Genomic DNA, 57,671 nt, shown 5'->3' with positions numbered 1-57,671 from the left:
AGCAGCCGCAGGCAACGCAGTCGTCTTGGTGAACATAGGCAATGGATTTAGATAAGGGTTTCATTATTAAATACCTCCGGTTTGCTGTAGGTACTCTCGGAGTCATCCCGCAAATCCGGGTAGCGGGAGACTATGGGAGTACACTGTATCTTGTTAAAGGATACCACATACCGGGGATAGGGTCGGTGACCGCGGTCACATAGAAGCAATGTACGGAAGCGGTGTACAGATGTACCGTATAAAAATTAAAAACCGCGGCCTGTGTGAGGGACCGCGGTTTTTAAATCTATTTTGGTAACTGTTCAGGACAGCTCATCTTCTTGACCGGAAAAGCCGGTCAAGAAGCATCGGATGTCCGTCCGATGTGAAAATGGGTGTAAAAACGGACTTATAAGCAAGCTTAATGCCCGCTTTTGCACCCATTTTCCCGCCGTTCTGAACTGTTACCAATTTTGTAAGGATCGTGCAGACTATTTATTCTTCTGGATCTCCCGCTCCATATCGGCCGGGGACACAAGACCTACGGACTTACCAACGATCTCGCCCCTTTTCATGTAGAGGAGGGTGGGAACGCTCATGACCTGGAAACGGGAAGCAAGATCGATCTCCTCATCAATATCTACCTTATAAAAATGTACGTCCCCGTACTTGTCAGCCATACGCTCTACAACGGGTGAAAGCATCTTGCAGGGACCGCACCATGTTGCAAAGAAATCAACGATCACCAGATCATCCCCAGCGTTTACTGCCTGATCAAATTCGCTTTTAGATAAATGTTTAATTTCCATGATAAAACCTCCTGATTTATATTCAATATTATTATTTCATTAACTGCTTATAGCATACCACATTTTAGCGGAGAGTTATGTGACAAAAATCACCAAACATTCATTCTTATATCTAATGTTTAAGATTCCTCCTTTAAGCCAAACTTATAAGAGGACGGACAGGGTTTTATTTCACTCTGTCACCGTGTCATAGGGCCAATCTGCAATGCCGCCAAAATCATAGACATTGGTATATCCCAATTTGATCAATTTGTCGGAGGCCTGCCTGCTCCTTATCCCGGTGCGGCAGTGGACTAAAAGGACCGCGTCCAGGTCCGGAAGTTCTTCCGGCTGTGTGTCGCCGATCTCCTCATTTGGAACCAGGATGGAGCCGGGGATATGTCCTGCCGCATATTCATCCGACCTGCGCACATCCACCACCGTAACGTCTCCCTTATCCATCATTGCCTTTGCTTCCTGGGCCGTGATCTTGCGGTAGGTGCCCTGTGCTTCCTGGGGCTGTGCTTCCTGGGGCATTGCCTGCGCAGAAGGCGGGGGAGCAGCTGTTGCGGTGCCGCCGGATGTGCTGCACGCGGCCAGGGCGGCGCCGCACAGGAGAAAAACAGCAAATAGGGTGGGATTTAGTTTCTTCATCACATGGCTCCTTCCTGTAATTGGTTTTAATACAGTTCATACTGTAACTATAAAACATACAGTTAAAAATGTCAATAGGAATCCTTAACTTTTTTTGAAAAATATTGTTTGAGGTATAAAAATATCGCATTGTATGCTATACTTATGCCCATAGCGTGTTTAAAAATTCATTTCCGACAGTCTGTCCCAACGGATCCGCCAGGCCCTGCCCGGCACAGTGGGACATAGCGCGCCCGCTTCGCGGTACATTGGCCCCGATTCAGCCGGCGTAGCCTTCTACGTCATCTTCTTCGGGGCCATAGTTTCCGGGAGATGGGACGTGCTGCTGCCGGAACCTGTTTTTAAACAGACATGTTTCAGGATGGAGATTGTTTTATGCCAGTAAAAGATCAAGACAACGGGTATGCCATCAATGTTGCGGATGTGACAAAGGTATACAGACTATATGAGAAACCCATTGACAGGCTGAAGGAATCCATGAGCATTTCCCATAAGAATTACCACAGGGATTTTTATGCATTGAACCAGTTGTCCTTCCAGGTAAAAAAAGGCGAGACCGTAGGTATCATAGGAACCAACGGTTCGGGCAAGTCCACCATTTTAAAGATCATCACAGGTGTTCTGACCCCCACCACAGGCCAGGTGGAAGTGAATGGAAAGATATCGGCCCTGCTGGAGCTGGGCGCCGGCTTTAATATGGATTACACGGGAATTGAAAATATATATATGAACGGCACCATGATGGGGTATACGAAAAAGGAGATGGACGCCAAGCTTCAGGATATTCTGGACTTTGCGGAGATCGGGGATTTTGTATACCAGCCGGTGAAGACTTATTCCAGCGGTATGTTTGTACGGCTGGCTTTTGCGTTAGCCATTAATGTGGATCCTGAGATACTGATCGTGGATGAGGCTCTGTCCGTGGGAGATGTATTTTTCCAGGCGAAATGCTACCGCAGGATGGAGGAGATACGCCAGAAGGGAACGACCATTTTGATGGTGACCCATGACATGGGGAGCATCATCAAATACTGTGACAAGGTAGTGCTGCTAAACAAGGGTGAATTTGTGTCGGAGGGCGAGCCCGGCCATATGGTGGATCTATATAAGAAGATACTGGCCGGTCAGATGGATTCCCTGAAAGCGGAGCTGGACAGGGAAAAGGCCGAGGATCCGGTAGGGATGTCTGACTTTTCCGGAGGCATGGGCCTGGATCAAAAGGAGGAAGGCCATGTAACAGGCCAACTCATGAAGGACCAGCTGACCATTAACTTTGACAGGACGGAATACGGGGACGGACGGGCGGAGATCTATGACCTGGGCCTCTTTGATGAGAGGGGCAATATCACCAACCTTCTCCTTAAAGGGGAAATGTTTACGATCAAGGAGTGCATCCGGTTTAACACCGAGATTGACGCACCCATTTTCACCTATACGATCAAGGACAAAAAGGGCACGGATCTGACCGGCACCAACACCATGTTTGAGGGAGCGGACATAAAGCCGGTGAAAAATGGGGATGAATATACCGTGGAGTTTACCCAGAAGATGACGCTTCAGGGAGGCGAATATCTGCTGAGCATGTCCTGTACCGGATTTGAACACGGGGAGCACGTGGTGTACCACCGCCTGTATAATGTGACCAATATCACCGTGATATCCAACAAGAACACAGTGGGCGTATATGATATGGAGTCCCAGGTCAGGGCAGAAAAGAAAAGCAGTGACAGTTAACATGCTAAAGTAAAAAGAGGAAATTCATGAACGACATCAGTTATGAAATCTTAGATTTATTTAAAACATACGGCAGCACGCAGGAAGGCATAGAGCGGGCGCTTACATCAGACCACCGTCCGGAGGTGCTTCATGCCCTGACTCCTGTCCGGGAGAATCTTCTGGAGTGGCTGGATCTCTCTGTCCATGACCAGGTGTTGGAGATAGGATCCGGTTACGGTGCGTTCACCGGGCTCCTGGCTGACCGCTGTGCCCATGTGACGGTGATGGACAGCAGGGATGAAAATCTGGCCGTTAACCGGGAACGGAACCGGGACAAGTCCAATATTACCTATGGACTGGAGGACGGGGAGAGCAGGTTTGACTGGGTTTTCCTCATAGGGCCGAGCAGCGGAACGGGGCAAAAGGCTGATATAAGACAGATCATAGGCCGGGCCGGGAAATACCTGAAGGATCATGGCCGCCTTGTATTTGCATGTGAGAATACCATAGGGCTTCGGTTTTTGGCAGGAGGCGGACATGACCCACAGGAGGGCGCCTGGATGAAGGGGGAGCTTGAGGCAGCCTTTTTGGATGCCGGACTGCCCCGGGTTGAGTTCTACTACCCTATGCCGGATCACAGGCTGCCTGTGTCCATTTATTCAGACCGCTATCTTCCGGGCAAGGGTGACATTACCCACATGGATATGGCCTATGACAAACCGCGGTATGCCTGTTTTCATGAGGAAGAGATCTTTGACAGGCTTATCAGCGAGGGGGACTTTGGACGGTTTGCCAATGGATTTTTAATTGTGGCGTCAGCGGATGCCTCTGCCCAGAAAACCATCTTCACAAAATATAACCGTACCAGGAAAGGAAAATTCCAGATCCGGACCAGCATTCTGGAGGAAAAGGGAACCCGCTATGTGGAAAAGGCGGCTCTTGGGAGCCAGGGAAGCTGGCATATTCTTTCCTTTCAGAAGAAATACGGACAACTCCAGGAATTTAACCCTTCGGTCCGTGTGCTGGAGCCGGATATATCCCGGGACGGGATGACGGTGCGGTTTTCCTTTTTGCGTGGAGAGACACTGGCAGAACGTCTGGGCAGGGAGATCAGGGAAGGAAAAGCGCCTGTGGAGGCTATAGAGGCAGCCATGAAGGTGCTCTTTGGCGTGCCAGAGGACCAGATCATGCCCTTTGCCGTTACACCTGAGTTTACGGAGGTATTTGGGGAGATACCGGATATCAGCGACAGTTCCTACCGTGTGAGCAACATTGACGGGCTGTTTGAAAATCTGATGGTCGTAGAGGGAGAGGACGGCAGGGAAGACGGTCTGTACTGTCTGGATTACGAATGGGTGTTTGATTTTCCCGTACCGGCCCATTTTGTACAATACCGTAATCTGGCTTATTTCTATTATAAATATGAAAACTTACTGGACTATGAAGGGCTGGAAGGGTTTCTGAAGGAATTCTCAGTATCCGGGGAGATGGCGTCCGTGTATGCTTCCATGGAAAGAGCCTTCCAGTCCTATGTGCACGGGGATGGAAACCAGGGATATCTGGCAGGCTACAGCCAGAAGGTGACCACATTGGAGGAACTGAGGCAGGCAGACCAGGGCCTTGCCAGGGCAAAGGACAGGATCAACCAGCTCCAGGCAGAGGTGGAGGAAAAGAATCTCCAGATCCGCAAGGAACAGGAGGTGCAGCGCCTGACCAACAACCATGTGGCCAACCTGGAGGTGATGATCAGGGACCTGCGCCATGAGATTGATGAGCTTGGCAAGCTGGCCACCTATCTGAACGGCCACGAAGCCCTTATATTCAAACTGCGCCGCAAGCTGGGCAATGGGGTGAACCGGGTATTCCCAAAGGGGACCAGGAAACGCAAGATCCTGAACTATTGTTTTAATACGGTAAAACACCCGGTGCGTTACGGCAGGATGTATGCGGCCAAAGAGGGGCGAAACCTGATCAATGGGGATTTTGAAATCGGGGAGGATTACCTGAAATATGGCAGACTAAGGTTCCCCCAGGTGCCGGGCCAGGGAAAAGAGGGACCCGGAGGCTGGGAAGGCCCCATGGTATCCATTGTCATTCCCTGCTACAACCAGGTGCATTACACCTATGCCTGCCTTCAGTCGATCCTGGAATTTACAAAGGATGTGACATATGAGGTCATTATTGCCGATGATGTATCCACGGATGCCACCGCCCGGCTGGACCAGTATGTGGAAGGCCTGGTCATCAGCCGCAACCAGACAAACCAGGGATTTTTGAGAAACTGCAACCATGCCGCAGAGGCGGCGCGGGGCAAATATATCATGTTCCTGAACAATGACACCAAGGTGACCCGAGGATGGCTTTCATCTCTTGTAACACTGATTGAGTCGGATCCCTCCATCGGCATGGTGGGATCTAAGCTGGTGTACCCGGACGGACGTCTCCAGGAAGCAGGCGGCATTATCTGGAGCGATGGCTCCGGCTGGAACTACGGCCGTCTGGATGACCCGGACAAAGCGGAATACAATTATGTAAAAGATGTAGACTATATATCAGGAGCAGCCATTCTGCTGCCCGCGTCCCTGTGGAAGCGGATCGGAGGATTTGACCAGCGGTATGCGCCGGCTTACTGCGAGGATTCGGACCTTGCGTTTGAGGTGAGAAAGGCCGGGTACCGGGTAGTGTACCAGCCGTTGTCCAAGGTGATCCACTATGAAGGCATTTCCAATGGCACGGATGTGAATGGTACCGGGCTTAAGCGCTATCAGGTGGAGAACAGTGAAAAGCTGAAGGAAAAATGGGCGGTGGAGCTGAAGGGGCAGTGCGTCAATACGGGCAATCCCAATCCCTTTAGGGCAAGGGAACGCAGCCAGGGAAAGGAGATTATCCTGGTGGTGGACCACTATGTGCCCACCTTTGACAGGGACGCCGGTTCCAAGACCACATACCAGTACCTGAAGATGTTCCTGAAAAAGGGATATGTGGTGAAGTTTTTGGGCGATAATTTCCTTCACGAGGAGCCCTATTCCACCACCCTGCAGCAGATGGGGATCGAGGTGCTCTACGGCGATGGATACGCGGCCGGCATCTGGGACTGGCTTAAGGAAAATGGGGATGAGATTTCCTATGCTTACCTGAACCGTCCCCATATCGCCACCAAGTATGTGGATTATATCAGGGATTACACCGGGATAAAGGTGATCTATTATGGCCATGACCTGCATTTTTTGCGTCTGGGAAGGGAGTATGCCCTGACCGGGGATATTGAGATCAAGCGGGAAGCGGATTACTGGAAATCCGTGGAACTGACCATGATGCATAAGGCAGCGGTATCTTATTATCCCTCCTATGTGGAGATCGATGCCATCCATGCCATTGACGGAAGCATCCGGGCAAAGGCCATAACCGCTTATGTATATGACACATTCCTTACGGACATCCGGGATGACTTTGCAAAAAGGGAAGGTTTGCTGTTTGTGGGCGGCTTTGCCCATCCGCCTAACGCGGATGCGGTGCTCTGGTTTGCAAGGGAGATCTTCCCGGGGATCAGGGAGCGCATACCGGGCATAAAGTTTTACGTGGTGGGCTCTAAGGTGACGGATGAGATCAGGGCCTTGGAGCAGGATGGAAATGGAATCATCATCAAGGGGTTTGTAAGCGAGGAGGAACTGGAAAGCCTTTATGCAAGCTGCAAGCTGGTGGTGGTGCCCCTCCGGTACGGAGCCGGAGTCAAGGGCAAGGTGGTGGAGGCCATTTACAATGGCGCTCCCATTGTGACCACCTCCACGGGAGCGGAGGGCATTCCCTTTGTGGAATCCGTCCTGGAGACGGCAGACGAGGCGGAGCAGTTCGCGGACCGGGTGGTAAACCTGTACCAGGACAATGAGCGGTGCAGGGAACTTTGCCGCAAAACCCAGGATTATATTAAGAAATATTTCAGCCTGGATGGGGCCTGGAAGGTAATTGAGGAAGATTTTACACAGAGATAAGGATGTGCATTGGCCGTTGCAGCAGACCGGACCGGCGGACAGACCGGAAGAACAGACCGGAAGGACAGACGGAAAAACGGACCGAATGGAGGATGAGGAATGGAAGCAATACTTTTGGCCGGCGGACTTGGCACACGGCTTCGCAGCGTGGTAAGCGACCGGCCCAAGCCCATGGCGCTGATTGAAGGACGCCCTTTTATGGAGTATGTGACCAGGGAGCTGGTGCGCCACGGGATCACGGACATTATCTTTGCCGTGGGGTATAAGGGTTCCATGGTGGAGGAGCATTTTGGCAGTGGAGACAGGTTTGGATTTCATGCTTCCTACGCCTATGAGGAGACATTGCTGGGAACAGCGGGGGCTATTAAGAATGCGGGCCGTCTGATCACACAGGACAGGTTCTATGTCCTCAATGCGGATACATTTTATCAGATCGATTATACGCGGCTGTCCAAGATCATGGATGTCCGGGATCTGGACATGGCCCTTGTACTGCGGGAAGTGGAGGATGTGTCCAGATATGGACAGGCTGTCCTGGACCGGGAAGGGATACTCACTGCATTTAACGAAAAAACAGAGGAAGCCAGAACAGGGACCATTAACGGCGGCGTCTACCTGATGAAAAGGGAGCTGCTTGACAGGATCCCGGAGGGAAAGGTTTCACTGGAAAATGACATGATACCCAGATGGCTGGGCGAGGAAAAAAGGCTGGGAGGTTTTGTCAATGACGGATATTTTATCGATATCGGCATTCCCGAGGCATACTACCAGTTCCAGGAAGATGTGAGGAGGAAGGTTATATGGTGATCAGAGGAAGGGCGCCCCTTCGCGTAAGCTTTGGCGGAGGGGGAACCGATGTGGCGCCGTTCTGCGAGGAACAGGGCGGGGCCATTATCGGAAGCACCATTAATAAATATGCGTATTGTTCCATTGTCCCCAGGGAGGATGACCAGATCATTGTGAATTCCATTGATTTTGATATGACGGTCAAATACAATACAAATGAGAATTATGTCTATAACGGAAAGCTGGACCTGGTAACCGCCGCCTTAAAGGCCATGGATATCAAGCAGGGCTGCGAGGTGTTCCTGCAGTGTGACGCGCCTCCGGGCTCAGGTCTTGGAACGTCCTCCACGGTGATGGTAGCCATGCTCATGGCCATGTCCCGCTGGAAGGGAACCATGATGGACGCCTATGCCATGGCGGACCTGGCTTACCAGGTGGAGCGTCTGGATCTGGGGATCGATGGAGGTTACCAGGATCAGTATGCGGCCAGCTTTGGCGGATTTAATTTTATCGAGTTCCATGGACGCAATAATGTGGTGGTGAATCCTCTGCGCATTAAGAAGGATATCATCCATGAGCTGCAGTACAACCTGCTGCTCTGCTACACGGGAAAGATCCATGTATCCGCCAACATTATCAAGGACCAGGTCCAAAACTATGAGAAAAAGGACAGTTTTCAGGCCATGTGCGAGGTGAAGGCCCTGGCCTATGCATTAAAGGATGAGCTGTTAAAGGGCAACCTCCACAGCTTCGGAAAGCTTTTGGACTATGGATGGCAGAGCAAAAAGCGCATGAGCTCCAAGATAACCACACCCCAGATTGATGAGCTCTATGACGAGGCCCTGAAAGCAGGGGCCCTGGGCGGAAAGCTTTTGGGAGCCGGCGGGGGAGGCTATCTTTTGATGTACTGCCCCTATAATGTGCGCCACAAGGTGGCGGCCCGCATGGAGCAGGTAGGAGGCCAGCTGGCTGATTGGAACTTTGAACTGCGGGGAGCCCAGAGCTGGGTTATGGATGACGACAGATGGCAGTATGACCAGGTGACGGTCCATATGCCTGACGGAGAGTACAGGTTCGGCCTGTAAGCCGGATACAGGGAGATATGATCTGAATGGAACGAATTGTATTTTTAGACAGGGATGGTACCCTGAATGAGGAGGTCCACTATCTTCACAGACGGGAGGACTTAAAGCTGATCCCAGGCGTTCCCCAGGCGCTGAGGCTGCTGAAACAGGCCGGATACCGGCTGGTGGTGGTGACCAATCAGGCAGGGGTGGCCAGGGGGTACTATAAGGAGTCGGATGTGGAGGCGCTGCACCGCTATATGAACCGTGTATTGGAGCGGGAGGGGGCGGCCGTTGACGCCTACTATTACTGCCCCCACCATCCGGAGCATGGTCTGGGAAAATACAAAACCCAGTGCAGATGCCGCAAGCCCGGGACCGGTATGTTTGAGATGGCGGAAAAGGACTTTGAAGTGGACAAGGCCCATTCCTTTATGGTGGGCGATAAACTGCTGGACGTGGAAGCGGGAAGGAATTACGGCATTGCCTCCATTCTGGTGGGCACCGGATACGGCAGGGAGCAGCACCAAAAGGATATGGACCGGGGAGTAAACCCTGTGTACGATCATTATGGCGAGACCCTTATGGACGCGGCACGGTGGATTGTGGAGAAAGGACAGGTGTGAACCCATGAAAGAGATGGAATATCTGGAGGAACTGACCGGAAGATATCCGGTGCTTGAAGCGGTAAAGGAGGATATCCGGGCCGCTTATGAGCTTTTAAAGGATTGTTATGAGCAAGGGGGAAAGGTCCTCATCGCGGGCAACGGAGGAAGCTGCGCGGACAGTGAACACATTGTGGGGGAACTTATGAAGGGCTTTGTTAAACGGCGCCCCGTGTCCCCGGAGTTTGCCCATGCGCTCAGACAGGCCGATCCCCAGCGGGGCGCTGCGCTGGCGGAGGGACTTCAGGGAGCGCTTCCCGCAATCGCCCTCACCGGGCATACGGCCCTGTCCACCGCATTCCTCAATGATGTGGATGGGGAGATGATCTATGCCCAGCAGCTGTATGGTTATGGAAAAAAGGGAGATGTATTCATAGGTATTTCCACATCGGGCAATGCAAAGAATGTGATGTATGCCGCGGCTGTGGCAAAAGCCATGGGAATTAAGGTTATTGGCCTGGCCGGAAAGGATGGGGGAGCCCTGGCAAAGGCCAGCGATGTGCCCATTGTGGTTCCGGAAAAGGAGACCTTTAAGATCCAGGAACTCCATCTTCCGGTTTACCACGCCCTTTGCCTGATGCTGGAGGAGCATTTCTATGAAGTATAAGCATGTGTTTTCTATCTGCGCATACAAGGATTCCCCTTATCTGGAGCGCTGTATCCGTTCTCTGAAGGCCCAGAGCCTGCCGGGCCACATGATCCTGTGCACATCCACCCCAAGCCCCTACATAGACGGGCTTGCGTGGAAATATGGAATTCCTCTGTATGTAAGGGATGGGGAGAGCAATATAAGGGATGACTGGAATTTTGCCTATGAGATGGCGGATGGTGAGCTGGTCACCATCGCACATCAGGATGATATGTATCACAGGGAATATTCGGCCCAACTGCTGGAAGCCTATGGCAGATACCCGGATATGACCGTGTTTACCACGGACTATGCCATTATAAAGAACGGCCGTCTGATCACAGGGGATAAAATGCTCTGGATCAAGCGTCTGCTGCGCATTCCGCTGCGTATGCCCTGTCTGAATGGTTTGACCTGGGTCAAACGCCTGTCCCTGATCCTTGGCAATCCGATCTGCTGCCCGGCCACCACCTACCAGAAAAAAATGCTGGGTGTACCCCTGGTGTGTTCCGGATTCCAGTTTGCCCTTGACTGGGACAATCTTTACAAGCTGGCCGGGGAAAGGGGCCGTTTTATCTGCGTGGAACGTCCCCTTCTCTATTATCGAGTCCATGAGGGCGCTACAACCAAGGCATGTATTGCGGACAACAGGAGGCAGCTGGAGGAGGAAATCATGTTCAGACGCTTCTGGCCGGAACCTGTTGCCCGTCTTCTGATGCATTTTTATAAGTCGGCTTACGCAGAATATGAGTGACGGATCCGTTTTGGAAAATCGAAAGAACAGAAGGATTAAAGGTTATATATGAAAGGTAGCAAGAGAGAGAACCTGCTCCTGGCAGGGCTTTTTGGGCTGGCAGGAATATTTCTTATCATATCATGCCATAAGGTAATGGTCACCGGTCCCCTGAGCCTTGTCCTGAAGGAGGCATCTTCCAGAACCATGATGGCTGAAGTGGGAGCTGTATTTATATGGAACCTGCTCTGGCTGAAGGGCAGGGGAAAAGCGTGGGTCAGGTGTCTGGGACTTGCTGCGGGTATCGTGGTATTTACCTGGTGTCACCGGATCTTCCTTCCTGGGGCGGTATCATTCCTGTATCTGGCGGCCCTGATGCTTTGGGGCAGATGGCTGCACCGGCTCATATCCCTTGAACTAAAGGAATGCACGATCCTGGAAATGTCTTTGTCCCTGGTGACCGGAAGCGGATTCTGGATCGTGTTTGTGTGCCTCATTTCCCTGACAGGCCATGGAGGAATCCGCCTGTGGCGGTGGTGCGCGCTGATTATGGGGGCCGCCGCCCTGCTGGCCGAGGGGGCCTTGTTTGTCAGGAGGCGCCGGAGAATGCCGGCCCAGGGGGAACGGTCCCCCAGGAGCTGCCGGAGCGTATTCCTTGGCTGGATGCCGGAGCGCAGGTCCCATGCCTGGCTCCTGGCATTTATCATAACCATGGTGTTAATCCAGGCAGGACGCCTGAATATTGAGCTGGACTATGATTCCCTGCATTACGGACTCCGCTCCGCCTATGTCCTGGACAACGGCAGGGGGATCTATGAAAATCTGGGGATGATCAACCTGGTATATACCTACAGCAAAGGACTGGAGGTGCTGGTGCTTCCCCTGTGCGGCACGCCCACATATGGGTTCGTGCTGGCATTTTCATTGTGGATCGCCGTGGCTGTACTGGCCCTTGGGGCGTCCATGGTGAGCCGGGTCAAAGGGCGCGGGATGGGGCTGTTTGCGGCGGCCGTCCTCTCCTCCATACCGGGTATCATGAACATGGCGGCCACGGCCAAAAGCGATATCATCACCCTGCTGCACCAGCTGATTATCTATTATTTTTTGTGCCAGGCATTTGAGACAGGGAAAAAGGATGAAAAAGGCCCTGGCAGACAGTCGGGAACGCCCTGGCTTCTTATGGCCATAGGTACCTATCTTCTGACCATGGTCTATAAACCCACTGCATTGGTATTTTCTACCGCCCTTGGAGGCGTGGCGCTGTTGTGCCTGATCCTTACAGGCCGTCTCACCCTGGGGGATAAAAGGGGATGGCTGCTGCTGGTATTTCCCGCGGGCGCGGTGGCGGGGCTGTGGTACCGCACCTGGCTTTTGACCGGGGTGCCGGTGACCTCCATCTTTGCGGGCTTTTGCGAGAAGATCGGCTGGGCGGTTAAATATCCCTTTACCTTCCGCCATGTGATCGGGGATGCGTCCCTGCTCACAGTGGAGGAAAAGCTGGCCCGTCTGGGAAGGCGCCTTGGGGAAATGCTCCTGGCCCCCGTATCGGAGGATATGGACCATGTGATCATTGCCTGGGGAACCTGTCTGGTGACCCTGTTCCTTTTTATCTGGATATGGTCGGCGGTAAAGAGCAGGGACAGGAGGAACCCCAGGGTTTTCTTTGACCTGGTCCTGGTTCCTGTTATGGCACTGGGATGTATTGCAAGCATCTATACCCTTTCCCAGGTGGACGGAAACTATTTTATATTGTTCTATGCATTGGTGGTCATCAGCTCCATGAGGATGGCCGGGGGGATCGGTGAAGCAGGAGTTGAGAAAGCCGGGATTGAGGAAGCAGGCGCCGGGAAAGCAGGCAGGTTGTGCTGCTTGACGGTCATTCTCTTCATGGTATGCAACGTCCCTATTACCTGTCTGACCAGCTGGGCCGGAAATTCCGGATTTACCCCCATAAGCCTGAAGCACAGGGGATATTACGACCACCGCCGGGAGGCGCTTGTGAGAAGGCGGGAAAAGGGATATCAGGCTCTGGCCGGCAGCTTTACGCCCAGGACAAGGGTGGTTGCTTTTGGGACCCACCCCGATGTCCTGGAACTGCCCTGCAGCGTTCAGAGCTACTATGATGTGACGGGCAGCGGCGGAAACGTGTATCTGGTAAAGAGGCTGGCTTATTTTGAGGAATTCCTGGAATATGCGGGTACGGAATATTTCTTTGTGGAGGCAGGATATCTGGCGGGGCAGCCAAGGGCCCTTGAGATGATCGAGGACATGATCGAGGAGGGAAGCCTTACCGATATCCGGTATGAATGGGGGAATATGACAGCCAGGGTTACCCTTGACGGCGCTGCCCCTGAACATCCGGAGCAGGCTGTGGAGGAGTTTTACCAAAATTACAGCATGGAGCGTGTGACGGCCCACATGACACATCCATAAGGAAACCTGCAAGAGCAAGGGCACCGGGTGCCCGGGACAAGGAGGCGCGTACAGTGGAGACAAAAGAGAGTGCAAGAACCAGGATCGGTTTCTCCAGAATGGAGAAAAAATATGAATGGAAGGACCATGTGATCTTTATGGGGCTTCTGTTGGCCACGGCAATCTGGGTGAACAGGAATATTGAGATCAAGGGGCTTTACATGGATGACCTGTATTTCTGGTCCTGCTACGGGGAACAGGGATTCCTGCAGTATGTATTTCCCGTGGGCAGTACGAGGTTCCGATTCCTGTACTATCTGGCCGCCTGGCTGGAGATGGCGGTGGTGGGCAATCATGTGAACTGGTTTGTGCCCTTTAACGTACTGCTGAACGCAGCGGTGTCATGGTCCGTCTACCTTGTGGGACGCCGTCTGGCCGGCTCCAAGGCCATCGGTTTCCTGTGCGGTTTTATGTATCTGTCCAGCCGTATGGCTTACTACCAGATCGGCCAGGTCCTGGGGCTGATGGAGACCATGGCCCTGTGGATGGCCATCGGAATCCTATGGTATCTTTACCGCTATATGAATGAGGAGGACAGCCAGGGATGTATTTACCTGTCCTGCGCCCTTTATTTCGGCGTATGTTTTGTCCATGAACGGTATATGGTGCTGTTTCCGCTGCTTCTGTTCGCATTGCTGGTAAAGCGCTCCAAAGGGCCTTGGGAATGGGGGATCAGCATCGGTTCCTTCCTCCTTGTCCAGCTGATCCGGGCATTTACCATCGGAAGCATTCTTCCGGCCGGCACGGGAGGAACCCAGGTGGCGGACACCTTTTCCATAGGGGATACTATCCGCTATGCCCTGTGCCAGGCCGCCTATGTGTTTGGGATCAATGCAGGCCCGGAACACCTGAACGGCTGTCCGTGGGACCAGAGCCCGCTGGGGATCCGGCTCCTGGTGCTTGCGGCCGACCTGGCCATTGTAATTCTTGTCATTGGCTTTCTGGTAAAACTCATAAGGGATAAACGGAGGGATGCCAGGCTGCGGATCATCTGGAATTCAGTCCTGTTCCTGCTGTTTATCGGGGCCTGCATTGCGTCCTCCAGTGTTACCATTCGGGTGGAAATGCGCTGGGTCTATGTCTCCCTCACAGCATCCCTATTGTTTCTGGCATATATGTATGGGGTGCTGACCCAGGGGGTGAAGCCGGAGCTTTACCTGAAACGCCTGTGGCCCTGGGGTGTGGTGTTTGCCTGTTATGTGGCGCTGATGCTGCCCGTGGAGTTGTTTTACAGGGGATACTATCCCAAACTGTATTTGTGGCCCAACCAGCTCAGGTACAACTCTCTGGCTGAGGAGACTTATGAGCGGTATGGGGACAGTATTTTCGGAAAGACCATTTATATCATAGGCAACAGCTATGAGATGAGCGATTTTACTGCCCGCACGTTCTTTAAGGTGTATGACAAGGACAGGACAGCGGAGGGGACCAGGGTGGAATTCATAGACAGTATCCGGGATATCGGGCTGGTGAACGACCGCATGCTTGTGCTGCGGGAGGATCCGGACCACAACGGATTCCAGGACATCACCCAGTTTGTGAAAGAACTGAAGCTCCAGGTGGACTATGGCTACTATGAGGACGGATGGATGGACGAACATGCCAGCCTTACAGTCATGGCGGGAGAGACGGGCTGCATTGATCTGGAGATCATGTACCCGGGCGTCATGAACGGAGGGGAGGGCATCAAGATCACCATGGACCAGGAGGAGCCGAGGGTCATCCCGGTCCGCTCCACGGTGGTGAATACCACCATTGAGGCGGAACCATGGCAAATGGTACACCTGACCTTTGATTATAATTTTTATATGCCCAATGCCCAGGAGCAGCGGGGAGACGACAGGCTTGCCGCAATCGTGCATATGACGGCCAGGTAGCGGACGGGACGCCTGGTACATCCCAAAGAGAGGAAAAGAAACCATGAACGCAGAACGTTACAGAAAAATCATATATTGGATGCTCCCTGTTCTGGGCGTTTTATTCTGCCTGTGGTATGTGAAGAATGCCACCTGCGATGTGGTATATTCCGATTATATCAGGCTGGTGAACAGCTATCTTCCCGATGTGTATGATCCGGACAAGTTCTTTGTACCGGATGTGCTTACCAGGATCCCCATCAATTACCTTTGCAGGATCGTGAACGTGGAACTGTTCGGATTCTCCATTACCTTTGAGCGGGTCCTGGGGGTGGTGAGCCTGGGGCTGGCCGGATGGGCATTCGGTATTTACTGCAGGGACAAACGAATCGGCTGCGGCTGGTTTGCCCTTCTCATGGCGGTAATGTTCAGCCTGAACAAATGGGAAATGCTTACAAACGGAAGCGGATGGTCCCATTTCTTTGCCTTTGCCTGTTTTTACTACCATGAACTGGTTCTGGACCGTGTGTGGTCCGGCGGGGAAAAAAAACATGACAGGATGAAACTCCTGGCGCTTCCCTGGCTGATCATACTGGGAACAGCAGGCCCTTACTGCGCCGTCTATGCAGTGACGCTCCTTATGTCCTACGGATTCTGCATGGTGCGGGACGGACTTGGGAGAGGGGAGCGGACCGGAAAGGGAGTCTTAGATGTCCGGTCCTGGGACATGCGGTATCTGGCCTATATGGCATGTACCCTGATCCCGCTGCTTCTTTATATTCTCAGCAATTCCTTTGCAGTGGAGGAACATGCCGGGGCCACGGGGCGCTCTTTGATGGAGATCCTTTCGGACAATCCCACATTTCCGGTACGGTTCATGCTCAAATCCTTTGCAGGGATCCTGGTGGGGGGAGAGGAACTTCAGGAATTGATGAGACAGGGGGTGCTGAGCAGCCGGATGTGTTACCTCATAGGCATGTTTGTCCTTTTGGGCTATGTGTATGCCCTTTATCTGAACCTGAGATTTAAGCTTTATGAGAGGACCATATTTCCCATGATGCTGCTGGTGGGAGGCGGGCTTAACCATGTGATCATATTCATATCCCGCTATATATTTGAGAGTGAGACATATGCTTTAAGTTCCCGCTACGCCCTGCAGTTCCAGGTGGGGATCCTGGGGCTGGTCCTTACCTTTGCGCTTACCTGGAATGAGGGCGGGGGAAAACGTAGGGTGCGGCAGTGGCTGACGGCAGTATTCTGCCTTGCAATCCTGGCGGGAAATGGTTATACTACTTATCATGAGATCAGGAAGGCCCCAAACCGGGAGGCGAGCTTTGAGAAAAAGGCGGCAATGGCCCCGCTGATCCCGGGTATGAGCCGGGAGGAGCTGGAGGCCGCCAAGAAGGATCTGGAAGACACATACGAGTACAGGAAAGGCGTGGACAAGATCCAGGAGGCATTCCGTATCTTAGAGGAAAACAGGCTGAATATTTTCAGATAAAAGCACATAATGGAGGAAAAGAATGAAGGTTGTAATTTTAGCAGGCGGACTTGGCACAAGGATCAGCGAGGAGAGTCATCTGAAACCAAAGCCCATGATTGAAATCGGCGGAAAGCCCATTATGTGGCATATTATGAAGTACTACTCCGAATACGGATTCCATGATTTTGTTATCTGCCTTGGATATAAGCAGTACGTGGTCAAGGAATTTTTTGCGGATTATTTCCTTCACACATCAGATGTGACCTTTGACCTTGCCAATAACAAGATGGAGGTGCACAACAATTATTCCGAGCCATGGAAGGTGACCCTGGTGGACACAGGGCTTAACACCATGACCGGAGGGCGTGTGAAGCGGATCCAGCCGTATATTGGGAATGAGCCGTTTATGCTCACCTACGGCGATGGGGTATCCACAGTGGACCTGGACAAACTGGTGCAGTTCCACAAGTCCCATGGCAGGACGGCAACCATCACCACCGTGAACATCGGGCAGATGAAGGGGGTGCTGGATATTGATGAGGACAACACCATTATGTCCTTCCGGGAAAAGGAGGACAATGACGGCGCCCTGATCAACGGCGGTTTCATGGTGATGGAACCCGGTATCTTTGATTATCTGGAGGGGGATTCCACTGTGTTCGAGAAGGAGCCCATGCAGAGGCTGGCAGCTGAGGGGCAGCTTAAATCCTTTTACCACAGCGGGTTCTGGCAGTGTATGGACACCCAGCGTGAGATGAAGAAACTGGAGGAATTGTGGCAGTCCGGTAAAGCTCCCTGGAAGATTTGGAAAGATTGAGAAAAGCTGTGCGGCTGCGGAGCTGCCGGCAGTTGGAGAATGATTGATTGCAGGGAGGCGTTGGAATCATGACCATGGAAGAATTGACAAAGTTTTATAAAGATAAACGGGTGCTGGTGACAGGCCACACCGGGTTTAAGGGGGCCTGGCTTTCCAGGATACTCACATTGGCGGGGGCGAAGGTGACGGGGTATGCCCTTGAACCGCCCACGGATCCCAGCCTGTTTGAGATCGCAGGTCTTGAGGATACCATGGAGAGCGTGACCGGGGATGTGAGGGACCTGAAGCATTTGCGGGATGTGTTTGAACAGGTGGAGCCTGAGATCGTGTTCCATCTGGCCGCCCAGCCGATTGTGCGGGATTCCTATAAGGATCCGGTGTATACCTATGAGACCAATGTGATGGGAACCGTCCATGTGATGGAGTGCGTGCGGCTTACAGAGAGCGTGCGCTCGTTCCTTAATGTGACCACGGATAAGGTGTATGAGAATAAGGAGTGGGAGTATGGATACAGGGAAAATGATCCCCTGGATGGATTTGACCCCTATTCCAACAGCAAGTCATGCTCGGAGCTGGTGACCCACAGTTACCAGAAATCCTTCCTGTCCCAGGGACGCTGTGCTGTCTCTACTTCAAGGGCCGGTAATGTGATCGGAGGCGGTGATTTTGCCAATGACCGGATCATACCGGACTGTGTGAGAGCCGCTGCTGCCGGCAAGGATATCATTGTTCGCAACCCCCACTCCACAAGGCCGTACCAGCTGGTGCTGGAGCCCCTGGCGGTTTACCTCACCATTGCCATGAAGCAGTATGAAGACCGGCGTTATCAGGGATACTATAATGTGGGCCCTGATGACAAGGACTGCGTGACAACCGGACATCTGGTGGATATGTTCTGCCGCGTATGGGGACAGGGGATCAAGTGGATCGACCGCTATGACGGAGGCCCCCATGAGGCCGGTTTCCTGAAGCTGGACTGTTCCAGGATCAAGTCGGTATTTGGCTGGCAGCCCAGATACGGGGTGGAGGAAGCCATTGCAAAGACCGTGGAGTGGTCCAGGGCATATTTGGAGGGCGAGGAGATGCTGGAGGTCATGGACAGACAGATACGGGAGTTTTTTACCCGGGAGAATTGAGAGAGGAGATTTTGAACTATGTTTGATCATAAAACAGAAGCGGAGGCAAGAGAACAGATCCTTGCCATGGTGGAGGAATACTGCAGTACCTTCCATAATAAGAAAGGCCCGTTTAAGGAGGGTGACAGGATTCCCTATGCATCCCGCGTCTATGACCACCATGAGATGGTGAACCTGGTGGACAGCGCCCTGGAATTCTGGCTTACGTCCGGCCGGTTTACGGATGAATTTGAAAAGAAGCTGGCGGACTATCTGGGGATCAGGTTCTGCTCCCTGGTAAATTCCGGCTCTTCCGCCAACCTGGTTGCATTTATGACCCTGACATCCCCGCTGCTGGGCGAACGCAGGGTCAAAAGAGGGGATGAGGTCATCACGGTGGCCTGCGGCTTCCCCACAACCGTAGCTCCCGTACTTCAGTATGGGGCTGTCCCCGTATTTGTGGACGTGACCATTCCCCAGTATAATATAGATGTAACTAAGCTGGAGGAGGCATTCTCAGACAGGACAAAGGCGGTGATGATCGCCCATACCCTGGGCAATCCCTTTGACCTGAGGGCAGTGAAGTCCTTCTGTGAGCGCCATAACCTGTGGCTGGTGGAGGACAACTGCGATGCGCTGGGCAGCCGGTATACCGTGGAGGCGGAGGGAAAGGAGCAGACCAGATTTACCGGGACCATCGGAGACATCGGGACCTCCAGCTTCTATCCTCCACACCATATGACTATGGGAGAGGGCGGAGCCGTATACACGGACAATCCCCTTCTCAACAAGATCATCCGCTCCTTCCGCGATTGGGGGCGGGACTGTGTGTGTCCATCGGGCTGGGACAATATGTGCGGGCACAGGTTCGACAAACAGTTCGGCGAGCTGCCCCTGGGATATGACCACAAATATGTGTATTCCCATCTTGGATACAATCTGAAGGCCACCGACATGCAGGCGTCTATCGGATGCGCCCAGATTGAAAAGTTCCCATCCTTTGTGGAGCGCCGCCGTCATAATTTTGCGCGCCTGAAGGCAGGCCTTAAGGGGCTGGAGGACAAACTGATCCTGCCCGAGGCAGCGCCTCACTCTGAGCCCAGCTGGTTCGGCTTCCTGATCACATGCCGGGAGGGAGTGGACCGGAACCAGGTAGTGCGGTATGTGGAAGGAAAAGGCGTCCAGACCAGGATGCTCTTTGCAGGCAACCTGACTAAACACCCATGTTTTGATGAGATGAGAAGCACAGGCACGGGATACAGGATCGTGGGTGAACTGGCCAATACGGACAGGATCATGTCAGATACCTTCTGGGTGGGCGTGTATCCGGGAATGACGGATGAGATGATCGATCATATGGCAAAGACCATCCGTGAGGCAGTGGGCGCATAGTGAAAAGGAGTACGGTAAGATGAAATCAGATTATGATATGAGCCGGGTCCATCAGGCCAATCTGACGATCCTGAAAGAGATAGACAGGATCTGCCGCAAATACAATATCAAATACATGCTGGATGCAGGAACACTGATCGGTGCGGTCCGCCACAAGGGGTTCATACCTTGGGATGATGACGCGGATGTGGCATTTACCAGAAACCAGTACGATGCGTTTATGAAGGTGGTAAAAAGGGAACTTCCCCAAGGTCTGGAGCTTGTGGAGCCCGACAGCTTTCGGAATGGGAAGGGATTCTATGATTTTACGGCACGGATCATCTATAAGAACAGCAGGTGTCATGAAGACAGCCCGCAAATGCGGTTCTATGAGGGAAAGCTGAACCACCTGTGGGTGGACCTGTTTGTCATAGACAGGCTGCCTGCCGGCAGGATGGGGGCTTCCATTACAAAATTACTGCACATGGCGGTATACGGAATGGCCATGGGACACAGGTATGAGCTGGATTTTAAAAAGTACAGTCTGGCCAATAAGATATTTGTGGGTATCCTGGCCGGTGTGGGCCGGTGCGTCCCTATGAAGGCTATTTTCTCCATGCAGAGGGCCCTTGCATTAAAGGACAGGAAAAGCAAGGGCAGACTGCGCTACTACAGCAACTACCAGCCGGATTTCCTGTACGTGACCGTGGACCAGGACTGGTGCGACAATGTGGAGGACGCCCCGTTTGAGGATACACAGCTGATGATACCAAAGGGCTGGCATGAGGTCCTGACCCTTCTGTATGGGGATTACATGCAGCTGCCTCCTGAGGAGCAACGGGTTCCCGCCCACTCCAGCATGGAGATTGAGGTGTTTGATTAGAGTGAGTTTGAAAATTGCTCCGGCTCTGAATGAAGAAAGGACTTAAGACATAGTTCATGGACAGATTGTTATCGGTTGTGGTCTCAGTCTACAACGAAGAAAAGGCATTGGAAGATTTTTACAGAGAAGCAACGGGGGTACTAAAGGGGATTGCGTGGGAGTATGAACTGATTTTTGTAAATGACGGAAGCGGGGATCAGAGTTTATCCATACTGGAACGCCTTGCTGCAGGAGACAGTAACGTAAAGGTGGTCAGCTTTTCCAGAAATTTCGGCCACGAGGCCGCCATGATCGCCGGACTGGATTACAGCAGGGGGGATGGCATCATATGTATGGACGCGGACCTTCAGCACCCTCCGGAATGTATTCCCGGGATTCTGGAATGCTTTGAGAGGGGATATGAAGTTATCAACATGGTCCGCACCAGAAATAAGACCGCGGGTCTTGTAAAGAACATAACATCTTCCGGTTTTTACTGGCTGATCAATCATATTTCAGACGTACATTTTGAGGCCAATGCCTCTGACTTCTTTGCCATCAGCCGTCACGTTGCCCAGGTCCTGAAGGAAAACTACCGTGAAAAGGTGCGTTTTTTGCGGGGCTATGTGCAGAATGTAGGCTTTAAAAAGACTACAATAGAATATGAGGCCAGGGCCAGGGTGGCGGGGGAGAGCAAATACAGCATCAAAAAGCTGTTTGTTTTCTCCATTAATACGATTTTATGTTTTTCCAATATGCCGTTGAAGCTGGGAATCTATGCGGGGATATTCTCAGCCCTGCTGGGGCTGCTGGTTATGATTTATACGCTGTTTACGCGCAGGGGGGCGCCCAGCGGTTACGCCACCATCGTGGTGCTGATCTGTTTTATGTTTGCCATGATGTTTGTGATCATTGGCATTATCGGGGAATACATTGCCATTCTGTTTACAGAGCTTAAAGACAGGCCGATCTACATTGTTGACAGGACGGAAAATTTTGAGGAGATCGGGAAGTGATCATATGAAGGGGGCTTGACATGTTCAGGTTCCTCTTTTTTAATTTGGTTCTTTGGCAGGATATATTGTTTAAGTTTATGGAAATTTAATGCTTCCTTTCTTGACAATACCTGGCATAAGTGTTTATAATTGGCTACGTGACAATATGTCACAATGACATTATGTCATTTTAAGGGAATATGAGGATACCAATGATAGCAAGGAGGCTGGCTTAATGCCTACACAGCGTTTTTTGAAACTAAAGGAAGAAAAGAAGCAGGCCATACTGGAAGCAGCTGTCCATGAGTTCTCCAGAGTACCCTATTCTTCTGCATCCATTAACCAGATCATCAAGGAAGCCGATATCTCCAGGGGAAGCTTTTATACATATTTTGAGGATAAGGATGACCTTATGCAGTATATGCTGCGTGGGTTCAGGGAGAGTTGCCAGGCAAAGGTGTTCAGGACCCTGAAGGAATCAGGGGGGAACCCGTTTGCAGCAGCGGTGCAGCTTTTGGAGGCAGTGATGGAGCAGGGAGAGGACGGCCTGGGATACCGCATGTACAGGAACATGCTTTCCGACCTGAGCCTGGTCAACCAGAACCATTTGTTTGGGATCAGTGGCTTCATGCTTGAGGATGAAGCCTACAGGACGTTCATTAAGAATATTTATGAGCGCATTGACAGGGATCATTACCCCATTGATGAAGAGAATCTGGCATATCTGGTGGAGATGCTCATGCTTATTACCATCAAGGCCGTTACCCAGTATTATAAAAATGTTGTGGATAAAGAGCAGCTTCTTACAGTGACCAGAAAAGAAATGCAGATCCTGGAAAAGGGAATCTGTAATATTACCACATTGCAACACGGACAAAGAGGAGAATCAAGATGAGAAATATGAAAAAATACGGACACCGGGCAGCTGTCTTATTGGCAGCATCCGCCATTGCCGGATCCATGCCCATGACAGCATTTGCCACCCTTGCAAGCAAGCCGGATGAGAACTACGCGGTTGCGGAACCGCCCGCCCCGGACATCACCAAGGACATCAGCCCGGAGTTTGCCTATTCTGCCGACAAGTGGGCCAGCCTAAGGGACAATGTAATGGAATACGGCGAACTGGCGGATCTGATACACGAGTATAACCCCACGGTGCGCAGCAACCGTTCCACGCTCAGCGACCAGAAAAAGCAGAATCTTACCGACATCAATGAACAGCTTCTGGATGATGCCAGGGATCTGTGGGATGATGCCAGCAACACGGATACGGATTCCTATAATGGCAGGATGCAGGCAGCCCAGCTGGATTTTGCAGGCAATTCCCTGGCCAAGGTGGCGGACCAGAACTATATGGACGCGGATATGTATAAGATAACGTATGACCAGACAGAAGCCAACCTTGTGTTCCAGGCCCAGCAGCTGATGGCAACCTATGAACAGTCCGCCTATACCATGGAGAACCTTAACGCCAGCAGGGCGCTGGCCCAGGCTTCCTACGAGGCAACCGTTGCGCGCAGGAATGCGGGAATGGCCACTGAGACCGATGTGCTAACAGCCCTTAAGAGTGTCCAGGACATTGATGCCAGCATTTTGTCGGCCCAGAAGTCAACGGACAACGTACACCGCAATCTTTGCATGATGCTGGGATGGGGAGCGGATTCCCAGCCTGAGATCCGGTCCATACCGGCGCCGGACCTGAACCGGATCGCGGCCATGAATCCGGAGGCGGACAGGGAACAGGCTGTTGCCAATAATTATGATGTGAAATATAATGAGCGTAAAATACAGAACCTGAGGTCCGAGGACCTGATCGCTTCCACAAACGCGACCCTGGAGGATGCCAGGAACAAGGTATACAACAGCCTTAAGACCCAGTACAATACGGTGCTGGATGCCAGAGATGCCCTGGATGCAGCAAATATAAAGTTCCAGCTGGAGACAGTGAACATGAATGCGGCATCTGCCAAGGCTGCCACGGGAAATATAAGCTCACTGGAACTGGTCCAGCAGCAGAACGCCTACACATCTGCCAAGAATGATGTTGAAACCGGAAAAATGCAGCTCATGCTGGCCATGGAAAAATATGACTGGATCAAAAAGGGACTTACATTCTAACATCAGGAAGCAGGAAAGGGTGACAATTATGATGAAGATATACAGCAGGTATTTACTTGGCGCTTCCATGGCTCTGATATTATCTGCTTCCGGCCCGTTTACAGCCCTGGCGCTCCCGGCGCCGGCTCCGGATGCGGAGTTTACAGAAGCCTATGCAAGACTGCAGGATAATCAGATGGATTATGATGAACTGGAAGACCTGATCAAGAACTATTATGAACCCATAAAAAAGGGATACGATGCCGCCACCAACACCTACACAAAGGAAATGGCGGATATCAGCAGCACCATGTTTGAAGCCGCACGGGAGATGGAGGAAGCAGCGGACGATATAGAGGATGCCGTAAAGAGCGGCCAGGTGGAGGCAGAGAAGATCCAGGATGAGATGGAGAAGGTATATACCAACCGCGGTTATGCAAAGCAGTACCGGCGTGTGGCCCAGTCCATGGGGATGAGCATAGGAACCTCCACAAGGGACGACAGCAAGGGAATGAAGTCCCTTCAGCGCCAGGTAAACCAGATCGTGTACAGCCTTCAGCTGGCCATGAACGGTTATGAGCAGCTTATGGTCAACCGGGATGCGGCTGCAAAAGGCGTGGAGATCGCAGAGACGGCAAAGAGCATACAGCAGACCATGCAGGCCCAGGGCCTTGCGGTGGATGCGGACGTGATCAGCGCGGCAGCCAGCCTTACATCTGCCAAATCCCAGCTGGAAGCCCTGGATACCCAGGCGGCCAGCCTTAAGAAGACCCTGTGCCAGTTTACGGGATGGGGACCGGAGGGGGACCCTGTGATCGGGACCGTGCCTTCAGCTGACGTGGCGGCCATTGCATCCATTGATGTAAATGCGGATAAGGAAAAGGCAGTAAACAACAATTATTCCCTGATCTCCCTCAGAGGGACCCAGGGAGGAGACATGAGCCAGATCGAAAAGGTGATGACGAAGTCCACCACCCAGGCCAGGAACAAGATGCGCAGCGTGGAATACAATGAAGATTCCGTGCGCTCCAATATCCAGACCCTGTATGATACCATACTGGAGAAAAAGGTGACCTTTGATTCCGCCTCCACAGCATGGCAGGCGGCTCAGAATACCTGGCAGGCGGCCCAGATCCAGCACGGCAACGGAAGCCTGAGCAAGATCGGCTTCATGCAGCAGGAGTTTCAATACCTGCAGGCCAGGGCCGCGTACAGAAGCGCGGACCTGAATCTTCAGCAGGCCATGCAGGACTACAACTGGGCAGTGGCCGGTCTGACTGTAGACGCCGAGTAGATATCTGGTTACAATAATCCCCTGTTTTTACCATAAAATTTGCCTATTGTCAAAGGTAACGGTAAAACGGGGGATTTTATGACTTTATTTTATTAATATTTTACAAAAAAACAACAGGTTATGAAGCTTATCCCTTGCAATTAAAGGAAAAAAATGTTATTCTTTCTATATAGGGGCATGAATAATTATCCAGAGGAGAGTGGTAACAAGTAGTTGGTTTTGTTCTTGAATTGAGGTGATTCTATGTTAACGAGACAGGTTGACAGTAAGGAGAGGATATTCAGACCCATTCCCATCTCCTATTTAATTCAGACAGCAAATCAATTTGACTGTGACATCTATGTTACTAGCGATAAAACCACGGCCAACATTAAGCGGTACGATGAGGTAAAGAACTTCAGAATGACCGGTTTTCTGACTTTTTACTTTAAGGGAAGCGATGAGCTGGAAGCCGAAGACAGAATACAGAGTATTCTTTGGGAGGATAAATAAGGGACAAGGAGCGTAGCAACTATGCGATGTAGACACTAAACGAGGGCTGTAAGGGCGGCCCTCGTTTTGCTGTATCTTTTTGTGATCATTCTCAGGTATGCTTTTCATGGTCCAGGTAATGCCTGGCGTCTTTAAAGAAACTCCACACGATCAATACAATGATAAAACCAATGGGAAATGCAGCTATAATGGAAACCGTCTGCAGGTTGGCCATGGAATTCTGCGCAAAGATCAGGGCAATGGGCAGGAGCATCAGCATGATGGCCCAGAACAGCTTTACGGATTTGTCCGGATCCTCGTCAGCGCCAAGGGCCTTATAGGAGTAGGAGCTGGCAACCATGGTCAGGGCGTCAAAGGAGGTTGCGTAGAATGCGATCATGGTAATGGCCAGCAGGACCAGTCCTGCTTTTGCCAGGGGCATGGTTTCAAATACGGCGATGATCGTCTGATACAGGTCGCCGGTCTGCTCATAGAACGCCATCAGGTCCAGCTTTCCGTGCATCTGAAGTCCCAGGGAATAGTTGCCCAGAATGATAAAAGAGGTAAAGGTTCCGGACAGCCCGAAACAATATCCTCCCAGCACGGTCTGGCGTATGGTCCTTCCCTTGCTGATGGTCCCGATAAAGAATGGGGTGGCAACACACCAGACCATCCAGTATGCCCAGTAGAAGATCGTCCATGTCTGGGGAAACGAGGTGGTGCGCAGGGCATCGGTCCAGGTGGCCATGCCGATGAAGTTCTGTGCCATGTTTCCCACCGCAGTGATCCCCGTCTCAATGATGTAACGGGTTTCCCCGCCAAAGAAAAGGAAGTAGGCCAGCAGGGCAAAGAACAGGTACACGCAGGATGCAGCCAGTTTTGCCACGCCCTGCATCCCAAAGTATACTGCCATGGTGTATACGATACAGATGATCACAAGGATGCCAATGGTGAGAAGGTTGCTTTCAGCAATTCCGAACACACGGCTTAAGGCCATGGACAGAAGAGGGGTTGCAAGGGAAAAGGTGGTTGCGGTTCCTGCCAGCAGCGCGAACACGGCTGTCAGATCAATGATCTTCCCCCAGATGCCGTCCACCCTTTTTCCAAGAAGGGCCCTGCAGGCTTCGGAATATTTCTGCTTGCTCCGTTTGCGCACATGGATCATGAATCCAAAGGCAACAGCCAGTATCAGGTAAAAGCTCCACGGTATGGGACCCCAGTGGAATAATGGATAGGTGGAGGCCCAGTCCTGCTGTGAACCCATGTCCAGGATGTGGGATTCGTTTGCGTACAGCATCCATTCACAGAGTGAGTAAAACAGGATGTCAGCGGCCAGGCCGGCGGTGAACATCATGGAGCCCCACTGAAAGGAGGAATACTGCGGCTTTTCCAGGTTACCCAGCTTTATTTTCCCGTATCTGGAAAATGCCATGTAAAAGGAGCAGATCAAAGCCCCCAGCCCAATGATCAGATAGTAACTCCCCAGCTGGTCGCCCAGGAAAAAGCGGACGGATTCCAGTATGGAGGTGGATCCTGAGGGAAATGCCATAAAAAGGAAACATAATGTGACAATACAGATAAAAGGTATGATGGTGGTGATCCAGTCCAGGCGCTTCGTCAAGGTCTGTTCCTGTGGGATGTTTGCTTCCGGTTTCATTCTATGTCCTCCTTTGGTGTTCAAAAAAATAAAATTAAGATTTATATTGAACATATTATCATCAGTCCCTGGAAAAAGCAAGCGGAATTTGGAAAAATAACAATAATTTTGTAAGAAAAAAGGACTGTTAAATTACAGTAAACTTCGTTATAATAGTACCGTTGACAAAAAGGAGGTTTTTATATCATGAGAAAATTTGGAAAATTATCATTGATATTAGTGGCTTTAGTGGCCATGCTCTGCGGCTGTACACAGAGTAATATCGTATCACCCAGCAGCGGACTGGTGGAAGGAGACGGACAGCCTGATCTGGAAGTAAGAAAAGACATTGACATTGACTGGACAGAAGTAAGGGAGGATCTAAGGGACAAGTTCCTGGAGCCATACGGGGAATTTGCAGATTATGTTATGGACATGGATGTGAGATATGATAAGGACAGCGGCCTGGTTACCCTGCTTCTTCCTGTAAGCCATAAGACGACAGGGGAAATCGCCACTGTGTTTGCCCAGACCGTGTTAAAGGAAGTGGGCACCTCGGTCTCCACCCAGAATTTTTATTATGAAGCTCCGGAAGAGGAAGATACGGACGGGACATACTATGGAAGCTACTTTGATGACCATGACGTCCTGGTGCAGGTATTCTTCTATGATAAAGAGGGCGAGACAGACACTTATCTGGTAAATGATACCGTGAAGGCCGGAGAGCAGAGAGCGCTGGTGGCCCAGAATTAATTAAGGAGATTATGGGAATGCGAATTGACAGATACTGGAAACAGGCGGCGGCAGGACTGCTGGCCATGATGCTGCTCATGACTGCGGGGAGCAGCATGAACAGCTTTGCAATGACTGATTCACAGCCGTTTAAGGCCCAGGGACAGGCCCTCACCTCGCCTGATAAGATTATCATAAAGGATGACCAGGATAACAGCCAGTCCGCACAGTCCAACCAGGCAGCGGCAGTGATCCAGCCCGCACAGTCAGGAGGCCAGGCAGCAGAACAGTCACAGGCAGCAGAACAGTCACAGACAGCAGGCCAGGCGGCGGGCCAGACCACAGGGCAGGCCGCAGATGCGTCTGCCGGTTCTTCGCAGGCAGCGGCTTCAGACCAGCCTGTGATTCAGACAAAGGCACAGATCGCACAGTTCGGTGAGGTATCCACTCCTAAGACGGATGCGTCCTCTCTGTTTGGGGCGGGACGCCTTACCATGTACGCCAACCACAATACATCGGCCCAGCTTTTGTCGGTTATTATTGAGACAGGAGAGGGCGGTCTGATCGTTGTGGACGGCGGATGGACCGACAATGCCGATTTTTTGCTGGAGCAGATCAAACAAAAGGGCGGCCATGTTCAGGCCTGGCTGATCACCCATCCTGACTCAGACCATGCCGGCGCCCTTGCGGATATCCTTTACAAACACAACGGCGAGATAACCATTGACGGGATCTATTACTCATTCCATGAGGACAGCTGGTATGCCGAGAAGGACCAGGAGGTAGCCAACATGGTATCCTACCTCAAGGGAGCGTTTGCCCTTGTGCCCCAGGGCACACTTCACGGCGACATCGTGTCAGGCCAGGTCATTAACGCAGGTCCGGCCAAGATCCAGGTGCTGAACAAGGCATATAAGACAACCAGTGATTTTGTAAATAACAGCAGCGTGGCATATCTGGTTTCCCTGAACGGGACCAATGCAGTGTTCCTGGGAGATCTGGCAAGGGCCGGAGGAGCCCAGCTCATGGCGGACCACGATCTGAGCGCGCTGAAGTGCGACATTGTCCAGCTGGCCCATCACGGGCAGAACGGAGTGGACTATGAAGTGTACAAGGCTTTAAGGCCCAGCGTTGCCCTTTGGCCCACACCTCAGTGGTTGTGGGATAATGACAATGGCGGCGGCGCGGGAAGCGGCCCGTGGCTCACCCAGGAGACAAAGAACTGGATGGTCCGTCTGGGCATCAAGACCTCCTACTGTATCAAAGACGGAGACCAGGTGATCGAATAGAGACTTTGCCTGATTAATAAAAAAGTACGGTTTTCCCAGAAGCGCTCCGGGGAGACCGTACTTTTTATCATCATATTTATCATCACATCGGATGTCCTGAACAGTTACATATGCGGGAAAAGTTTCAAACACGCTTTAGTCATCCACACACGGAAGACCGCTGTGATAGGAATAGTTTCCCAGTTCGGAGAGCAGCATCTCCAGTGTAGATGTCCGCAGGGGCTGTCCCGTATCCAGCATGGAATTGATCATGTAAAAAACCGTGCTCAGCTTTCCCAGGGACTGCTTAAACAGGTCCGGGAAGGAGGATTTGGAGGCGATCCGCTTATCCCAGGGGTTACACCAGGTCTCATGGTGCAGGTTCAGACTCCAGGCCGGATTCTCCACTATATCGGTGACCAGCTTGCTGGAGGCCACGGGATTCTTCAGGAAAATGGATTCAAAGAACTCGATCTTATCCTTCTTGCGGCTGTTGGGGTCCGACAGGGTCCTGCATCCAAAGCGCAGGGCCAGTATGGAACGGTGGATCATGGGTGCTGTCACCTGATACCGGTTCTTGTAGCTGAGGGGATAGAACGCCTCATTGATACAGTCTGACAGGAAGCGGGAAATAAACTGGGTTTCCATGCCATTCAGGCAGATGGTAGCGGCCTGATTAAACTGGGACGGCTTTTTCCTTTTATACTTTTGAAGAAGAAGGGCGTCAATATCATTCTCCAGCTTGGCATGAAGACCGTGGTAATAGGAACCAGGGTGGTGGACATCATACTCTATGCGCCCGTACACATATGGATGGCAGATGGAATCTCCGATATAATGGCAGATAAAGCCGCACATATAGGCCAGTCCCTCTTCCCTCTGCTGCCTGGAATCAATCCTGGAAAGCTGCAGGAAACAGCAGCGGAAAAAGTCATTCACATGATGCTCATGCATATAGGAACCTACATTGCGGTGGTCGCGGTGGCGCAGGATGGGCAGGTTGTAGAAGAACATATCCGGTCCCTGCAGTCCCAGCTGGTAAAGCCACCGGTATTTGGCAATGATAAACTTCAGATTGTTCTGCGGCATATCATTGTATGCTTTCATGCCTAAAATGTAGTGGGTTGTAAAACCTGGCATCGGCATACCTCTTTTCTCAATCATTCTCACCCTCAGTGGACAAGGGTATCCCAGGTATAGGGAGCGGTTTGGCGCACTCCTGAACTGTTACAATTATTTTATCATAAACCACCTTAAATTGCGAGGTACAACCACAAGAAAATTCCTGGAATTGTCATAGCAAGCATATTTGGGGAATAAGACATTTAATAAGAACTCATAGTGGACGGTATATTATTAATATGATGAAATGGCTGGAGCGGATACACCAGATGGTATGGGGGCCATGGACCCTTGTCATATTTCTGGGGGTTGGTATTTATTTTACTGTTAAATGTCATTTTTTCCAGATAAGGGGTTTTTTATACTGGTGGAGCCATACGGCTGGCCGTATCCTGTCAGGCAAGGCATCAGAAACAGGGGGACAGCAGGAATCGGACCATGCCGGGAAGGGACATGGGGAGGCCAAAAAGGGAATCAGCCAGTTCCAGTCCGTGTGCACGGCCCTGGCGGCCACTGTTGGCACGGGCAATATAGCGGGAGTGGCCACGGCCCTGACCGCAGGCGGGCCGGGAGCCCTGTTCTGGATGTGGATATCGGCCCTGATCGGCATGATAACAGCTTATGTGGAGACCATGCTGGGTATACGGTACCGTTATAAGGACAGTGAGGGCCATTATGTGTGCGGTCCCTTTGTGTACATGGAGCGGGGCCTTGGGATCAAGGGGATGGGAGTGCTCTACAGCTTTCTCTGCCTTATGTGTTCCCTGGGGATGGGCAGCATGGTCCAGGCCAATTCTGCCATCAGCACCATGGAATACACGTGGCAGGTCCCTGCCCTGGCCGGAGGGCTGGTGTTTACAGGGATCCTGACGCTGGTCATATGCGGAGGCATCAGCAGGATCGGAAATGTGGCGGAAAAGCTGATGCCTGCCGCCTCAGGCATTTATATCATATTTTCCCTGATCGTGATATTTTCCTGCTTTGACAGGATACCGGCAGCCCTGGCGTCCATGGTTTCCTCGGCATTCTGTCCGGAAGCGGCGGCGGGCGGCGGCGCCGGCTATGTGGTGAGCCGCAGCATCCGGTATGGAATATCCCGGGGTGTGTTCTCCAATGAGGCAGGCCTGGGAACCCTGGCAGTGCTCCATGGGCCGGTGGAGAATACCACGCCCCATGAGCAGGGGATGTGGGCCATGTTTGAGGTGTTTTTTGACACGGTGATCCTCTGCACCCTTACCGCCCTGGTGATCCTGTGCATGACGGACTCGGCGCCGGAAACCGTGCCTTATCAGGGAGCGGCCCTGGCGGCCTGGTGCTTCAGCGGGCGACTGGGACTTGTGGGAGAGTATCTGGTCAGCGGTTCCATGGTGGTGTTTGCCTTTGCCACCATTATGGCTTGGTTTTATCTGGGGAAACAGGCGGCAGCATATTTTGTCAGCAGGACAGGGCTGGGGGAATATGCGGGCCGTAAATTTGCGGCAAGAGTCTATCCCCTGCTGTTTCTGGGGGCAGTGTTCCTGGGCAGCGAGGCACGTCTGGATGTGGTCTGGATGCTGTCGGATATATGGAACGGACTAATGGCATTTCCCAACCTGACCGCCCTGCTGTTTTTGTCCAGGGAAGTGACGCTGCCTGAGGGATTTCGCGGAGGATTGGGAAGGAGAGCCGCGGGAGGGAAAACAACCCCTTGAAAATAACGGTTGATACGGCTATAATTAGCCTACAGGAAATATCGTACCATAGACAGGCTGCGGTTCGGCAACGGCCGGACCCGGAAAGGAACAGCAATGGAAACAAGACGGATTTGTCCGAAATGCAGAAAGAAATTTCCGCCGGATGCAATTGTGTGTGAGGAATGTGGGAAGCAGCTGATCGATGTTGCATCAGATTTTGAGGCGTCCTTTCAGATGGTGAGGGACCCGGTGCTCCTGTCCAATGGGCATAAGGTGGACACCGTATATCTGGAGGAGGCGTTAAAAGAGAGGAACATACCCTATTATGTGGAGAAAGGCCAAAATACCGTGCCTACCAACCGCTATAAAGAGGGGATTGTGGAAATCGTACCTTATACAAATTATTATGTGGATAAAAGTAACTGGAAAACAGCCCGGGAGGCCCTAAAAAGTGCCGCCCAGGAGACCAAAAAGGACGAGGAGGCCCCGGTGGTATTTCTGGATATGCCTATGGAGGAGCCGCAGGATGCTCCAAGGGACATGTCAAGGGACACTTCAAAGAAGACTTCAAGGAACACCTCAATGGGCGCATCCAAAAATGTTTCCAATGATGATTGGGCGGATTCGGAGGAAGATGGCGGCCGGGGACTGTGGGGCTGGGTTACGGAACAGGATATGGCAATGAAAGTGATTCTGGCCGGAGTCATCCTGCTCTTTCTTCTGGGGCTGTTCAAGATCATATTGTTTTGACAGGAATGGGAACTGAAAAATGATGGGAGGTCTGATCCTCCCAAACGTAAAAAACGTATCATCCGCGGATGATACGTTATTTGAAAAAGTATTATTAAAAGGGAGGAGAGCTGATAATTTCTTATCAGCTCGAGTATTATGAAAAAAATCTTGTAAGCGTTTTTTATGTGACAGCTTTGTATCTCTCTGTCTATGGTTAAAGTATATACGGCAAAGATGAAGAAAAAATGTTGATTGTGTAAAAGGTTTTTGAATGAAATATGAACATTGTGTGAATGAGCCGGTTTCCACAGCGGCCCCATGCCATTGTTACTGTTTTTGAACCTGCCTGCGAAAGGGGATTTGACTGCATTTTGCCTGCGTGATTTAATCAAGAACATTGACGCGGGCGGTGAGGACCGCCGGAAAGGGGTATGGTTGTGGGTGTGGAGCGGGGGACAATGTTTGTACCGGGGTATGGAAGAGATAATGGATGTGAGGGAAAAGAAGGCAAAAAGAGCCGGGAAAGAGAGAAAGGTCAGAGCCGTCAAGCTGGAGATAAAGAAAATGCGTTCTGCCAGAAAGAGGGCGGATCATAATCTGGTCCGGGAGGGGATTTCAGACGCATACTGGATCCTGGGCATCAGGCGGGACAGGAAGGATCAGGCATTGGACCGGCTGTGCGGCAGCCTAGACCCGTATGCGGGCCAAATGACGGACGTTGGCGCCGGTATGGAGGCGGGAGGGGGATTTACATCCGCCGATGTAGTGGTTTCAGAGGGAGTGGGATTTTAGGGAAAGTATACTTATGGAGCCGGTTGTTTGGGGATAAGAGGAGAATGAAAGGGACAAAAAAGTATGAAGTTGTGAAGTATTTGTGAAATTAGCACTCGCCTATTGACAGTGCTAACAATAAGTGGTATAACGTAGCCAGAACAAAGGAAAAGGGATCAGAAGGGAAGGCTGAAATAATGGGTTCTACTCCCACAGATCCGGATTCCCAGTCCAAAGAAACAAGGTACACAAGCATATAAAAAAAGGAGAGATGACTTATGTTAATGCCTAGTATTTTTGGAGAAAACTTGTTTGACGACTTTTTTGATTTTCCATTCTTTGATGATAAAGAGCAGAAGAAATTGGAAAGGAAGCTGTATGGCCATCGGGGCAAGAACCTGATGAAGACCGATATCAAAGAGACTGATTCCGGCTATGAGCTGGAGATGGACCTGCCGGGCTTTGCTAAGAATGAGGTAAAGGTTTCCCTGAAGGACGGCACGCTGACCATCAGTGCGTCCAAGGGGTTTGACCAGGATGAGCAGGAGAAGAAGACAGGAAGGTACATCCGCAGGGAGCGCTATGCAGGGGCCTGTGAGCGTTCCTTCTATGTGGGGGAGAACCTCACGGAAGCTGACATAAAGGGTGAGTTCAAACACGGAATCCTGAAACTCTTTGTGCCGAAAAAGGAGGCAAAGCCTGCGGTGGAAGAGAAGAAATATATTACCATAGAATAATGATGGAGCACGATTAAAGCATCATTGGGACAGTGAGGGGTCAGCCAGTCTGACCTCTCCTTTCATGTAGAGCCAAGATCAGAAGGGAAGTGAGGAGAATGAAAAGAGACTACTATGAGATTTTGGGCATTGACAAACATGCGGATGCGCAGGCAATCAAAAAAGCATTCAGAAAGCTGGCAAAAAAATACCATCCGGACAGCAATGAAGGGAATGCACAGGCCGCAGAACGTTTTAAGGAAGTTAATGAGGCTTATGACGTACTGGGAGATGAGGAAAAGAGGAAACTGTATGACCGGTTTGGTCACGCTGCTTTTGACGCAAGCGCAGGGGAATATCAAGGCGCCCGTGACAGTGGCTTCCAGGGAGGATTTCAGGGCGGCTTCCGGAATGGTTTTCAGGGTGGTTTCCAAAATGGGTTCCAGGGCGGTTTCCAGAATGGTTTCCGGAGCGGCTCTTACACCAGGCCGGGGGGAGGCTTTCAGGAGTATCATTTTGAGGGCGGGGAGGACATGGACGATATCCTAAAAAGCCTGTTTGGCCATGATTCTAACAGGAAAGGTTCAGATCTGAAGGCTGAGATAGAGATCAGTTTTGATAAAGCTGCTTTTGGCGGCAAAGAGCGCGTTCAGCTGCAGGGCAGCGGGCTGGAAATGACAGTCCTGGAAGTCAATATCCCGGCAGGCATTGCATCCGGGAAAACCATACGCCTAAAGGGCAGGGGGAATCCGGGAACACAAGGCGCAGAGCCAGGGGACCTGCTGCTCACGGTCAGGGTAAAAGACAAACCGGGATTTCGCAGGGAAGGCCAGGATGTGTACACCACGGTCAGGATCCCATTTACCACAGCGGTCCTGGGAGGTGAGGCAACCATTCCCACTCTTTATGGGGATGTTGTATGCAAGATAAAAGAAGGTACCCAGCCGGGCAGCAAGATCCGGTTAAAAGGAAAGGGGATCGTGTCCATGGGGAATCCGTCTGTTTACGGCGACCAGTACGTGACCGTGGAGATCCGGGCGCCGAAAAAACTGACAGAGGAAGCCAAACAAAAATTAAGGGAACTTTCCGGCATATTGGCGGCCTGAGCGAAACAAATCGGAGTTCTCCTCCATGATGATAAAAATTATCGCTGGAAATACTTGCCACACGGGGTTTGCCCATGCTAACATGGGGCTGCTTTTATCGTGTGGCAATTTTTATTGTATGGCTTCTATTATATGGCTTTTGATTGAACGGCTTTATTGTTATGGCCTTGTTTACCCATGGAGGAGAGGATATGGAAATCAAGCAATTGGAATACTTTGTGGCAGCAGTGGATCACGGCAGCCTGAACCGGGCCGCAGAGCAGCTCTACACCACGCAGCCCAATGTCAGCAGGGTTATTCACTGCCTGGAGCGGGAACTGAAGACCAGCTTGCTGGTCAGGAGCAACAAGGGGATCCGTATGACGGAGCAGGGGGAAATGCTTTACAGGAATGCCGTACATATTCTGAGGCATTCCCATATCATACGGTCCCTGGCAGCCAGCCAGGGGGCTGCCAAGTTCGGAGTGTCCGGGTACCAGAGCAGCCTTTTGACAAAGCTGCTGGTGGAATTGTATAAAGGAAACGGGGAAAGGTCCGAACTTCATTATGAGTACCGGGAGGGCACGGTGGAGGAGATCACGGATGATGTGGCAAACCATATTTCCGAGATTGGGATCGTATACCTGGCAAATGCACAGATGCAGTGTTTCCGGCATATTATCGGGCATAAAAAGCTGGAATTTTTTCCGCTGGACAACAGGGGAATCTGTATTTATGTGGGAAAGTACCATCCGCTGTACGAAAGGGAGTCAGTGGAATTTTCCGAATTGCGGGGACTGAAATTTGTGGAGGAGACAGATGACTTTTTTGCAATGGAGCATCACATTGAGAGGGTGAGCGTGGGAGCGGTCATGATAGAGCATATGAACAATGTTTTCTCCACAAACAGTGATTACATGATCAATAACCTGCTGCTGCACACTGATGTCTGCTGTATGGGAGTGGATTTTGTATCAGGGGATTATGGAAAATATGATATCAAAGCACTGAAGGTAAAACATTGCGAACCCTTTTTGTCCATCGGGTACGTGACCCTGGCGGGAAGAAATCTGTCTGATGAAGCAAAACGTTATATCGATGCCCTGAAACAGGCGTTGGACGGAGAGCAGAAATGATGGATATAACAAATCCTGATAACCAATCCCTCTCAATTTGGCATTAGTAAGCCTTGACTAACTATGGTATAGTATCCTCTGAAATCTAATTGAGGAGGAACATGATGAAAAAAAGAATTTGGAGTCTGTGCCTTGCAGGCGTTCTGGCCGCATCTGTTGCCGGCTGCTCGGCATCCGGCTCGGGCACGGCCGGTAAATCGGCTGGGGATGACAAAGCGGAAAGCTCCGTAACAGCCCCGGCGGGCGATGATAAGGAAGGTTCCGGTACCCGGGCAGATGAGGAAGGTTCCGGCGCAGGTAATGAAATGGGAGCAAGGGATGAGTTGGTGTTTGTCAATTACCGGGATATCCGGGATCTGAACCCTCATCTGTATGCGGGTGAAATGTATGCCCAGGAAATGCTTTATGAGACTCTTGTAAATATCACGGAAGACGGCTACGAGCCGTGTCTGGCAGAAAGCTGGGAGATCAGCGGGGACGGCAGGATATATACATTTAAGATCCGCCAGGGAGTGACATTTTCCGATGGACAGGTTTGTGATGCCAATGCCATAAAAGCCAATTTTGACGCCATCATAGAGAACAAGGACCGCCATACATGGCTGGAGATGATGAATCTTCTGGTGGATGTTTCGGCCCCTGATGATGAGACCTTTGTGATTGAACTCTCCCAGCCCTATTACCCCATGCTTACGGAACTGGGCGTTACACGCCCCTTTGCCATGATCTCTCCCAATGCCATGAAAGAGGGAAGCACCAAGGACGGTGTTGACGCTTACATCGGAACAGGACCCTATGTGCTGACGGATTTTGTGACAGATGAGTATGCTGTTTTTGAAGCCAATGAAAATTACTGGGGCCGGCAGCCCCGGATCCGGAAGATCACAGTGAAGGTGATCCCGGACAACCAGACCCGTGTCCTTGCCCTGGAGAAAGGGGAGATCGACCTGATCTTTGGAAAGAACATGATCGATGCGGATGCGGTGAACAAGTACCTGGACAGTGAAGAATTTCAGGTGGCGCTGTCAGACCCCACCTCCACCCGTCAGATCGTGCTGAACACTGCCAACGGGGTTTTGCGGGATAAGGCCGTGCGCCAGGCGCTGCAGCACGCTACAAACCGCCAGGCCATATCCGATGGAGTGTTCTATGGGCTGGAAAAGCCGGCAGACACCCTGTTCGCGTCCACGGTGCCCTACTGTGACATAGACCTCAAACCCTATGGATACGACACGGCTTTGGCAGAGTCCATGCTGGAGGAAGCCGGATGGACCATGGGCAGCGGCGGCCTAAGGGAAAAAGACGGACAGACCATGGCCATGTCCCTTTTGTACAACAGCGACAGTGTGACGGAAAAGACCATTGCCGAGTATCTCCAGTCCGAGTACGGGAAGCTGGGGATCAAGCTGGATATCAAGGGCGAGGAGGAGCAGTCCTACAGGGATAATATGAAGGCCGGTAATTTTGACATGGTATTTAATATCTGCTGGGGAACGCCCTATGACCCTCAGTCCTCCCTGGCAGCCATGAGGCAGCCTGTGTACGGAGACTATGCGGCCCAGCTGGGTCTGGAGGATAAAAAGGAGATCGACCAGGCCATCACCAATATCCTGGTGTCCACGGACGAGGCCAAACGGCAGGAACTCTACACCTTTGTGCTTACAAGGCTTCATGAGGATGCGGTCTATATCCCTCTCACCTATGAGTGCAACAAGGCCATTTCCACTTCGGCCCTTAAGGGAGTCGGATTTACCCAGACCCAGTATGAGGTACCCTTTACCAGCATGTATTTTGAGTAAGGTGATTGTCTGAAGCACATGAGCATGCCTGCCGCGGGATGACCGGGCGGCATGCTTTTTTAGGAAAAGGAGGGTATATGAAAACGTATATTGTTAAGCGGGTCCTATCCGCGGTCCCGCTTCTCGTCTGCATCTCATTTTTATGTTTTGTCTTTATCAATATGATCCCGTCTGACCCGGCAGAGGTTGCCCTGCGGGTGCGCCAGACACCTATCATTTCAGAGGAGGCCATTGAGCAGGTTCGGGAGGAACTTGGGCTGAATGATCCTTATCTGGTGCGGTACGGCCGCTGGGTAATGGACTGTCTGCGCCTGGACTTTGGGGTCAGCTACACCAACCCGTCCAGAACCGTTCTGGGAGAGATTGAAAGATGCCTGCCTGCCACCGCAGTGCTGGCATTTACATCCCTGGTCTTTGTAATCTTACTGAGTCTTCCCATTGGATTTTTCTGCGCTGTTTACAAGAACAGCTGGTTTGACCGGGTAGTGCGGGGGATCGTGTTTATGACCACTGCCATGCCTGCGTATTGGATCGGGCTTTTGCTGATCTGGTTCATCAGCATCAAGCTGGACCTGCTGCCCACCAGCGGAAACGGGGGATGGAAACATCTGATCCTGCCTTCCTTTACCGTATCTCTTACTTACATATCCACGTACATCCGGCTCATACGCAACAACATGCTGGAGAATATGAAGGAGGATTATGTGCTTTATGCCAATGTCAGGGGGCTGCGCCGAAGATCCATCCTGGTGAGACACATCCTGAAAAACTCTCTCCACACCTGTATTGTGGCTATTGGCATGAGTATCCCCCAGCTGATGGCGGGGACCATTGTGGTGGAAAACGTATTTGCCTGGCCGGGTCTTGGCAAGCTATGCATTAATTCCATCTTTAACCGGGATTACCCTGTTATCCAGACATATGTACTTTTGATCGGAACATTGTTTGTGGTATTCAATCTGCTTTTTGACATTATCCAGTGTATCGCGGATCCAAGGCTTAGAAGGGAGGTGTCCTGAGTATGTGGAAAAGGCTGTTCCAAAATAAAATGGCGGTTGTGATGATCGTTATCCTGCTCATGGTGGCGCTGACAGGGATATTTGCCTCCTGGATCGCGCCCAATGATCCTTATGAAAATGATATCCTGAATAAGTTTGCAGGCGGCAGCCGTCAGTTTCCCCTGGGCACAGACCAGTTGGGCCGGTGTATCCTCTCCAGGATGATATATGGAATCCGCCCCACGCTGTTTCTGTCACTGGTGACCATGGTGGGAACCATTGGACTGGGGACCATCATGGGGCTTCTGGCCGGATATTTCCGGGGACCGGTGGAGGAGGTTATCATGCGTGCCGTGGATGTAATGATGTCATTTCCCAGTCAGATCATGGTCTTCGCCGTGGTGGCCCTGCTGGGGATCGATGTCCGCAATGTGATCATGGCCAATGTGCTGATCAAATGGGCCTGGTATGCCCGCATGATACGGACCAATGTAATGAAATACAGAGACAGGAACTTTGTGTTGTATTCCCGGTGCATTGGCAGCGGAGAGACATTTATACTGACCAGGCATTTGCTTCCAAGCATTGCCTCTGAGATGGCGGTTCTGGCTACCCTGGATATCGGCTGGGCCGTCCTGAATATTTCCACCCTGTCCTTTCTGGGGCTGGGGGTGCAGGCGCCCACACCTGAGTGGGGAGCCATGTTAAACGAGGCAAAAAACGTGATGACCACCAATCCGGTGCAGATGATCGCCCCGGGGGTTGCCATTGTGGTGGTGGTTGCCGCATTTAATCTGTTGGGTGATGCCCTCAGGGATGCCCTTGACCCAAAGGAGGTGTTAAGTTGACAGAGCCGGTGTTGTCAGTAAGGAACCTGCATGTGGCGTTTCATTATAAAAAGCGTGTGCAGGAGATTATACGGGGAGTGGATTTTGACGTATATACGGGAAAATGCCTTGGGATCCTGGGAGAATCGGGGAGCGGAAAAAGCATGAGTCTAAAGGCCGTCATGGGGCTTTTGGACCAGAGCTTTTCTGTCCGTGGCGAGGCGGTGTACCAGGGGGAAGACCTGATCCGGACAGGCAGGGAGGGATTAAGACGGATCCGGGGCAGGCGGATCGCCATGATCCTGCAAAATCCCATGACCTGCTTTGATCCTCTGTACCGCATCGGTCATCAGATGGCGGAGACATATGGGGAGCATTTTGAAATGGGGAAAGAAGAGATCCACGCCCGTTCTATTGAGGTCTTACGATCCATGCAGATACGGGGAGCAGAGGAAGTCCTGAAAAAATATCCCCACCAGTTAAGCGGTGGTATGCTTCAGCGCATTATGATCGGGCTTGCCATGTCCATGGAGCCGGATATCCTTATTGCGGATGAACCCACAACCGCTATTGATGCAATTACCCAGTATGAGATCATGAAGGAATTTGTCAGGATAAAAGGGGAAGCCAGGACAGCTATGGTGTTTATCAGCCACGACCTGGGAGTTATAGCGGAGATAGCAGACCAGGTGCTGGTGATGAACCAGGGGAGAGTGGCTGACCGGGGGACATTCCGGGAGATCATGGAACATGCCCAGGATCCCTATACCAGGCTTTTGGTGGAAAAGAAGCGGGCTGTCATGGCCAGGTACAGGGAGGCGCTGGCAGGAAGGAGGATGAATCTGATATGAATATGATCGAGGCAGAGGGCATCAATGTAAGTTTCCGCAGGGAGAACCAGAAAAAGATATTCGGTACGGAGCGTCAGCAGGTGCTGTTTGACGTTTCCTTTCATGTGGAGGAGGGGGAGTGCCTGGGGATTCTTGGCGAGAGCGGAAGCGGAAAGAGCACGCTGGGCCGGGTGCTGTGCGGGCTTTTAAAGCCGGATAAGGGAAGCGTGCACCTGGATGGAAGCCGGTTGTACGGCGGAAAGAAAAATAGGGATAAAACCGTGATGAGTGTGGTTTTTCAGGACTACACCACATCGGCCAATCCAAGATTCAGAGTCAGGGATCTGATCGCTGAATCCCTGACAGTCAGGGAAAAGAAAGAGAAAATCAAGATGGATATGGAAAGGGAGCTGGAACATCTTCTGGACCTGGTGGGGCTGGACATGGGGTACAGGGACCGTTTTCCCCATGAACTCAGCGGAGGCCAGCTGCAGAGAGTCTGCATTGCAAGGGCCATTGCCGTGAACCCCAGAATCATTCTTTTTGACGAGGCCATCAGTTCCCTGGACGCCCACACCCAGGTCCAGGTCATGGACCTGTTAAAGGAGATCCAGCGAAAGCGGAACTTAACCTATGTATTTATCACCCATGATCTGACTTCTGTCACCTATATTTGCCACAACGTGCTGTTTCTGTATCAGGGAAGGGTGGCTGAGGTCCGGGAAGTGGACTGCATCTCCCAGGTGGAGCATCCTTATGCCAAAAAACTGCTGAACTCCATTGTGGAGTTTGATGACAGGGGGATCATTTCCAGGGAAGAAGAGGAACGCCGCATATGGGAAAAAGCAGTCTGACACTGACACACAGGGAATATCTGGCAGTGGCCATTCCCTTTATGGTCTCCACTGTAACGCAGCCCCTGCTGGGAGCAGTGGACACGGCAGTTATCGGCATGATGGGGGATGCTCCGGCCATTGCAGGGGTATCTCTGGGCGCAAACCTGTTTAATACCCTGTACTGGCTCTTTGGCTTTTTGAGAGTCAGCACCACAGGCCACAGCGCCCAGGTTCAGGGTACAGGGGATGACGGGGAGAAAAAACGCACCTTTTTCCTGCCTCTTTTCTCTGCGCTCTTGGTCTCCGCGGCCTTCCTGGTGTTCCAGGAACCCATCATCCGTGGATATCTGTGGATGACCGGACCGGAGGCAGCTGTGGCAGGGTATGTGCAGGGGTATTTCAGGATCCTGGTTTGGGGAGCGCCCTTTGTCATGTCCAATTATGTGATGCTGGGATGGCTCATGGGTCAGAGCCGTGTGAAGGCTTCCCTGTTTATGCAGATCAGCGGAAACATTGTAAATATGGCACTGGATTACTGGTTTGTATGTATCCTGGGAAAAGGGATCACGGGGGTTGCCGCCGCCACCCTCATATCCCAGGTTTATACCTGCTCTTGCGGCGTGCTTTGCATGTGCCGGTATGGGAAGTTTGGAACCGTAAATATCCGCGGACTTTGGGACCGCCGGGGTGTGAGAGGCATGGTACAGGAAAACAGGGACCTGCTCTTTCGCACCATCTGCCTGGTAATACACAATAATGTATTTGCAGCCCTGGGAGCCAGACTGGGTACGGACATCCTGGCAGTTAACGCTATCCTGCTTCAGATCACTTCCATACAGGCGTACCTGTTTGAGGGGCTTGCCAATGGTTCCAGCGTATTTGCGGGAAGGGCGGTCGGGCAGCGGTCACAGTCCCTGTTCAGGGAGATCCTGAAGAAGACATGGCAGTGGGGCTGGCTGGCGGCAGCGGCGATGAGCGGAGCATGCTTTGTGCTGGGCAGCCGCATGTTTATGGTATTTACAGATATACCCCACATACTGGAACTGGCGCGTAAGTACGGGATATACTGTTTACTCTACCCTCCGGTGGCAGCGGCGGGCCTGGCAGTTTACGGGGTATATACGGGCAGCAGTGTAACCAGACCGATATTTCTGTCCACACTGTGGTCACTGCTTTTGTGCCTGCCGGTATGCTGGCTGGGAGTATATGCCTGGGGCAATGACGGGCTGTGGATCGGGTACTTGACCTTTTATGGGGGCAGAAGCCTGGGGCTGGCAGCTTACAGACACAGTCTGTGGATGAAAGTGTGTTCCCGGAGTCTTCCAGGGACCCATCTTTGCGGCTGATTTCCCGCCAGCGCACACAAATTTATACACGGAAATAAAGAGGAGTACTGTTTGATGGAAAAAAGAAATGTGAGACAGGAAGGTAAGGCAGGACAGGAGACGGATGGGAGACAGGAAATAAAATCCATACAGGTTGGGACATACCGGGCCGTGTCCGGCGAAAAGAAAAACATTTGGCTGGAAGTGGAGGACAGTGATATAAAACTCCCCATCACCGTGATCTGCGGCAGGGAGGAGGGCGCGACCGTACTCATATCCGCCGGAGTCCACGGGGCCGAATATATCGGCATCCAGACCGTAATGGAGCTGTCCCGTGAGCTGGACCCGGAGCTGGTCCATGGAAATGTGATCTGCCTTTTGATTGCCAATCCTTCGGCAGCCAGGACATTTACCAGATTTGTGGTGCCTGAGGACGGGAAGAACCTGAACCGGGTCTTTCCGGGAAAAAAGGATGGGACACTTTCGGAGAAGATCGCCTATGCCATGGTGCATGAACTCCAAAGCTTGGCGGATTACTGCATCGATGTCCATGGAGGCGATACCAGCGAGGAGGTGATGCCTTTTGTGTATTATACGGGAGCTGCCCGGGAGGAAGTGTGCCGGGCATCGGAGGCCATGGCCATGGCAACGGATACTGCTGTCCGAGCCAGATCAGGTGCCGCCACAGGCGCCTACAGCTGCGCCTGCATCCACGGTATCCCCTCGGTTCTCATGGAGAGGGGCGGAGGAGGGATATTTACAAATAAGGAGGTGGAACTCTATAAACAGGATATCCGCAATATCCTAATCCGCCTCCGGGTGCTGGAGGGCAGGGAGATACACACGATGACCCAGGAACGGGTCAGACGTGCGACCTACATTGAAGCTGAAACACAGGGGTTCTGGTATCCGGCGCTGGCGGCGGGGGACCGTTTTAAGAAAGGTGCCCTGCTGGGACAGGTGAAGGATGTGTGGGGAAGCCTTCTGGATGAATACAGGGCAGAGTACGATGGGATCGTGCTTTACCAGACCAGGGGGCTTGGAATCGGAGAGGGGGATCCTCTGATCGCCTACGGCATGCCGGAACAGGTCAGCTGATACTTCCCAGGTCCACATCGCATCCCTGGAAATATGTCTCCAGCTTTGCCTTGGATTCCTTCAAAAGCCGGATAATAGACTGCAGCTTGTCCTCGGAATAGCGGAAGGTTGGGATGCACACGCTCAGGGCGGCAATGACCTGGCCGTTGCTGCACAGGGGAATGCCTGCGCAGTTTAAAAGGGGCATACATTCCTCGTGTTCCAGGGCATATCCCCGGTTTCTGGTTTGCTCCAGCTCCCGGAACAGTTCCTCCCAATCCGTGATGGTGTTTTTTGTAAAGGCAGTGAGCCCATCCGGATACAGGGCCCGGATCTCATCCTTCGTCTTCTGGGCAAGGAGGGCCCGGCCAATGGCGGTGCAGTACAGGGGAATCTGCTTTCCCACATAGGAGACAAGCCTAAGAGGTTCCGCGGAATCTTCTTTTGCAATATAGAGCAGATTGCTGCGCACCTGGATTCCCAGCTGGCAGGTTTCATTGCTTTGGGAAACAATATATTTCATTTCGCTCTGGATAAATTCCAGGGCGTTTTTTGTATTGGTGTAGGAGGAACCCACAGAGTAAGCTGCGATTCCCATACAGTACCTGGATGTGTCCTTATGCTGGTAGATGAATTTCCTGGATGTCATGGTGTGCACAAGGGGCATGATACTGCTTTTGGGTGCGTTAAGCGCCCTGGACAGCTGGGTCAGGGTCATTCCGTCAGGATTAGTGGAAAGCAGTTCCAGGATGTCCAGGACGCGTTCCGTGGGTCTGTGCTGGTTTGATGGCATATGATCTCTCCCTTAAGTGTGTAAATGATCGGATCCGCCTTGGCGGATGGGGGCGGTTGGTAAAGGCTTCCGCCATGTCACCCCGGCATGATATTGCTGTCCTTCATACCCATGGAATGATTCTGATGGGCGTCCGGTATATCCGCCGGAGATGTTTGACGATCGAAACAGTCAGCCTATAAAGGCGCTTTAAATAATATTATAGCAGAAATCGTGCAGGTCTGTCACGAAAATGTGTATGCAAGCCAGGATATACGCTGTAAGCCCAGACGTACGCCGCAAGCCAGGTACCTGCTGCCGGTCCTAAGGATTTCCCACGCGGCTCAAGAAACTCCACAAAGAATTGCAGAAACCATTTTGCACATCATCTACAAATGAAAAAGAAAATTTTATTCAGTTCTCAAAAAGTCTTATTTAGTATCCCGGCGGAATTGACAAGAAGGCATGGAAATGATATCGTATCATTATAATGTACGTTATATCAAACCAAGTATGTATATACGTACCAAAGACACTGTAATAAAAACACCAAGCAAACCGCTTATGAACATTTATGACCCAGGCCAATTGCCTGCAAAGAGGAGGAAAGAAATGTATAAGATCATAACACCTGTAGTAACTGTATTGGACCAGCATGAAAAGCCGGATCACGAGGCCAACAAGAAGGTGATCGATTTTCTTGTAAACGGAGGTGTGGACGGCATTCTGGTGCTGGGTTCCACGGGTGAATTTACAGGGATGGACAGACAGGAAAAAAGTGATTTTTTCCGCTTTTACGCGGAGTACACCGCAGGACGCGTAGAGCTGTATGCGGGGACAGGAAGCATGAATTTCCAGGACACGGTGGCCCTTTCCAACGAAGTCTGTGACATGGGGTATGCGGGGCCTATGGTAATCGGCCCATACTACTACGGGATGGACCAGGAAAAACTATTTATCTACTATGATACCCTGGCAAAGTCGGTGAAGGGCAGCCTTTACATATATAATTATCCGGCCAGGACAGGATATTCCATTGCCCCTTCCACCGTGGCAAGGCTGCTTGAGGCCAATCCCAATATCGCCGGTCTCAAGGATTCCGTGTCGGAGCCCAACCACACCAATCTCATCTGCCTGGCTGCAAGGGGGCATTCCTTTGACACATATTCTGGTTTTGACGACCAGTACCTGTATAACATCACCTCCGGAGGAAACGGGTGCATTGGGGGCCTGTCAAACCTGGTGCCGGAGATTTGGAGCGCGCTGGTGAAGGCTACCAATGATAAGGATTTCCGCCGGTCCATGGAACTGTCCGGGCTGATCCATGAACTGATGCCTTTATATGATCTGGATTCCAACTTTTCCCTGCTATTTAAGAAGGTGATGAACCACAGGGGACTGGGGATCGCGGACAGGGCTATTTTCCCCTACAATCAGATGGGGGATGAGACCTTCCAAAGAGCCGTAAAACTGGTAGACCAGGTGCTGGAAAAGTTTAAGGCCCTGAACAGCCGTCAGGGACAGTACAGTTAATAAGTGCAGTATGAACCATCTTGTTTTATACCCCCTGGCATGATAAAATAAAAAAGGCGTCCGCGGTTGGACGGCGTTTCAGGCAAGGGGGTTTTGACATGATAGACAATAATAAGACCATATTATTCGAGCAGACACCGGTACCAAAAGCAGTGATGCAGCTGGCGGTGCCCACGATCCTCAGTTCGCTGGTCATGGTGATCTATAATCTGGCAGATACATATTTTGTAGGTATGATGAATAACCCGGTGCAGAACGCGGCTGTTACGCTGGCTGCACCGGTTTTGCTGGCTTTTAATGCGGTGAACAACCTGTTTGGAGTGGGAAGTTCCAGTATGATGAGCAGGGCGCTGGGCAGGAAGGATTATGAGGCGGTCCGAAGAAGTTCGGCCTTTGGGTTTTACTGCGCCCTGTTCAGCGGCATTCTGTTTTCCCTTCTGTGCACTGTATTCCTCCATCCCCTGCTGGTGCTTTTGGGGGCGGACGCCAACACCATGGAAGCCACTTTGGGATACCTGAAGTGGACTGTTCTTTTCGGGGCAGCCCCTGCCATTCTCAACGTGGTCATGGCCTACATGGTACGCTCTGAGGGATCGGCCCTCCACGCCAGCATTGGAACCATGAGCGGCTGCTTTCTCAACATTATCCTGGACCCTGTTTTTATCCTTCCATGGGGACTGGACATGGGGGCGGCAGGAGCAGGACTGGCCACCTTTTTGTCTAACTGCGTTGCCTGCATTTACTTTTTTGTACTATTGTATGTCAGGCGAAAGAATACCTTTGTGTGTATCCTGCCTAAGAAATTTTCCATGCAAAAGGCCGTTGTGCTGGGCGTGTGCGGCGTGGGCATCCCCGCCGCCATCCAGAACCTTCTCAACGTGACCGGGATGACCATACTGAACAATTTTACTTCATCTTACGGTGCCCAGGCAGTGGCGGCCATGGGCATTTCCCAGAAGATCAATATGGTGCCCATGCAGGTGGCCATGGGATTCTCCCAGGGAATCATGCCCCTGATCAGCTACAGCTATGCCAGCGGGAACCATAAGCGCATGAAGGAGACCGTGATCTTTGCCGTCAGGACCCTGCTTCCCTTCCTGATCGTGGTATCTCTGGGATATTATTTTGGCGCAGGCACCCTGATACGGTCCTTTATGAACAATGAGAGCATTATTGCGTACGGCACACGGTTTTTGCGGGGCTTTTGTCTGGGACTGTCCTTTCTGTGCATGGATTTCCTTGCCGTGGGCGTGTTCCAGGCCGTGGGCATGGGGCGGGCCGCCCTCAGCTTTGCCATCCTGCGAAAGATCGTATTAGAGATACCGGCCCTCTATGTGCTGAACCGGCTGTTTCCCCTGTACGGCCTTGCCTATGCGCAGTTTACAGCGGAATTTGTACTGGCTATTGCTGCCGTATTCATGCTGTGCCGCATTTTCAGGAAAATGCAGAGGGATGACCGGACCGCATCTGAGGGAGCGTCTGGACAAACCTGACGGAATTTGTTATAGTTAGAAAAGAAAAAAGGCCGGCCTTATCCGGCCGTTGATAAAAGGAGAATAGTAAGATGGCAAATCCAGTAGTTACCATTACCATGGACAATGGGGATGTGATGAAGGCTGAGTTATATCCGCAGATCGCACCCAATACAGTTAACAACTTCATCAGCCTTGTAAACAAGGGCTTTTATGACGGGAAGATCTTCCACCGTGTAATCAGCGGATTCATGATCCAGGGCGGATGCCCCAACGGAAACGGTATGGGCGGTCCGGGCTACTCTATCAAGGGAGAGTTTTCGCAGAATGGTTTTAAGAATGATTTAAAGCACACGGCAGGCGTTCTTTCCATGGCCAGATCCATGATGCCGGACTCTGCCGGCTCCCAGTTCTTTATCATGCATGCCACTTCCCCGCATCTGGACGGTGCCTATGCCGGATTTGGAAAGGTGACAGAGGGTATGGATGTTGTGAACAAGATCGCGGATGTGCAGACGGATTATAATGACCGTCCCATGAAGGAGCAGAAGATCAAGTCCATGACAGTGGAAACCTTTGGGGAGACATATCCGGAACCGGAGACAGTGTAAGCAACAGTAAAAGGCAGGCCGTGTATGGTAATCGAATATAGGATCCAACTGGATGGAGTATCCCATCCGGTGATTATATCTGATGAGCCTGAGGCCCTTCTGGCAGCGCAAGCAGCCGGGAGGGCCATTATTGGCGTTCAGGGAGATGGAAATAAATGGTATTTAAAGGGCGTTTCCTATGTTATTCCCGGGTTTGAGGATGCCAGCCGGGAACTGGCACAGCTGGTGCTGCGCCGGCATCTGGGGCTGCCCTGGCTCATTGCCTCCACAGGAAGGCTGGTCATACGGGAGTTTGTGGAGGAGGATGCGGATCATATACCTGAGGAGGAGTACGGTGCCCAGGAGGGCGTGTTCCGTTCCCGGGAGCTTCTGGCCCTATACATAGACAGGCAGTATGGATTTTACGAATACGGGACCTGGGCCCTGACGGAGAAAGAGACGGATGTGCTGGTGGGAATGGCCGGGGTCTCCAATCCCAGGCTTCCGGAGGAGATGGAGGAGCTTTTATACCAAAACGATCCGGACCGGACCGTGCCGTGGCTGGAGCTGGGATATCACATTTTCCGGCCGTACAGGCGCCGGGGGTATGGGGCCGAGGCTGTTTCCGCCATCATGGACTATGCCCATGAGGTGCTGGATGTCAGGCTGTGCGCCCTGATCGATGAAAAAAACCAGGCGAGCCGCGCGATGGCGGAACGCCTGGGAATGGAATGTATCAGAGAAACCCGCATTCTGCCCCCAATCAGGGAAGCAGATAACCGATCACCAACCGGGGATGCAGGTACCCAACCACCGGTCAGGGAAACAGGTACCCGACCATCACAAGGGCAGCTTCTTTATGCGGAGCGCTGGATATCACCGCCAGATAGGGAGGATCCATAAGGATCCCGGTTTCCTGGGCAAAGGCGGTATCCTCCAGGGAAATGGCAAAGGGCTGTAAGCTGCCCTGTTCATCATTGGCACGGTATATATGGTCCTTCACCTTGTGGTAAAGTTCGGGAGGCAGATACTCCTCCAGGTTCTGATATGCATTGATGGAGGCATAGTGGTCAATGGAGGCCTGGTCCCCTATGACCACATCCAGTGACCTGCTGGCCACCAGTGCGGATATCTTGGCAAGAGTTGCATAATCGTACTGGGACATGCTGTCTTCACTAAAGCTTGCAGACAGGCCTTCGTTGAATTCGATCAGGTCCTTGCTGCCGCATCCAAGGGCCTCCTTAAGCCCTGCCTCCAGACCGGCGGTGGAACTGGTGGTTCCCGCCCTATCATTGATGACGGCTATGGACAGCCGGGTGGTAAAAGTCTGGCGGTAGATCATGGTGCCCACGGTCCACAGGGCGCCGGCTGCCAGTATCAGGGCCAGGATGTGGAATTTATAATATTCCCATACATACCATGCCCTGTCCTTCCAGGACATGTTCTTTAACTTTTGTTTCTCAGCCTCAGCTTCTTTTCTTACGGACATAGAAATGCTGTTCCTTCCATTTTATGTATTGTTCATATGGTATTTCCTGTTAGTATACCATAGAATGGGAAAAGGGGCACATTAAAAATTTATGAAAATGATTGATATATGGCGCAGGGGGGTAGGGCATGTTATAACTCTTTGCATTTTCTGTTTAATATGATAGAATAGTTCTGAAGTGTGTTTGAAAATCTATTTACAGAAAGAAGAGGACGGTATATGTTGCAAGGTTTATTCAATTATGACAATCCGGTGTGGAGGTTCATAGGCAAGCTGGGAGATCTGATCCTCCTCAACATCCTGTGGATCATTTGCTCCATCCCTGTGTTCACCATTGGCGCTTCCACCACGGCCGTATATTATGTAACCCTGAAACTGGCAAGGGATGAGGATGATTCCACCATCCGTTCCTTTTTCCGGTCCTTTAAGAATAATTTTAAGCAGGCAACTGCCATCTGGCTCATCCTGCTGGCGGCAGGACTGGTGCTGTCGGTGGACTTCTGGTTTTTTATCAGCGGACAGATGGCCCTTGGAGGTATGTTAAAGACAGTTCTCACCGCTGTGTCAGGGGGAATGCTTTTAATCTACATGTTTATCCTCACCTACGTATTCCCACTGCAGGCCAGGTTCTATAACCCGGTAAAGCGGACCATCATGAACGCGTTCTTTATGTCGGTGCGGCATCTGCTGCAGACCATTGGCATCCTTGTCATTGATGCGGGCATGGTGGCCGCCTCCTATTTCAGCCTGTTTTACCTGCCCCAGGCTTCCATGCTCCTGATGCTTTTTGGAATGCCGCTGATTGCGTTTGTCAATTCTTACTTTTTTACCATGATCTTTAAGAAGTACATTCCCAAGGAAGATGAGGACAAGGTACATTCTGATTCCACGCCCATGCTGGGTGAGGAGGATGAGGCCATGAAAAAGGCAATTGAAAATTTAAAGAGCAGATAATCTCCGGCCGGCAGAAAAAAATCTGCCGGTTTTTTCATTTTTAACTTGAAAAAAACCTGAAAGTATTGTATACAATATAATGTATTATAAAAACAGAAATACAAACAATTTGTAACAGTTCAGAACAGAGGGAAAATGAATGTCCTGAACAGTGTCAGCAATTTACATATAGAGGAGCGCAGGTATGATTACACATTTACGCTTAAAAGCATATGGAAAGATCAATTTGGCCCTGGATGTGCTGGGCAGGCGCCAGGACGGATACCACGAAGTGCGGATGATCATGCAGACCGTTGGGCTTCATGACCGCATTGACCTGTACCGGACCAGCGAGCCGGGCATACGGATTGAGACCAACCTGTTCTATCTGCCTACCAATGAGCAGAATCTGGCTTACAGGGCTGCAAAGCTTCTGATGGATGAGTTCCATATCAGGCAGGGGGTTGCCATTCATCTGCGCAAGTTCATTCCCGTGTCCGCGGGCATGGCAGGCGGAAGCACGGACGCTGCCTCGGTGCTGTTTGGCGTGAACAAGATGTTCGGGCTTGGCCTTACCACCAGGGATCTGATGGAGAGAGGCGTGACGCTGGGGGCTGACATCCCGTACTGCCTGATGCGGGGAACCGCTCTTTCCGAGGGGATCGGTGAAAAGCTCTCCGAGCTGCCTCCCATGCCACAGTGCCAGGTGCTCATAGCAAAACCGGGTATCAGCGTTTCCACCAAGACCGTGTACGAGAGACTGGATGCCATGGAGCTGGCCCCGGAAGACCACCCGGATATAGACGGAATGGTGGATGCGATCCGCCGCCGGGACCTGATGGAGGTGGCCGGTAAATTCGGCAATGTGTTGGAACTGGTAACCGGGGAAACGTATCCGGTGATTGCAAAGATCGAACAGGTGATGCGGGATTACGGGGCGGTAAACGCCATGATGAGCGGCAGCGGTCCCACCGTATTCGGGCTTTTTACCAATCCAAGAGCGGCCCAGTCAGCTTATGAGGCGCTTCGGTTTGGGCAGGCTTCAGAGCTTGCAAGGCAGGTCTACCTGACTAACTTTTTTAATGTGAGAAGAAATCAGTAATAGAGTATATCAGTCATGGCAAATCATGGAGGAAAGGGGTTTGATACAATGGAAAATAATTTTAAGGTTAACATGAACGAGTACCTGCCGCTGAGGGATGTTGTATTTAATACATTAAGGCAGGCTATATTAAAGGGGGAGCTGGCTCCGGGAGAGCGTCTCATGGAGATCCAGCTGGCGGAAAAGCTGGGGGTCAGCCGCACACCCATCAGGGAGGCCATCCGCAAACTGGAGCTGGAAGGCCTGGTGCTGATGATACCCAGAAAGGGCGCCGAGGTTGCCAAGATATCTGAGCGGAGCCTGAGGGATGTGCTGGAGGTGCGCCGTTCCCTGGAGGAACTGGCCATAGAACTGGCCTGTCAGAGGATGTCCGAGGAAGATATGGATGAGCTGGAGCGGGTCCAGGGAAGCTTCAGGAATGCCATTGCCAGGGGAGAGGCAATGGCTATTGCGGAGACAGATGAGCATTATCATGATGTGATCTACCAGGGGACAGGCAACGACAAGCTGGTTCAGATACTTAACAATCTTCGGGAACAGATGTACAGATACCGCCTGGAGTACATAAAGGATGAGGATAAGCGCCAGGTCCTTCTGGTGGAGCATGAGCACATTCTGAAGGCCCTGAGAAACCGCAATATCGCGGAGGCCAAGAACGCGGCCAGGGAGCATATTGATAACCAGGAGATCACGGTTTCCCGCAATATCAAGGAGCAGGAAATGGACAGCGCGGCTGTAGGCCGGGGGAGAAGGTAATGGAGGAAGATTTGGACAGGAAAGAAGCATTAAAAGAAGGAACCTTTAAGGAGCGTTATCTGGCAGGGGAGATCCCCTTTGAGGAGATAGACCGGTATATCAGCCGCTGGAACAACAGTGATGATCCCCGCACCCTGGCCCAGTACCTGGGCCTGAATGCAGAGGAAGAGGATGTGTGGATCGATGTGAGCGATGAGGCGCTTCAGGAATTGCTGGACGGACAGAAGACGCTTTAATATATTTTATTTGGGAATACTTATTGCAGCAGGTCCAGGAAACGGAACCTGACCCGGACCTCCGGTTTTTTACCGTCCTTGTCTTTTTGTGCCAGCAGGGAACGATAGTCATCCTCATCCAGGAGACAGGCCAGGGTCTGTTTGGAGGAATCAGGCACAACCGCGCGGATGGAATCCGTATAACAGAGGGAAGGATAGAGGACACACCACCAGTTGTGTCCTTTTCCGCTGCCTATGGTGATCCTCACAGCGTCATAAGTGCCGCAGGGAAATACCATGTCGCCGTATGCCTTGGTGGGAAAATAGTCCTGTGTGACTTCCAGTGTCACCGGATGGTCGCTGCCCTGGTCCGAAAGCCATTCCTCGGACATGGTTTCGATGCTGGTCTTATTGTTTTCCAACCAGGTTATGAGTTCCTCTTTGCCGGAGCTGTCCGGTACCTGGCTGTGGACATAGTCCAGGACCAGTCCTTTAAGACCCAGCTTAAGAGCCTGATCCTGGGCGCTGTTGCTTTCCGCCAATATATGGAAACGAAGGATTTCCGGGGCGATGCGGGAAGCCAGGGCCTCCTCCCCGGTGGTGCGGCCGGCCAGTGTGATGAGAAATGCGGTTAAAAAACAAAGTGCGGATATGCACAGGCTGATTTTGTATTTCATAATATGTTAAAACCTCCTAAAATCAAAGTTTTTTGATAAATTGGCCCTACTTGCCAAATTAATTTCTGTTTGTAATTATTGCCACATATGATATACTATAATCATGAACCAAGCGCATTTTTTGCGGACTAAAAGGAGACTGACATGAGCAAACTAACAGCTGCAGTTATATTTGGCGGACAGTCATCAGAGCACATTGTGTCCTGTATGTCGGCTGCCAATGTTATAGAGCACATAGACAGAACACGTTACAATGTATTGCTGGTAGGCATCACAGAAGAAGGACATTGGATCAAGGCGGACTCACTGGATGATGTGAAGACTGGTGCCTGGAGAGGAGGTACTGTGACAGCCCTGCTTTCGCCGGATGCTACCAGGAAGTGCATGATCCTGATGGATGGAGATAAGATAGAAGAGGTGAAGCTGGATGTCGTGTTCCCCGTCCTTCACGGGCTGTATGGCGAGGACGGCACCATCCAGGGACTTCTGGAACTGGCCCGGATTCCCTACGTGGGCTGCGGTGTTCTGGCTTCGGCAGTATCCATGGATAAACTGTATACAAAAATCATTGTATCGGACCTGGGAATACGCCAGGCGGAATACGAGGCGGTGTACAGGGAAGAACTGTCTGCCATGGACCAGGTGGCGGAACGGATTGAAAAGCACTTTCCCTATCCCGTGTTCATCAAGCCTTCCAATGCAGGCTCTTCCAGGGGCATCAGCAAGGCTGACAACAGGCGGGAGCTGATGGACGGACTTACAGAGGCGGCCCGCCATGACAGGAAGATACTGGTGGAAGAGACCATTGTGGGACGGGAGATTGAATGCGCTGTGTTCGGAGGAGGCACCAGTGCGGTGGAAGCCTCAGGCGTGGGAGAGATCCTGGCAGCCGCAGAGTTTTATGACTTTGATGCCAAGTATTTTAACGAGGACTCACGTACCGTGACAGATCCTGAACTCCCGGACGGGGCCGCCCAGCGTGTGCGCAGAGCTGCCATGGATATATTCCGGGCAGTGGACGGATACGGTCTGGCCCGCGTGGATTTCTTTGTAAAGGACGATGGCGAGGTGGTCTTTAACGAGATCAATACCATGCCCGGATTTACAGCCATCAGCATGTACCCCATGCTGTGGGAGGCCAGGGGGATCAGCAAGGACCAGTTGGTGGAAAAGCTGTTGTCCCATGGCATGGAACGCTATGCATAATGGAAACTTTGACGATACTAAGCTCATAAGGACCTCGCTGGGCAGGCGAAATGCGTTTGCACGTAAACGGCTGTAAGACAGGCACAGGTGACGGGCGAGGAAAAGAGGAAGAACTATGACGAAAGATGTGCTGATCACTATCAGCGGTATCCAGATGATGGACGAAGAGGACTCAGACGTCGAGATGATAGTGAGGGGTGATTACTATCAGAAGAATGGAAAGCACTACATCCTCTATGATGAAGTGATGGAAGGCTTTGAGGGCAAGGTGAAGAACGTGATCAAGATATCCCCGGTGGGGATGGATATCATCAAAAAGGGAATCGCCAACACCCATATGCAGTTTGAGAAGAACAAGAAAAACCTGTCCTGCTATACTACCCCCCTGGGGGATATGGTGGTGGGGATTCAGGCAAACAAGATAAAGATCAAGGAACAGCCTGACAGCCTGAAGGTGGATATTGACTACTCCCTGGACATCAACTACGAGCATCTGTCGGACTGCAGCATACGGCTGGATGTCCAGTCATGTGCCGGTTCCTACACACAGATGTCCGCTAATTAAAGTATATGTGCTGATGATGCGGGAATGTGCAGGAATGGTAAGCAGCGGTATGAAGGCAAATGGTATAAAGGCAAATAAAAAAGAAGCGGTTTGGCCGCTTCTTTTTGTTTACTTGTTCTTCCTGAATCTGGCAAAGAACCCCTTCTTCTTGGGAGGAGTCGGGATCGCGCCCCCGCGCACGCTTTTGATCTGGGTGATGTAAATACCGCTGATCACAACCTTGGCCTCTGTCTTGATGGGCAGGGATTCAAACACCCGTCCGTCCGCGATGAGAGTCATGACCTTAGGACCGATCTTAGCCTTGACCACCGGTACCTTTGCCCAACGCATGTACTTTGGCGTCTGGTCAGTCACTGCCTTTGGTAGTCCGGCCTGGGTAATCTTCATCTTCTTCTTGTCAATCACCAGGATGGATACGGTCTGGGCAGCCGCGTCTATGAGCTGCTGCTGCTCCAGCTGACGCTTCTGCAGCCTGTTCCCCAGAAAATAGAGAACAACCAGAACGACCACTGCAATGGCTAAGATTACAAGCAGTACGTGCATAATGGTATCTGCCATAAAGGTATACCTCCAAACTGTAAATATATTGTCATTCCCCCCGTTGGAGCCTGCTTGAAACATCATTGCACCTGTCTGGCTGCTCCTCTTCTCATATCGGATCAGCAGTCTCCGCCCTTGCAAACGGAGCAGTCAGACAGGCACAAATATTTTTCTGGCATGCTCTGGTACACCTGTTAATTATTCCACAACCCCAGGGGACATTCTTTAATAGTATATCATTTTCACCGGCAAAAAGCAAGTGAAAAATGCTTGACACCTTGACAGGGCTGTGTTATTATGGAGTGTGCACTATTGTGGTGAGGTGGGCTTTTTGCGCCCTTTGGTAAGATGCCCTCCGCCCAATCACAGAGAACGACAGTGATATTTTGTTTTGTTCGGCGCAATGTTACTGCCTCCCGGAGGGATCATCCCCCGCGGCAGCACTGGATTTCAGTGAAGATTGTATCAATAACAAACGGAATAAAAATATTACGAACCAAATTAGAAAACAGGGGTGAAACGTCAATGGAGAAAAGCAGAATACGTCCGGTACCGGCCGGGAAAAGCGTAAGAATGAGCTACTCAAGACAGAAAGAAGTGCTTGAGATGCCAAACCTGATTGAGATTCAAAAAGACTCCTACCAGTGGTTCTTAGCCGAAGGACTCAGGGAAGCTTTTGATGATATCTCTCCGATAGCAGACTTCGCAGGACATTTAAGTCTGGAATTCGTTGACTTTACATTGTGTAAGGATGATATTAAATATACCATCGAAGAGTGTAAAGAACGGGATGCAACTTACGCCGCACCACTAAAGGTAAAGGTAAGACTGTACAATAAAGATAAAGATGAAATGAACGAACACGAGATATTCATGGGCGACCTGCCTTTGATGACAGATACCGGTTCCTTTGTGATCAACGGTGCTGAGCGTGTTATCGTCAGCCAGCTGGTACGTTCCCCTGGTATCTACTACGGTATTGGCCATGATAAGGTAGGTAAGGAACTGTATACCTGTACTGTCATCCCCAACCGTGGTGCATGGCTGGAATATGAGACAGATTCCAATGACGTGTTCTATGTACGTGTAGACAGAACCCGTAAGGTACCAGTGACTGTTCTGATCCGTGCCCTGGGATTCGGTACCAATGCGGAGATTCTGGAGCTCTTTGGTGAAGAGCCTAAGTTATTAGCCAGCTTTGGAAAGGATACATCCGATAATTACCAGGATGGTCTGCTGGAATTATACAAGAAGATTCGTCCCGGTGAGCCATTATCTGTTGACAGTGCGGAAAGTTTGCTTAACAGTATGTTCTTTGATCCCAGAAGATATGATCTGGCCAAAGTGGGAAGATATAAATTTAATAAGAAGCTTTCCTTCAAGTACCGTCTGAACGGACAGGTGCTTGCAGAGGATGTGGTGG

General features: G+C 51.5%; 54 protein-coding genes (2 of these 54 running past the window's edge). 45 read left to right on the top strand and 9 right to left on the bottom strand.

Annotated elements, in window-relative coordinates; translation table 11 throughout:
- The 3 genes from ABID13_RS14400 to ABID13_RS14390 form a co-directional block, all read right to left on the bottom strand.
- Positions 1-64, bottom strand: the 5' portion of a protein-coding gene (locus ABID13_RS14400; RefSeq protein ID WP_007866711.1) for an ATP-binding protein. The gene continues 182 nt to the left of window position 1, outside the view; 64 of the gene's 246 nt are visible here — the first part of the coding sequence; its start codon is at positions 62-64; its stop codon lies beyond the left edge, outside the window.
- Positions 65-470: 406 nt separating this feature from the next.
- Positions 471-788, bottom strand: a complete 318-nt coding sequence (trxA, locus tag ABID13_RS14395; RefSeq protein ID WP_007866709.1) for a thioredoxin — start codon at positions 786-788, stop codon at positions 471-473.
- Between the two features lie 171 nt (positions 789-959).
- Positions 960-1,421 (bottom strand): rhodanese-like domain-containing protein, encoded by a 462-nt coding sequence (locus tag ABID13_RS14390; RefSeq protein WP_048929958.1) that lies wholly within the window; start codon positions 1,419-1,421, stop codon positions 960-962.
- A 375-nt stretch (positions 1,422-1,796) separates the two neighbouring features.
- On the opposite strand from ABID13_RS14390, the gene ABID13_RS14385 reads away from it, so the two are divergent.
- The 19 genes from ABID13_RS14385 (at position 1,797) to ABID13_RS14295 (ending at position 25,856) form a co-directional block, all read left to right on the top strand.
- Entirely contained in the window at positions 1,797-3,155 is a 1,359-nt protein-coding gene (locus ABID13_RS14385) for an ABC transporter ATP-binding protein (protein ID WP_007866704.1), read from the top strand.
- Between the two features lie 26 nt (positions 3,156-3,181).
- The gene (locus ABID13_RS14380) at positions 3,182-7,126 is read left to right on the top strand and encodes a glycosyltransferase (protein ID WP_048929957.1); all 3,945 of its coding nucleotides are present in this window, start codon (positions 3,182-3,184) and stop codon (positions 7,124-7,126) included.
- Positions 7,127-7,225: 99 nt separating this feature from the next.
- Positions 7,226-7,933 (top strand): nucleotidyltransferase family protein, encoded by a 708-nt coding sequence (locus tag ABID13_RS14375; protein ID WP_045093528.1) that lies wholly within the window; start codon positions 7,226-7,228, stop codon positions 7,931-7,933.
- Positions 7,927-8,997, top strand: a complete 1,071-nt coding sequence (locus ABID13_RS14370; protein ID WP_007866698.1) for a GHMP family kinase ATP-binding protein — start codon at positions 7,927-7,929, stop codon at positions 8,995-8,997. The genes ABID13_RS14375 and ABID13_RS14370 overlap by 7 nt, the downstream gene beginning before the upstream one ends.
- 26 nt (positions 8,998-9,023) lie before the next feature.
- Positions 9,024-9,602 (top strand): D-glycero-beta-D-manno-heptose 1,7-bisphosphate 7-phosphatase, encoded by a 579-nt coding sequence (gene gmhB, locus ABID13_RS14365; protein WP_007866695.1) that lies wholly within the window; start codon positions 9,024-9,026, stop codon positions 9,600-9,602.
- Positions 9,603-9,606: 4 nt separating this feature from the next.
- Positions 9,607-10,248: a D-sedoheptulose-7-phosphate isomerase gene (locus tag ABID13_RS14360; protein WP_045093527.1), complete on the top strand. Its 642-nt coding sequence runs from the start codon at positions 9,607-9,609 to the stop codon at positions 10,246-10,248.
- Entirely contained in the window at positions 10,238-11,023 is a 786-nt protein-coding gene (locus ABID13_RS14355) for a glycosyltransferase family A protein (RefSeq protein WP_048929956.1), read from the top strand. Before ABID13_RS14360 ends, ABID13_RS14355 begins: the two co-directional genes overlap by 11 nt.
- Positions 11,024-11,071: 48 nt before the next feature.
- Positions 11,072-13,435, top strand: a complete 2,364-nt coding sequence (locus ABID13_RS14350) for a glycosyltransferase family protein (RefSeq protein ID WP_048929955.1) — start codon at positions 11,072-11,074, stop codon at positions 13,433-13,435.
- Between the two features lie 53 nt (positions 13,436-13,488).
- A complete protein-coding gene (locus tag ABID13_RS14345; RefSeq protein WP_048929954.1) occupies positions 13,489-15,351 on the top strand; it encodes a glycosyltransferase family protein in 1,863 nt (620 codons plus the stop codon).
- Between the two features lie 43 nt (positions 15,352-15,394).
- Positions 15,395-16,831, top strand: coding sequence for a hypothetical protein (locus ABID13_RS14340; protein ID WP_048929953.1), 1,437 nt, complete (start codon positions 15,395-15,397; stop codon positions 16,829-16,831).
- Positions 16,832-16,853: 22 nt separating this feature from the next.
- Positions 16,854-17,630, top strand: a complete 777-nt coding sequence (rfbF, locus tag ABID13_RS14335) for a glucose-1-phosphate cytidylyltransferase (protein ID WP_007866682.1) — start codon at positions 16,854-16,856, stop codon at positions 17,628-17,630.
- A 68-nt stretch (positions 17,631-17,698) separates the two neighbouring features.
- Positions 17,699-18,766, top strand: coding sequence for a CDP-glucose 4,6-dehydratase (gene rfbG / locus ABID13_RS14330; RefSeq protein ID WP_007866679.1), 1,068 nt, complete (start codon positions 17,699-17,701; stop codon positions 18,764-18,766).
- An 18-nt stretch (positions 18,767-18,784) separates the two neighbouring features.
- The gene (gene rfbH, locus ABID13_RS14325) at positions 18,785-20,137 is read left to right on the top strand and encodes a lipopolysaccharide biosynthesis protein RfbH (RefSeq protein ID WP_048929952.1); all 1,353 of its coding nucleotides are present in this window, start codon (positions 18,785-18,787) and stop codon (positions 20,135-20,137) included.
- A gap of 19 nt (positions 20,138-20,156) precedes the next feature.
- Positions 20,157-20,999, top strand: coding sequence for a LicD family protein (locus ABID13_RS14320; RefSeq protein WP_007866676.1), 843 nt, complete (start codon positions 20,157-20,159; stop codon positions 20,997-20,999).
- Between the two features lie 56 nt (positions 21,000-21,055).
- Complete coding sequence (locus tag ABID13_RS14315) at positions 21,056-21,994, top strand: glycosyltransferase family 2 protein (RefSeq protein WP_007866674.1); 939 nt, start codon at positions 21,056-21,058, stop codon at positions 21,992-21,994.
- A gap of 214 nt (positions 21,995-22,208) precedes the next feature.
- Positions 22,209-22,868 (top strand): TetR/AcrR family transcriptional regulator, encoded by a 660-nt coding sequence (locus tag ABID13_RS14310; RefSeq protein ID WP_007866672.1) that lies wholly within the window; start codon positions 22,209-22,211, stop codon positions 22,866-22,868.
- On the top strand, positions 22,865-24,091 hold the full coding sequence (locus tag ABID13_RS14305; RefSeq protein ID WP_045093522.1) for a TolC family protein: 1,227 nt from the start codon (positions 22,865-22,867) through the stop codon (positions 24,089-24,091). The genes ABID13_RS14310 and ABID13_RS14305 overlap by 4 nt, the downstream gene beginning before the upstream one ends.
- Before the next feature lie 28 nt (positions 24,092-24,119).
- A complete protein-coding gene (locus tag ABID13_RS14300) occupies positions 24,120-25,364 on the top strand; it encodes a TolC family protein (protein WP_048929951.1) in 1,245 nt (414 codons plus the stop codon).
- A gap of 243 nt (positions 25,365-25,607) precedes the next feature.
- Positions 25,608-25,856: an HPr family phosphocarrier protein gene (locus ABID13_RS14295; protein ID WP_007866664.1), complete on the top strand. Its 249-nt coding sequence runs from the start codon at positions 25,608-25,610 to the stop codon at positions 25,854-25,856.
- Positions 25,857-25,947: 91 nt separating this feature from the next.
- Here the strand turns inward: ABID13_RS14295 and ABID13_RS14290 are convergent, their stop codons facing one another.
- Positions 25,948-27,492, bottom strand: a complete 1,545-nt coding sequence (locus ABID13_RS14290; RefSeq protein ID WP_007866661.1) for a BCCT family transporter — start codon at positions 27,490-27,492, stop codon at positions 25,948-25,950.
- Between the two features lie 186 nt (positions 27,493-27,678).
- Here ABID13_RS14290 and ABID13_RS14285 point away from each other — a divergent pair, with 186 nt between their 5' ends.
- Together ABID13_RS14285 and ABID13_RS14280 are read left to right on the top strand one after the other, a co-directional pair.
- Entirely contained in the window at positions 27,679-28,224 is a 546-nt protein-coding gene (locus tag ABID13_RS14285; RefSeq protein ID WP_007866659.1) for a hypothetical protein, read from the top strand.
- Between the two features lie 17 nt (positions 28,225-28,241).
- Positions 28,242-29,492, top strand: coding sequence for a ComEC/Rec2 family competence protein (locus ABID13_RS14280; RefSeq protein WP_007866637.1), 1,251 nt, complete (start codon positions 28,242-28,244; stop codon positions 29,490-29,492).
- A gap of 135 nt (positions 29,493-29,627) precedes the next feature.
- Here the strand turns inward: ABID13_RS14280 and ABID13_RS14275 are convergent, their stop codons facing one another.
- Positions 29,628-30,611 (bottom strand): zinc dependent phospholipase C family protein, encoded by a 984-nt coding sequence (locus ABID13_RS14275; RefSeq protein WP_007866635.1) that lies wholly within the window; start codon positions 30,609-30,611, stop codon positions 29,628-29,630.
- A gap of 221 nt (positions 30,612-30,832) precedes the next feature.
- Between ABID13_RS14275 and ABID13_RS14270 the strand changes: the two genes are divergently transcribed.
- From ABID13_RS14270 to ABID13_RS14210, 13 genes are all read left to right on the top strand, one after another.
- The gene (locus ABID13_RS14270) at positions 30,833-32,284 is read left to right on the top strand and encodes an alanine/glycine:cation symporter family protein (protein WP_048929950.1); all 1,452 of its coding nucleotides are present in this window, start codon (positions 30,833-30,835) and stop codon (positions 32,282-32,284) included.
- Positions 32,285-32,380: 96 nt separating this feature from the next.
- Positions 32,381-33,016, top strand: a complete 636-nt coding sequence (locus ABID13_RS14265) for a zinc ribbon domain-containing protein (RefSeq protein WP_007866631.1) — start codon at positions 32,381-32,383, stop codon at positions 33,014-33,016.
- Between the two features lie 474 nt (positions 33,017-33,490).
- Entirely contained in the window at positions 33,491-33,790 is a 300-nt protein-coding gene (locus ABID13_RS14260) for a hypothetical protein (protein WP_152649063.1), read from the top strand.
- Positions 33,791-34,047: 257 nt separating this feature from the next.
- Entirely contained in the window at positions 34,048-34,506 is a 459-nt protein-coding gene (locus tag ABID13_RS14255; protein WP_045093519.1) for an Hsp20/alpha crystallin family protein, read from the top strand.
- Positions 34,507-34,604: 98 nt separating this feature from the next.
- Entirely contained in the window at positions 34,605-35,591 is a 987-nt protein-coding gene (locus ABID13_RS14250; RefSeq protein WP_007866626.1) for a DnaJ C-terminal domain-containing protein, read from the top strand.
- A 191-nt stretch (positions 35,592-35,782) separates the two neighbouring features.
- A complete protein-coding gene (locus tag ABID13_RS14245) occupies positions 35,783-36,706 on the top strand; it encodes a LysR family transcriptional regulator (protein WP_048929948.1) in 924 nt (307 codons plus the stop codon).
- A 104-nt stretch (positions 36,707-36,810) separates the two neighbouring features.
- Positions 36,811-38,505, top strand: coding sequence for a nickel ABC transporter substrate-binding protein (gene nikA, locus ABID13_RS14240; RefSeq protein ID WP_048929947.1), 1,695 nt, complete (start codon positions 36,811-36,813; stop codon positions 38,503-38,505).
- Positions 38,506-38,582: 77 nt separating this feature from the next.
- The gene (opp1B, locus tag ABID13_RS14235; protein WP_007866619.1) at positions 38,583-39,524 is read left to right on the top strand and encodes a nickel/cobalt ABC transporter permease; all 942 of its coding nucleotides are present in this window, start codon (positions 38,583-38,585) and stop codon (positions 39,522-39,524) included.
- A gap of 2 nt (positions 39,525-39,526) precedes the next feature.
- A complete protein-coding gene (gene opp1C / locus ABID13_RS14230) occupies positions 39,527-40,351 on the top strand; it encodes a nickel/cobalt ABC transporter permease (protein ID WP_048929946.1) in 825 nt (274 codons plus the stop codon).
- Entirely contained in the window at positions 40,348-41,181 is an 834-nt protein-coding gene (locus ABID13_RS14225; RefSeq protein ID WP_007866616.1) for an ABC transporter ATP-binding protein, read from the top strand. Before opp1C ends, ABID13_RS14225 begins: the two co-directional genes overlap by 4 nt.
- Entirely contained in the window at positions 41,178-42,014 is an 837-nt protein-coding gene (locus tag ABID13_RS14220; protein ID WP_007866614.1) for an ABC transporter ATP-binding protein, read from the top strand. Before ABID13_RS14225 ends, ABID13_RS14220 begins: the two co-directional genes overlap by 4 nt.
- Positions 41,996-43,342: an MATE family efflux transporter gene (locus tag ABID13_RS14215; RefSeq protein ID WP_007866612.1), complete on the top strand. Its 1,347-nt coding sequence runs from the start codon at positions 41,996-41,998 to the stop codon at positions 43,340-43,342. The genes ABID13_RS14220 and ABID13_RS14215 overlap by 19 nt, the downstream gene beginning before the upstream one ends.
- Positions 43,343-43,396: 54 nt before the next feature.
- A complete protein-coding gene (locus ABID13_RS14210; RefSeq protein WP_048929945.1) occupies positions 43,397-44,419 on the top strand; it encodes a M14 family metallopeptidase in 1,023 nt (340 codons plus the stop codon).
- Here the strand turns inward: ABID13_RS14210 and ABID13_RS14205 are convergent.
- Entirely contained in the window at positions 44,412-45,191 is a 780-nt protein-coding gene (locus tag ABID13_RS14205; protein ID WP_007866610.1) for an IclR family transcriptional regulator, read from the bottom strand. The genes ABID13_RS14210 and ABID13_RS14205 overlap by 8 nt on opposite strands.
- 591 nt (positions 45,192-45,782) lie before the next feature.
- Between ABID13_RS14205 and ABID13_RS14200 the strand changes: the two genes are divergently transcribed.
- From ABID13_RS14200 to ABID13_RS14185, 4 genes are all read left to right on the top strand, one after another.
- Positions 45,783-46,703 carry a dihydrodipicolinate synthase family protein gene (locus ABID13_RS14200; protein ID WP_007866609.1) on the top strand — a complete coding sequence of 307 codons (921 nt, stop codon included), beginning with the start codon at positions 45,783-45,785 and terminating at the stop codon, positions 46,701-46,703.
- A gap of 101 nt (positions 46,704-46,804) precedes the next feature.
- Complete coding sequence (locus tag ABID13_RS14195) at positions 46,805-48,196, top strand: MATE family efflux transporter (protein ID WP_494337786.1); 1,392 nt, start codon at positions 46,805-46,807, stop codon at positions 48,194-48,196.
- 71 nt (positions 48,197-48,267) lie between these two features.
- Entirely contained in the window at positions 48,268-48,786 is a 519-nt protein-coding gene (locus ABID13_RS14190) for a peptidylprolyl isomerase (protein ID WP_007866607.1), read from the top strand.
- 24 nt (positions 48,787-48,810) lie between these two features.
- The gene (locus ABID13_RS14185) at positions 48,811-49,668 is read left to right on the top strand and encodes a GNAT family N-acetyltransferase (protein ID WP_007866604.1); all 858 of its coding nucleotides are present in this window, start codon (positions 48,811-48,813) and stop codon (positions 49,666-49,668) included.
- On the opposite strand, the gene ABID13_RS14180 is transcribed toward ABID13_RS14185, so the two are convergent.
- A complete protein-coding gene (locus tag ABID13_RS14180) occupies positions 49,583-50,254 on the bottom strand; it encodes a hypothetical protein (protein WP_007866602.1) in 672 nt (223 codons plus the stop codon). The two genes, ABID13_RS14185 and ABID13_RS14180, sit on opposite strands and share 86 nt — an antisense overlap.
- A 219-nt stretch (positions 50,255-50,473) precedes the next feature.
- On the opposite strand from ABID13_RS14180, the gene ABID13_RS14175 reads away from it, so the two are divergent.
- The 4 genes from ABID13_RS14175 (at position 50,474) to ABID13_RS14160 (ending at position 53,281) form a co-directional block, all read left to right on the top strand.
- Positions 50,474-51,208 carry a YesL family protein gene (locus ABID13_RS14175; protein WP_045093516.1) on the top strand — a complete coding sequence of 245 codons (735 nt, stop codon included), beginning with the start codon at positions 50,474-50,476 and terminating at the stop codon, positions 51,206-51,208.
- A 184-nt stretch (positions 51,209-51,392) separates the two neighbouring features.
- On the top strand, positions 51,393-52,289 hold the full coding sequence (ispE, locus tag ABID13_RS14170) for a 4-(cytidine 5'-diphospho)-2-C-methyl-D-erythritol kinase (RefSeq protein WP_007866596.1): 897 nt from the start codon (positions 51,393-51,395) through the stop codon (positions 52,287-52,289).
- Positions 52,290-52,337: 48 nt separating this feature from the next.
- Positions 52,338-53,045, top strand: a complete 708-nt coding sequence (locus ABID13_RS14165; RefSeq protein WP_048930116.1) for a GntR family transcriptional regulator — start codon at positions 52,338-52,340, stop codon at positions 53,043-53,045.
- Complete coding sequence (locus tag ABID13_RS14160) at positions 53,045-53,281, top strand: hypothetical protein (protein ID WP_048929944.1); 237 nt, start codon at positions 53,045-53,047, stop codon at positions 53,279-53,281. The genes ABID13_RS14165 and ABID13_RS14160 overlap by 1 nt, the downstream gene beginning before the upstream one ends.
- Before the next feature lie 20 nt (positions 53,282-53,301).
- Here ABID13_RS14160 and spoIIR read toward each other — a convergent pair whose 3' ends face one another.
- The gene (gene spoIIR, locus ABID13_RS14155) at positions 53,302-53,937 is read right to left on the bottom strand and encodes a stage II sporulation protein R (protein WP_048929943.1); all 636 of its coding nucleotides are present in this window, start codon (positions 53,935-53,937) and stop codon (positions 53,302-53,304) included.
- Between the two features lie 144 nt (positions 53,938-54,081).
- Here spoIIR and ABID13_RS14150 point away from each other — a divergent pair, with 144 nt between their 5' ends.
- Positions 54,082-55,143, top strand: coding sequence for a D-alanine--D-alanine ligase family protein (locus ABID13_RS14150; RefSeq protein WP_048929942.1), 1,062 nt, complete (start codon positions 54,082-54,084; stop codon positions 55,141-55,143).
- A gap of 115 nt (positions 55,144-55,258) precedes the next feature.
- Positions 55,259-55,708 (top strand): YwiB family protein, encoded by a 450-nt coding sequence (locus ABID13_RS14145; protein ID WP_007866574.1) that lies wholly within the window; start codon positions 55,259-55,261, stop codon positions 55,706-55,708.
- Positions 55,709-55,816: 108 nt separating this feature from the next.
- Here the strand turns inward: ABID13_RS14145 and ABID13_RS14140 are convergent, their stop codons facing one another.
- Positions 55,817-56,266, bottom strand: a complete 450-nt coding sequence (locus ABID13_RS14140; RefSeq protein ID WP_007866573.1) for a hypothetical protein — start codon at positions 56,264-56,266, stop codon at positions 55,817-55,819.
- A 507-nt stretch (positions 56,267-56,773) separates the two neighbouring features.
- Here ABID13_RS14140 and rpoB point away from each other — a divergent pair.
- Positions 56,774-57,671, top strand: the 5' portion of a protein-coding gene (gene rpoB, locus ABID13_RS14135) for a DNA-directed RNA polymerase subunit beta (protein ID WP_082173883.1). Its footprint extends 2,981 nt past the window's final position; the window shows 898 of its 3,879 coding nt (coding positions 1-898); its start codon is at positions 56,774-56,776; its stop codon lies off the right edge, out of view.

It is taken from the genome of Enterocloster citroniae (assembly GCF_040545455.1).
GTDB lineage: Bacteria > Bacillota > Clostridia > Lachnospirales > Lachnospiraceae > Enterocloster > Enterocloster citroniae.
This window is presented reverse-complemented; position numbering and strand designations above follow the sequence as displayed.

Bases quoted from the DNA above. Each gene is read 5' to 3' on its own strand.
- ABID13_RS14150 (WP_048929942.1), top strand. From the start codon at position 54,082: ATGAGCAAACTAACAGCTGCAGTTATATTTGGCGGACAGTCATCAGAG.
- ABID13_RS14245 (WP_048929948.1), top strand. From the start codon at position 35,783: ATGGAAATCAAGCAATTGGAATACTTTGTGGCAGCAGTGGATCACGGC.
- rfbF (WP_007866682.1), top strand. From the start codon at position 16,854: ATGAAGGTTGTAATTTTAGCAGGCGGACTTGGCACAAGGATCAGCGAG.
- ABID13_RS14285 (WP_007866659.1), top strand. From the start codon at position 27,679: ATGAGAAAATTTGGAAAATTATCATTGATATTAGTGGCTTTAGTGGCC.
- ABID13_RS14300 (WP_048929951.1), top strand. From the start codon at position 24,120: ATGATGAAGATATACAGCAGGTATTTACTTGGCGCTTCCATGGCTCTG.
- ABID13_RS14210 (WP_048929945.1), top strand. From the start codon at position 43,397: ATGGAAAAAAGAAATGTGAGACAGGAAGGTAAGGCAGGACAGGAGACG.
- opp1B (WP_007866619.1), top strand. From the start codon at position 38,583: ATGAAAACGTATATTGTTAAGCGGGTCCTATCCGCGGTCCCGCTTCTC.
- ABID13_RS14250 (WP_007866626.1), top strand. From the start codon at position 34,605: ATGAAAAGAGACTACTATGAGATTTTGGGCATTGACAAACATGCGGAT.
- ABID13_RS14390 (WP_048929958.1), bottom strand. From the start codon at position 1,421: ATGAAGAAACTAAATCCCACCCTATTTGCTGTTTTTCTCCTGTGCGGC.
- ABID13_RS14145 (WP_007866574.1), top strand. From the start codon at position 55,259: ATGACGAAAGATGTGCTGATCACTATCAGCGGTATCCAGATGATGGAC.
- ABID13_RS14290 (WP_007866661.1), bottom strand. From the start codon at position 27,492: ATGAAACCGGAAGCAAACATCCCACAGGAACAGACCTTGACGAAGCGC.
- ABID13_RS14375 (WP_045093528.1), top strand. From the start codon at position 7,226: ATGGAAGCAATACTTTTGGCCGGCGGACTTGGCACACGGCTTCGCAGC.
- ABID13_RS14205 (WP_007866610.1), bottom strand. From the start codon at position 45,191: ATGCCATCAAACCAGCACAGACCCACGGAACGCGTCCTGGACATCCTG.
- ABID13_RS14140 (WP_007866573.1), bottom strand. From the start codon at position 56,266: ATGGCAGATACCATTATGCACGTACTGCTTGTAATCTTAGCCATTGCA.
- gmhB (WP_007866695.1), top strand. From the start codon at position 9,024: ATGGAACGAATTGTATTTTTAGACAGGGATGGTACCCTGAATGAGGAG.
- ABID13_RS14305 (WP_045093522.1), top strand. From the start codon at position 22,865: ATGAGAAATATGAAAAAATACGGACACCGGGCAGCTGTCTTATTGGCA.
- nikA (WP_048929947.1), top strand. From the start codon at position 36,811: ATGAAAAAAAGAATTTGGAGTCTGTGCCTTGCAGGCGTTCTGGCCGCA.
- ABID13_RS14165 (WP_048930116.1), top strand. From the start codon at position 52,338: ATGGAAAATAATTTTAAGGTTAACATGAACGAGTACCTGCCGCTGAGG.
- trxA (WP_007866709.1), bottom strand. From the start codon at position 788: ATGGAAATTAAACATTTATCTAAAAGCGAATTTGATCAGGCAGTAAAC.
- ABID13_RS14185 (WP_007866604.1), top strand. From the start codon at position 48,811: ATGGTAATCGAATATAGGATCCAACTGGATGGAGTATCCCATCCGGTG.
- ABID13_RS14280 (WP_007866637.1), top strand. From the start codon at position 28,242: ATGCGAATTGACAGATACTGGAAACAGGCGGCGGCAGGACTGCTGGCC.
- ABID13_RS14355 (WP_048929956.1), top strand. From the start codon at position 10,238: ATGAAGTATAAGCATGTGTTTTCTATCTGCGCATACAAGGATTCCCCT.
- ABID13_RS14275 (WP_007866635.1), bottom strand. From the start codon at position 30,611: ATGCCAGGTTTTACAACCCACTACATTTTAGGCATGAAAGCATACAAT.
- ABID13_RS14340 (WP_048929953.1), top strand. From the start codon at position 15,395: ATGAACGCAGAACGTTACAGAAAAATCATATATTGGATGCTCCCTGTT.
- ABID13_RS14370 (WP_007866698.1), top strand. From the start codon at position 7,927: ATGGTGATCAGAGGAAGGGCGCCCCTTCGCGTAAGCTTTGGCGGAGGG.
- ABID13_RS14220 (WP_007866614.1), top strand. From the start codon at position 41,178: ATGAATATGATCGAGGCAGAGGGCATCAATGTAAGTTTCCGCAGGGAG.
- ABID13_RS14385 (WP_007866704.1), top strand. From the start codon at position 1,797: ATGCCAGTAAAAGATCAAGACAACGGGTATGCCATCAATGTTGCGGAT.
- ABID13_RS14315 (WP_007866674.1), top strand. From the start codon at position 21,056: ATGGACAGATTGTTATCGGTTGTGGTCTCAGTCTACAACGAAGAAAAG.
- ABID13_RS14180 (WP_007866602.1), bottom strand. From the start codon at position 50,254: ATGTCCGTAAGAAAAGAAGCTGAGGCTGAGAAACAAAAGTTAAAGAAC.
- opp1C (WP_048929946.1), top strand. From the start codon at position 39,527: ATGTGGAAAAGGCTGTTCCAAAATAAAATGGCGGTTGTGATGATCGTT.
- ispE (WP_007866596.1), top strand. From the start codon at position 51,393: ATGATTACACATTTACGCTTAAAAGCATATGGAAAGATCAATTTGGCC.
- ABID13_RS14295 (WP_007866664.1), top strand. From the start codon at position 25,608: ATGTTAACGAGACAGGTTGACAGTAAGGAGAGGATATTCAGACCCATT.
- rfbH (WP_048929952.1), top strand. From the start codon at position 18,785: ATGTTTGATCATAAAACAGAAGCGGAGGCAAGAGAACAGATCCTTGCC.
- ABID13_RS14360 (WP_045093527.1), top strand. From the start codon at position 9,607: ATGAAAGAGATGGAATATCTGGAGGAACTGACCGGAAGATATCCGGTG.
- ABID13_RS14270 (WP_048929950.1), top strand. From the start codon at position 30,833: ATGATGAAATGGCTGGAGCGGATACACCAGATGGTATGGGGGCCATGG.
- ABID13_RS14175 (WP_045093516.1), top strand. From the start codon at position 50,474: ATGTTGCAAGGTTTATTCAATTATGACAATCCGGTGTGGAGGTTCATA.
- ABID13_RS14190 (WP_007866607.1), top strand. From the start codon at position 48,268: ATGGCAAATCCAGTAGTTACCATTACCATGGACAATGGGGATGTGATG.
- ABID13_RS14350 (WP_048929955.1), top strand. From the start codon at position 11,072: ATGAAAGGTAGCAAGAGAGAGAACCTGCTCCTGGCAGGGCTTTTTGGG.
- ABID13_RS14200 (WP_007866609.1), top strand. From the start codon at position 45,783: ATGTATAAGATCATAACACCTGTAGTAACTGTATTGGACCAGCATGAA.
- spoIIR (WP_048929943.1), bottom strand. From the start codon at position 53,937: ATGAAATACAAAATCAGCCTGTGCATATCCGCACTTTGTTTTTTAACC.
- ABID13_RS14320 (WP_007866676.1), top strand. From the start codon at position 20,157: ATGAAATCAGATTATGATATGAGCCGGGTCCATCAGGCCAATCTGACG.
- ABID13_RS14310 (WP_007866672.1), top strand. From the start codon at position 22,209: ATGCCTACACAGCGTTTTTTGAAACTAAAGGAAGAAAAGAAGCAGGCC.
- ABID13_RS14255 (WP_045093519.1), top strand. From the start codon at position 34,048: ATGTTAATGCCTAGTATTTTTGGAGAAAACTTGTTTGACGACTTTTTT.
- ABID13_RS14265 (WP_007866631.1), top strand. From the start codon at position 32,381: ATGGAAACAAGACGGATTTGTCCGAAATGCAGAAAGAAATTTCCGCCG.
- ABID13_RS14215 (WP_007866612.1), top strand. From the start codon at position 41,996: ATGGGAAAAAGCAGTCTGACACTGACACACAGGGAATATCTGGCAGTG.
- ABID13_RS14160 (WP_048929944.1), top strand. From the start codon at position 53,045: ATGGAGGAAGATTTGGACAGGAAAGAAGCATTAAAAGAAGGAACCTTT.
- ABID13_RS14380 (WP_048929957.1), top strand. From the start codon at position 3,182: ATGAACGACATCAGTTATGAAATCTTAGATTTATTTAAAACATACGGC.
- rfbG (WP_007866679.1), top strand. From the start codon at position 17,699: ATGACCATGGAAGAATTGACAAAGTTTTATAAAGATAAACGGGTGCTG.